Source organism: Rubripirellula obstinata, from assembly GCF_001642955.1.
Taxonomy (GTDB): Bacteria; Planctomycetota; Planctomycetia; order Pirellulales; family Pirellulaceae; genus Rubripirellula; species Rubripirellula obstinata.
Map to the genome: position 1 here is coordinate 1 of NZ_LWSK01000018.1, position 57,671 is coordinate 57,671.

Consider the following 57,671-nt stretch of genomic DNA (forward strand, 5'->3'; position numbering starts at 1 on the left):
ACGCGCGGGGCGATGCCCACGCGGTTAAACAATTTAGAAACCCTTCACGGCGTTGGGCGATGGGCGTGATGGGGCGAAGTCCTGGGGGGGGACTTAGCGTTTCATGCTAAAGGCTTGTTCCGGTCGCGTTTCACCGGTTCTGGTTTCGCCGTGCGAATCGTGAGCGCCTTTGTTGATACTGATATACGGTGACGGGTTTATGCAATCCGACCATTCATCGGGACCGTACTTCCTGACTGGAATGGAGTCATTTTGGCAGATTCTGGTGCTTCTTTTTTAAGCATCATGGATTCAAAAGTCGATCTTTTGGAATGGATTCGCCTTTGTGTCAGGAATGCGGGGCGAATCCAGCCCCTTTCGGATTGCAATCTGGTTTTGGTATTTGCTTTGCAAAGAAGGTGGGCGTATGACCGAGCGAGTCACGATGCCTAAGTCAGCTTCGCTCGTAAGGTATTCCTGGCTGAATGACGCTTTTAGGCAACGTTCAGCCGAAAACGGAAAACCTGATTGAAACTGGCACCTTGATTGAAATTGGAATGTGAAGATGAACTCAGATGCAACGAACGAACTGTCAAGCGTTGAGCGTACCGAACAACTCACGTGGGAACTGTTAGACGGACAACTGTCTGAGTCTGCATTAAGTGACCTCGAGGGTCTCATGCGAAATGATCCGGAGTGCCTACGATGTTACATCTCCTGCGTCCAGCTTGAACAAGATCTGAAGCAGCTCTTCCATGGTGAAGATGCGAAAGGCCAGTCCAAGTCGAACATGCGTCTACCTGGGTTTCCTCCGATTAATTTGGCGAGTGACGGCAACTCGGCTATAACGAACTAGACAAGCAAGTCTCCTTAGCACTCGCCAGTCTCTATTAGTTTGTCACAACCAGAACTCATGCGGTCCGATCATGAACGCCACCGTCCTGTAACGGCGGGGATGTTAACGCGACGGCGTTTTCTAGGCGGGGCTGTTGCAGGGGCCGGTTTGTTCGGGTGGACAACCTGCATCGAACCGCATTGGTTGCAGATCCGACAAGCTTCGCTACCAATCGTTGGCCTGCCGCCGAATCTTCATGGCAAAACGATGGTGCAGGTTTCTGACTTTCACATCGGGGCAACGTCCGAAGAACACCTGTTGGCAACGATTGATTCAATCAACCAGTTGAAACCTGACTTGTTGGTCATGACGGGCGACTTCATCGACCATAGCTTTCAGGGTGCGACTTCAACGATCCAGCGCATCTTTGCCAATCTGAATCCCGCCAGCATCACAACGCTGGGTTGCTTGGGTAATCATGACTACGGTTCCAGGTGGTCTGATACAGTCATAGCAGATCAAGTCACCGGAGCTTTATCGGAACTTGGGATTCAAGTTTTGCGTGATGAGCATGTTAATGTTGATGGGCTGGACGTCTTTGGCTTAGACGATTTTTGGTCTCCGCGATATCAGTTTCGCCGAGTGCTGCGGGAAGCGTCGGCATCACGTGGCAGTCTTTGTTTGTGTCACAACCCGGACGTTTGCGATCAAACCATCTGGGGTGATTTCCAAGGCGTGATCTTGTCGGGTCACACGCATGGCGGGCAATGCAAGCCACCGTTTTTGCCACCGCCTCGGTTGCCGGTTCGCAATCGAAATTACGTCAGCGGTTTCTATGACCTGGATCGTAAACGAACGCTCTACATCAACCGCGGGATCGGGTACGGGTTGAAGGTGCGTTTCAATTCGCGGCCGGAGATTACTTGCTTTGAACTCCAGCGAAGTTCGGACGAATCAAGCGTGTAGCTTCAGCCGGATTGGTGATCGTTAATAACGAGGCACTTCCGAATCGATCTGCAGGCTCCAGTCATCGATTCCGCCGGTCATGTTTTGCACGCGGGTGAATCCTTGTTGACGTAGAAACTGTGTCACGCTGAGGCTGCGACCGCCGTGGTGGCAATGGACCACGACGTGAGAATCTTTGAGCGGTTGAAGTTCGCCGATCCGATCTTTCAATTCGCTCATCGGCAGCAATTGGCTGCCGTCGATCGACGCAAAATCGTTCTCTTGTTGCTCGCGAACATCAAGCAAGACAAACACTTTGTCATCGTTGCCCTTTGCCTCATCGAGCAATTTCTTGACGTCTTTGACATTGATCTCGATCGGGACTTCGTCAATTTGTTCAGACATTCGTTTGGTTTCGCTTAGCGAGTGTTGTGGTTGGTTTTAAAGTCGACAATTGGAGATGGACGTTTCCATGATCGCCGACGCGCCGAGCGATTCGAGTTTTTCCATCGCGTCGATCACTTCTTTGCGGCGGACCATCACACGGATGCTGCACCAGTCTTTGTTTTCAAGCGAGTTAACGGTCGGCGAATTGAATCCGGGAGTGATCGCTTCGGCTTGCGATAACTTTGATCGGGGAATGTTGTATTCCAAAAGCGAGTAGTCACGGGCGATGACGACACCTTCGAGCCGGCGGACGACGCGGTCCGCGGTGTCTTTATCGCGGCAACTGCTGCCTTGGATCAGGACGGTTTCGTAGGATCCGATTTCTTCCAGGATTTTTAAACGGTTTGCCGCCAGCGTGCTGCCGGTTTCTACCAGGTCAACGATCGCATCGGCGACACCGAGGCCGATCATCACTTCGACGCTGCCAGCAAGTGCGACCAGATGCGCCTTAGCATTGTGCTTGACCAGGTAATCGGCAGTCACGGTGGGGAAGCTGGTCGCGATACGTTTTTTGTCTAAGTCGGCTGCGGTTTTCAGTGACGTGTCGTCGGGGACGCAGATCGCTAACCGGCAACGGCCGACGCCTAATTGCATTCGAGTTGAGACGGCGGAATTTTCGCTACCGAGGCCTGCTTCGTCGACCAGGTCGCTGCCGGTGACGCCCATGTCGATCGCGCCTTCGGCACAAAGCGTGGGGATGTCATCGGTGCGAAGAAAGATAATGTCGATCGGCAGCCCGTTGACCCGCGCAAAGAGCCCGCGATTTTGACGCCGATATTTCAGTCCAGCTTGGCTGAGCAGATCGCCTGCGATTTCGCTGAGCCGCCCTTTGCTGGGGACGCCGATGCGAAGATTGTTTTGTGAGTCCAACGGTAAACTTTAGATTGAAGACTTGAGGTCGAAAGGGTTTGGAGATCGGAGGGATGAGTCGCTGAACCCGCTAAAACGTAGCTGATCCCGCCAGGGTTCAGTCGGGTTGGACTGAACCCTGGCGGGATCAGCTACGGGACATTTTCATTATTTTTTCGGTTTGCTTTTTCGGTCAACCCCGAAGTTCCTTCGCGTCGCGCCAGTTCAGCGGCGACTTCGGTTAGGTCGACGCCTCGCCAAGCCAGCATCACCATTGTGTGATAGATCAAGTCGCCTGCTTCGTAAATGAAGTGTTCACGTCCTTGGTCACCAGATTCGTCGGCAGCTTCGATCAGCTCTTCGGCTTCCTCGCGGATTTTGCCGCCGATTTTTGCGGAGCCGCCGGCCATCAATTTGGTCGTGTAGGAGCCTTCGGGCATCTGCTGGGCACGATCACGCAGCGTCTGCATCAAGCGACTGAGTGCTTCGAGCGAGTCGCTTGATTCAAGATCAGAGGATTCGGGATTTGGGACGGTCATGACAAAATTTGTGCGAACGGATGGTTTGCCTGGCGGGTCCGTGATGTTAAACCGGAGGGATCGAATTGCCAACGCTGTAGCAAATCGGTCACTGGCCTGGTTCGCTTCCCCACCGTATTTCCCCCACCGTATTTCTGCTGCTGAGTTTTTGCTCATGATCACGATCGTCGACTATCAAATGGGCAACTTGCGGAGCGTACAAAAGGCGTTCGAGAAAGTGGGCGTGGAGGCCCGGATCAGCAGCGAGCCGGGTGAAATCGCGGCCGCCGAAAAGTTGGTTTTGCCGGGCGTGGGAGCCTTTGGCGATGCCATGGCAGAAATCCGCCGGCGAGATCTGGCTGGTCCGATTGTTGACTTCATTGGATCGGGAAAGCCGTTTTTTGGGATCTGCCTGGGGCTTCAACTGCTCTTTGAACGGGGCTTTGAGCACGGGGAATACGAAGGGCTCGGAATCATCAAGGGCGATGTGGTCCGATTTGATCCGGCGAAGATGGGAGACCTAAAGGTTCCCCACATGGGCTGGAACACGATTGTCAAAAAAGGTTCTTCGCCGCTGTTGGCTGACATTCCCGATCAGACGCACTTTTACTTTGTCCATTCTTACTACGTTCAGCCCGCGGATGCTTCGGTGGTGGCGCTGCAGTGTGACTATGGTCACCCGTTTTGTGCGGCGATTGAAAAAGGCAATGTCTTCGCGACTCAGTTCCACCCTGAAAAGAGCCAGGCAGATGGGTTGAAGTTATTGTCCGCATTCGCCAGCCTTTCCAGCGAACCGGTCAACCAATAAGCCAGAAAGCGATTCCAAAAATGCCTGAGCCTGCCTCGAAAGACTTAGCCGAAACGGTACACCGACTGGTATCACCCTGCGGACGAATGGCAATTGAATACCGTTGGTCGAAGGATCGGTTTGTGCATCGCGTTCTGGTTGGCGATCAAGTCTGCTTGTCCAGCGTTGACGGCGACGGAATGCAGGACTGGCCTGCCTCACCACCGATTCAGCAGATTTCGCTGGAGCCGATCGAGGACGTTCTGATGATCCTGGGTGTCGGCGGCGCAGGAAGAGGTCACTGGAGCATCAGCGTCGGCTGGCAGACTGATGGCGATGGAAATGTGGATAGAGAAAGCGGTGAATTCCGTTTCGACATCGCATGTCGGGTCAAGGAAACGCCTGAATTTTTAGGCAGCACCTATGCGATCCATCCAAAGGCGGACGGCGTCGTGGAGGTCACTGCGGTGCTGGGAACCGAGGAGCAAAAAGACTCGCAAATCTCGATAGCGGCGGCGGATGACAACGCAAGCGAAACTCATCGCTGGGTTTATTCACTTAGGAACCGTCCCTAGACAACTTCCCGGTTTCCCAACCCGAACGCGCAGGCGAGGGATGAGGGATATTGTTTGGCGTGGAAATCCCTCGCTTACGCGTTCGGGTTGGGATTTGCTGGAATCCAATTTCGTGAAGTTGTTTCAGGGCAATTCCGTCGGAATAACGGGCGAGTTCTGCTCAGAAATCGGACTCAGTTTCATCACCCCACCCATTGGAATGTGAATTTCTGGCGTCAATGCCGGTGTTTTCCGCATAGATTCCCGCGTTTTCGGCCTTCACCGAATCTTCATCAAAGTATCGCCAAGGCGAGCCTCGTCATCGGGGAATGGGGATGTTAGCTTGCGGCTCCAGAAGGGGCGATGCCGGAAGGTGTCACTTCGCCCCAAGTTCCCTTTCTACCTCTCTTCGCAAGACTTTGGACCAGAAACGATGCCGAGATCGACTCGATTTTCGCTGAACCTACTTCTTAGCTTTTCAGCCACATTGTTCTTCGCAGGCTGCGAGCCGGCTGCTCCTACTGTTGCCGACAACTCGGTATCAACAAGCGATACGGCTGGCTCGGGCAAGAAAATGCCAGTTGCGGCAGAAGCTACCAGTACTGAAACTCCCGTTTCGACAACGGCCAACACAGAACTGCAAGGCCGAGTCGAAATCGATGGCAGCAGCACCGTGTTCCCGATCAGCGAAGCGACCGCGAGCGAGTTCTACAAGAAGTTCCCCAACGTGACCGTCAATGTCGGCGTGTCGGGAACCGGCGGCGGATTCAAACGATTCACGAAGGGCGAAACGGATGTCTCCGATGCATCGCGTCCGATCAAGGGCGAAGAGTTCGATGCGGCGAATGAAAGCGGCGTCTCGTTCGTCGAACTGCCAGTGGCTTATGACGGACTAACGATCGTTGTTCACAAAGATAACGACTGGGTCGATCATTTGACCGTTGACGAAATTAAGACGATTTTCAACGCCGACACGGCTGCCAAGTCTTGGTCCGAAGTTCGCGACGGCTGGCCCAACAAACCCATTCAAATCTTCGCACCGGGTACCGACTCGGGAACGTTCGATTACTTCATGGAAGTGGTCGCTGGAAAAAAAGGCTCGCTGCGAGCCGACATGAGCACCAGTGAAGATGACAACGTTCTGGTCACTGGCGTATCAGGATCACCTTCGGCGATTGGCTTTTTCGGAGTCGCCTATTACGAAGAGAACAAAGACAAGTTGAAGGCGGTTCCCGTCATCAATCCTGAAACCGGTGACGCAGTGTCGCCAGAGAGCTCAACGATCGAAAGCGGTGAATACGCTCCGTTTAGCCGTCCATTGTTTATCTACATCAACGCCAAGTCGTTGTCGCGTCCCGAGGTAAAACGCTTCGCCACGTTCTACATTCAAAATGCACCCAAGATGGCGGAAAAGACAGGCTACGTTGCTCTGCCCGCGGACATTTACAAAATGGGTTTGAAGAACGTTCGCAGTCGCAAAACCGGGACGCACTATGTCAACGCGGACGGCGAAAAACGTGAAGGCCCTGTAACAGAAGTTTTCCAAGCCACCAACTTGAATACCGGTAAATGAACACCGGCTGAGTAAACGCCGGCTGAGTAAACACTGTTAAATGAATACCCCCGAATCTACCGCTGACCTCAACGATCGAGTTCGCTCGATCCTTGCAGCCGATCGACGCTCGTTAAGAGGTGTGCGAATTCGGGAGATTGGTGTTTATGCGGTGTTGGTTCTCTGCGGAGTGTTCTCGCTGTTGATCACGATTGCGATCGTCGGCGTGTTGTTGACCGAGACGCTGAATTTCTTTCGCAGCGACGAAGTCACCTTGTCCAACTTTCTCGGCTCAGGCCAATGGACGCCGCTGCTAGGCAGCACAAAGAGCTTTGGGATCTGGGCGTTGATCAGCGGAACGATGCTGGTCACTGTCATCGCAATGGCGATCGCGTTGCCGCTTGGTTTGATCACCGCAGTGTATTTGAGCGAGTATGCCCCGCGAAAAGTTCGTGCTGTTTTGAAACCTGTGTTGGAAGTTTTGGCGGGCGTGCCAACGGTGGTCTATGGTTTCTTTGCACTGGTGACCATCACGCCGTTCCTGCAATGGTTGCATGGCGGGTTCAATGTGTTCAATGCAACCAGCGGCGGAATCGCCGTCGGGATTCTTTGCTTGCCGACGGTTTGTTCGCTGGCCGAAGATGCGCTGCAAGCCGTTCCCAGTTCGCTACGCGATGGTGCCTACGGATTGGGTGGAACGCGGTTCGACGCGACGGTGAAAGTGATCTTGCCAGCGGCACTTAGCGGCATCATCAGTGCGTTCTTGTTGGCGATCGCTCGAGCGATTGGCGAAACGATGATCGTCGCGATTGCTTGTGGTTCGCGTCCGCAAGTGACCGGTGATCCTCGTGATGAAATTCAAACGATGACGGGTTTCATGGTTCAGATGGCGGGCGGCGACGTTTCCAACTTTGGAATCGAATACTATTCAATGTACGCAGTCGCTTTCACGCTGTTCATGATCACTCTTTCCCTAACGATGATCGGCAATGTGGTCCGTCGTCGCTACCGCGAGGCGTACGAGTGATGCCAGAATCATCGTCCCAATCAAATTCCGATCAGCGATCCACACCGGAACTGCGTGGTCGCGCCGGTCGCATGTTGACCGAAAAGTGGTTCAGCTATCTTTGTGTTGCAACAGCGACATCATCGGTAGCCGTGTTGTGTTGGCTGCTGTACTCGATTCTTTCTCACGGTCTTCCCGCATTGTCGTGGACACTGTTATCAAACCCGCCTGAACCCGACCCCGAACAGGCCGGTGTTCGTCCTGCGTTCTTTGGAACCGTTTGGGTCTGTGCGATGTGTGGGTTGATGACGCTGCCAATCGGAATCGCGACCGCGATCTTGTTGGAAGAGTTTCCGCCGAAGAGCAAGCTGGGCGGATGGGTCTATGGCTTGATTCAATTGAACATCAGTAACTTAGCTGGCGTTCCAAGCGTCGTTTACGGGATCCTTGGATTGACCGCATTTGTTTCGATGTTTGGTTTGTTTGAACGTGATCAGGATTCTCAATCTAGCGGCTTTGAATTGGGCGTAACCTACTACAACCAATTCTTCAGCGAGGGCGATCGGGCGATTCTGATTCCGGTCGAAAACGTTGATGACAAGTTGTCGGTCGTCTCCGAAGGGATGGAAGCTTACACCTTTGCACGTGACGCCGACGGCGCAACGATCGTTGACTATTCCAAGCTTGTGCCGACTGAAATCAACGTCATCACTTACGATGATCCCTACCCGGAAGATCCCGCCGTTTTAGAAAACACGTTGTTTGCCGACGCCGAAGCGGGACGAGTGAGCCAGAAATCTTGGTACTACTTTCAGGTGCCGTTTGGTCGTGGCGTGTTGGCTGGTGCGATGACTTTGATGCTGGTCATCTTGCCAGTGATCATCATCTCGTCGCAGGAAGCGTTGCGTGCCGTTCCAAGTTCGCTGCGAGCCGGTGCGTTGGGGTTGGGGGCAACTCCCTGGCAGGTCGTCCGCACCGTCACATTGCCCGCCGCGATCCCAGGAATCATGACGGGGGCGATCTTGGCGATGAGTCGCGCGATTGGCGAAACCGCACCGATTTTGATCATTGCCGGGATCGTTTACATCCGCAACGCTCCGCAGCATTTGATGGACGATTTCACCGTCATGCCGCTGCAGATTTATAACTGGACCAGCCGCCCGCAGGAGGCGTTTCATGACATCGCGGCAGGCGGAATCATCATTTTGCTGGCGATTTTGCTCTCGTTCAACGCCATCGCCGTCCTCATCCGGCAAAAGATGCAGAAACCCCTCAGTTAGTGATTCTTCCCAAATGCCCGAATCAGCGATTCCCCAACTCCTGCTGTGTTAAACTTTCACTTAGGAACGTGCGACTTTTTATAGTCGCCTTTCGCTCCGCGAAAGCAGCGAATTCGCTACTTTCGCGGAGCGAAAGGCGACACTAATTTCCCGCTCGTTCCTTAGGGAAGTCAGCCCAACGCTTTCATGGTTCCGCGAATCAACTCAATGAATACTGTTACCAAAGCAAACACTGTTACTAGTAAAAATACTGTGACCACCGAAAAAGAAGCCTTTGCCGGTTCGCCGACGATCCAGACAGCGACACCGACCGAGATTTCGCAGGAGCAATTTGCTCTTGAAATCTTGAACCTTGATTCATGGTACGGTGACTTCCAAGCGTTGCACGGAGTCACGATCAAGATTCCACGCAATCAAGTCACTGCGTTCATTGGCCCAAGCGGCTGCGGCAAAAGCACCTTGTTGCGTTGGTGCAATCGCATGAACGATACGATTGCGATCGCAAGAGCCTCCGGAACGCTTCGCATGGGCGACACCGATCTGTTGTCAAAATCAATCGACGTGGTTGACCTTCGCAGACGTGTTGGAATTGTCTTTCAAAAAGCAAACCCTTTTCCAAAATCAATCTTCGACAACGTTGCCTTCGGCCCGCGGTTGCACATGAAAGCCAATCGCAGCGAACTTGCCGACTTGGTCGAATGGTCGCTTCGCAAAGCTGCACTTTGGGACGAAGTCAAAGACCGATTGAACAAACCCGCGTTGGGGCTTTCCGGTGGACAACAACAAAGGCTTTGTATCGCACGCGCGATCGCAGTCGGTCCAGAAGTCTTGCTGATGGATGAACCTTGCAGCGCCTTGGATCCAGCATCGACGTTGGCAATCGAAGATCTGATGGACGAACTTCGGACGCAGTACACGATCGTGATCGTGACGCACAACATGCAGCAAGCGTCCAGGTGCAGCGACAAGACCGCGTTCTTCTTTGAGGGCAAAGTTGTCGAGTATGGGCCAACCGACCGTATCTTCACGAATCCAGAGAATAAGCAAACCGAAGACTACGTTAGCGGGCGGTTCGGTTGATCTTATGTCGAAGCATTTAGAACTTGGGCTAGATGCCCTTCGAAGCGAACTGATAGGCCAATTCGGCGTTGTTGAGCAAATGATTCAGTTGTCGGTCAGGTCGCTGGTCAATCGAGAACCAGAGTTGGCTGATCGCGTCATCAAGACCGACGCACAGGTCAATGAAACCGATTTAAAGATCGAAGAAGAGTGCTTGAAACTGATGGCGCTGCATCAACCTGTTGCCACCGACCTGCGTTGGTTGATCTCGGTGGTGAAGGTGAATGCCGATTTGGAACGCATGGCTGACCTGGCATGCAACATTGCCGAACGAAGTAAGTCGCTAGACTTCTTTCCGCTGTTTCCCATTCCGGACGAATTGCAGGAAATGGTCTCCACTGCTACCAAGATGGTCAAAATGGCTTTGGATGCCTTCGTTGAACGCGACGCAGAAAAAGCGAAATCAGCAATCGCAGAAGACGAGATGGTCGATCGATTGAATCGAATTGTCATCGATCAATTGCACGAAACAATGAAAGACAATCCCGAGTTTATCGAACCCGGTGTCCATTGCTTCAGCGCGTCACGGCACCTAGAACGCATCGCCGACTTGGCCGAAAACGTTTCCGAAGATGTCATCTACTTGGTGGAAGGCGAGATCGTTCGCCACCAACACGACATCTATATTTACGCGCCGAAGACTCAATAAAAAGGGTTTCGACACTTCCCGGCAAACGCCACCTTGTAGGCCGTGTGGAGCTCTGCGACACACGGCGAGTGCATCTGATTGTTAGCAGCCCACGCCGTTGGGCTCCAGCAAACTCCGCCAGGCCTCCGGTTTTCTGCTACGGTCGTCACCGCTCACACAATTTCATTTTCAACTTCGCCGATCGCCTGCATGATCCAATCGTCCCACTGAGACGATTCTATTTTCTGCGCCAGCACTTCGCGAAGTCCGCCGCGCACGAACACACGCACGCGTTTGACGTGGTTATCGAATTGCTGGTGGGCCAGCGCCGATGCGACCGGCGATACTTCGCCCAGCGTTCGGACGCTGCCGTCGCGTCCGATCACGTCAACGTTGATATCGACTTCTAGCTTGACCGGTGGTGCATCGATCAGGATGTCGGCGGCTTGTACTTCAATTCCTGTTTCGCAACTGACCAAGTCGGCTAGTTTTTCGGATGCCGCCACCAACCACCAATACGGTCGCCGAGCCAGTGCGTCATGAATTCGTGAACCTGATTGCAGCACTGAATACTCGGCGACTCGTTTGAACAACTCTCGCCGTGGACCAAACAAACCTTCCACCATGGTTTCATATTCCGTGCCCTTTGCACCGCGACGAAGCATCGCAATCCAGTCGCGATCATCCATCTTCAAAGTTGATGGCAGATCAATTTCTTTCTGCAAGTGGTAGACGCTTCGTTGCAGCATCGCGGTTGCCGAACGCACGCTGGGGTGCCAATAAACTTCGCTGAACATCACGTAGCGTGCAAAGACCATCATCTCGGCCGCCGTTCGGCCTTTTTCAGTGATCGCAAGCTTGCCCGTTTCGGGATGCCGACACATCGAATTGATCAATCGCCCGGCGTCAAAATTCTGGCCGTAGGGAACACCCGCGTGCAGTGAATCACGTTGTAAGTAGTCCAGTTTGTCGACATCAATCGGGCTGCTTAAACAACTGGCAAAAAATTGAATTCCCGCTGAATGTGATTGCTTGGGATCAAAGTCCAGTAGTGCCACCACATCCGCGGCGGTGCAGGACCAGTCCGACTGGATCAACTGTTTCAGTTCGCTGGTTTCGATGAACTCGGCCAGGCGTGTTTCGTGCTCACCTAAACCCGACAACCGCATGTCTTCGATCGGGTGGCAAAATGGCCAGTGACCCACATCATGCAGCATCGTCGCAAGCAAAAACGCTTCCGCTTCACTCGACGTGAAAAACGAATCGTCTGGATCGGTGCTGCTGAATCGCGCCAGCAGTTTCAACGCATTGTGATAAACACCCAGAGTGTGTTCCAGGCGACTGTGCGTCGCGCCGGGATAAACGAGCGAGACCATTCCAAGCTGGCTGATCGAAGCGAGGCGTCGCAGCGGAGACGAATCCAGGATCCTGCGCACCCGATCCGACATTGGCACATCTTGCGAAGGCGGAATGCGGATGATGGAACTGGATCGATGCAGTGCGGTGACTTCCGACAGAATTTCCTTTTTCGACATCACGGTGCCGCCGTTGCAAGCGTCACACCGCTGATCACCGCCAACAGGATCGTTGCTATGAAGTACAAACCCGCGTGCGCCAGACCGCTGGGGAATTCCAATTCAAAGGTCGCGACTGAAACAAACGCCCCCATCACCAACATCACCGAAATGATAATTCCAAAATACAGAAACGACATTTCTGACGGTGATTCGAGATCAAACAGATAAGACGGGATGAACGCGTACAGCAACCAAAGCGCCGCAAATAAGACTCCACAGATCAACACTCGGTTGCGAAGTTCGCTGCCCACGTACGGAGCCAATTCGGAATCCTGAACAAACTTGTAACCCGCCCAGACCAGCGGCGGAGCGATCGCAACAGCCATCGCCGCCAAGACAGACCAGTGCGGGACACCGCCGCTGATTCGCAGCCCAACTGCCACGGCGACCACGGCGACGATGGCACCGATTGTGATGAACAACCCCTTGCGGGTGACATCGGTTTCCTGTCGCTTGATTGGCTTGAGGACACTTTTGCCGGTGCGGTCCTTGGGGGCTCCGTCATCGGGAGCGTGAATCTTGACCTCTTCGCCCTTTTCAGGAACCTTGATCTGGTTCTTGCAGCTCGGGCAGGGTCCAGTTTTGCCGGCGAACTTGTCGCTGACCTGGAATCGCTTCAAACACTTTGGGCAGGTAACTTGAATCGGCATCAGTAGTCAGCAATAGAATCAGTGGAAGAAGAAATGAATGTTCGAATTTTAGAACGGAAACGCATCAAGTGAACTCCAATACTTTTAGCAGACCGACCGCTCATGTCGTGTTGTACCAGCCCGAGATTCCTCAAAACACCGGGAACATTGGTCGAACTTGCGTCGCGGTAGGTGCGAAATTGTGGATTGTACGTCCAGCCGGCTTCCAGATTGATGACGGACGTGTGAAGCGGGCCGGACTGGACTACTGGCAACACCTGGAACTTGGCGACGCCGCCAACTGGGATGACCTGGTCACGCAATTGGCTCCACGGCGGTTCTTCTTTCTGTCGCGGTTCGCCAAGCGGACGCTATGGGATGTTCAATTGGCCGAAGACGACGTATTCGTCTTTGGCCGCGAAACCGCCGGCCTGCCCGAATCAATCCTGGACCCCGACGATCCCCGATCGATCCGCTTGCCGACCAGCGACAAGGTCCGCAGCCTGAATCTGGCGACCACCGCTGGCATCGTGTTGTACGAACATCAGCGACAGTTGAGTTTGGCTTCTGGATCGGCTGCCAAAGCGATCGATCAGGGTTAGACTGTCCTGCATGAATGTTCCAAGCAATAGCGGCCGCTCCGCCGCTGATCCCATCGCCAAACCCAGTCGTCGGCCGCCGCAGATCAGCCTGGGCTTTATGCTGCTCTCAACCGTCGTGCTGGCAGTGATGTCAGCGGGCATTTTTTACGCGTCGCGAGTCGGCGCGGTACAGGATGAACTGAGCGTGCTATCGGGCGGTTCCGTCGAATCAGGTGGCGTGGACGCGAGTCGGTTTTCGCACATCGTGTTCATCATGTTTACCTTTACGTCGCCCTTGATTTTGGCGGCAATCTTGTCCACCGTAGTTGGTGTGATGAAGTGGCTTGATCGGTCGGGACGATGAGTGATTCGGATTCGCAACGCGATCACGCCAGCATTTTTAGCGTCGCTGAGATTGAATCCGCCGTCGGAGCCATCGAAATCCCAGGCGGTGCGGCTGCGATGCGCGAAGCAATGTCGCGTCGTCATTTCAATGCGTTAAGGATGCATCGAAGTGCGGCGGATTTGGATTTTGAAACCAAGCCAGTGGATTGGTATTCACTTGGATGCAAAGCCACGGCTACCGATGTTCGCCCTTCACGAACGCTCGCCTACGCAGGCGGTGATTTCTACCTGCAAGATTCTGGTTCATTGCTGGCGTTGGCGGCAGCGGGCTGCGATACCGATGAGTTGGCGGGCCAGCGAGTATGTGATTTGTGCGCGGCACCCGGCGGGAAAGCGTCCGCGTTGTTGGAAGCGATTGGCGATGATGGATTTCTGCTCGCCAATGAACCGATCCGTTCGCGGATCGCGCCGCTGAAATACAACTTGGCAAGAACCGGTTCAGACCGTTACGCCATCAGTTCGCTGGATCCCGATCGATTGGCTGACAAAGTCGGCAGCGAGTTTGATCTGGTATTGGTCGACGCGCCGTGCAGCGGTCAAGCACTGGTGTCGCGAGGAAAACAGAACCCGGCCGCGATGACCGACAAGCAAGTTCAACATAGCGCGTCGCGACAGAATCGGATCCTAGACGCCGCCGTGCGTTTGCTGAAACCTGGCGGTCGATTGGTCTACAGCACTTGCACTTTCGCGGTTGATGAAAACGAAGCTCAAATGCAACGATTGGTCGATGCCGACTGGGGCACACCCGCCAGCGTCACAAACTTATCAGACTATCAATCCGCGTCTGGTTGCTATCGCCTTTGGCCGCACCTTCACGATTGCGCCGGCGCGTTCGCGGCATCAATGCAACTAGCCGATTCATTTCCCACTCGAACAGCAAAATTGTCTCGCAAGAAAAGCAGGAACGAAACAAGGGTCAGTGAAAAACAGTTGCCCAAAGACTGGAAGCAATGGTACCGTGAAAGTGCATCGAAACCGTTGAACTATCACATCGATGGATCGGTGCTGTTTGGCTTCGCGGCCGACGCACCGGCCTGGGTTGAATCGGTTGCCGTCGCTGGCCCCGAGTTAGCCTATCGAACCGGCCAAACCTGGAAACCATCGCACGAAGCCGCGATGCGAAAAGGAAACGCAGCGATGGCCCTGCAGACGCATGAAGTCGACGAGGCATCCGCCAGAAACTTCATGGCAGGTTCCACCATTTCGTGCCCCGATCGCGGCTGGCGTATAGCGCAGCACCAGGACCGCCCGTTGGGCTGGATCAAATCCGATGGCCGAGTCGGCAAAAACCACCTGCCAGGATCAGCAAGATGGTGAACGCGTTACCCGCGATAAAGCCTGATGACTTTCTTGACAAAAGGTGCCACCCACCATCTGTTGATCCGTGGATCAGCTGTCGTCACTGGATGGGCCAACTACTATCGGATCGCGCACGGCTTTAAACGTGCCGCCAATGCGTTGGACTTCCATGCTTACTGGATCGGCGTCAAAGCGTTGTGTCGTCGATACGATGTGTCGACCGCTCAGTGCATTCGAAAGCACGGACAAGGCGACAATCTCAACGTTGGCGGAAGCTACACGTTGAAACGTGCTTAAGACATCGAGATGTCTTGGAAACAGGAATCGCCGAAGCCCTACAACCCTGGAACGGGCTGCTACCTGGATGACGTCGACTGGGAAGCCGAAATTTGCCATTACGAAAATCGGCAACGTCCCGGTCGCATGGACTTCAAGGCGGGGGTGCTCTTTCGCGACGGCCATCGCTGTCGTCAGTGCGGAAGTCGTGTCACGATTGAAACCTCGGAAACGGACCACATCAACCCCGTCAACTGTTTCGCCAATTTCGCTCAAGCCAATCACTTGTTCAACTTGCAGACCTTGTGTCTGCGATGCCACAAGCAGAAGCATGGTGCGAAGTCATCAAGACATTCTGGAAAGCCGGATGCAAGGAAATCTTGCACGTCTGGTTTGGGGTTGGGGCCCGGGTGAGACTCCCGGGCCTACACCACCGTTCTTGGGCAGTGAGGCAGGCGGCGAAGTAGCGGCGCGACTGTACACGCTAACGACAAGCGATCATCGCCACCACTTGAACTTGTGGGCCTACGTTGACGACGTGCTGCGTCGGCTTGCCGATGGCGATGCAGATCTGAACGCCTTGGTTCCGGACGCCTGGGCAAAGCAGCACCTGGACAAGGTCCGCACCTACCGCGAGGCAGAATCCCTCGCCCGCGCAGCCAAAACCAAAGCCCACCGCGCCCTCCGCCGAAAACTAGCCGGCAAATAGTCCTGCCGAACGCTTACGGAAGTTGGGATTGGTTTCGATTCCGCGTCAGAATCGGTCAGCCCTATGAACGATCACATGCGTCGTCTGGCTGAATTGTCGAGTCCGGTCGACAGGTTTTAGTTGACGCAGTAAGTCCCTTCGCGAACACCGCCTGTTCGTCATTCTTTTAAGCGAAAACAGCCTCTACTGTACGGTCATTGAAACCATCCCATTGAGGTTCTATTAGTCAATGGAATGCATCGCCAGATTGATGGCCAAGGAACGTTTCTAGCTGTGCAATCGCACGTTCATAGGCCCCTTCGCCATAGTGTCGGTTTTCTGATGCAAACTGGTTAGCGTTTGCCCTATATTTTTCATCCGAGCAGATACGCGAGACGGCTGCATAATAGTTGCCGGGGGTATTCGGGCGAATTGAGAGACCACAACCATAGCGATGCACCGCCGCGGATGTAATTCGGTGCTCAAGAAAAAGTGGAGCTGAAAGTATGGGAATACCAGCAGTCAGCAACCGACAAACCGTTCCATGATTGCCGTTACAGATAGCAAACCGACATTCCTTCGTAAGCGTTGAAATGTCAACCATGCCATCTTGCAACTGGATTGGATGTGTCGTTTGGATGGACGGTTCGAGATTGGCGTCACCGTCGATGACTAACGCCGTAGCTACGTTGCAACTGGTCAATTCAGTTAGCAATGACTTCAGGCCAGCAAACGGCTTCAGGTAAGCGAATGCTTTGATCTCGGCGGTACCTGACCATACTGCGTCGCGACCACCACAACGGTCCCAAAAACCAAGGTACGTCGCGTCGTTCTCACGTTGGTTTTGGTAGGGGTCCAACGCAGGGATCGTAATTAGAACGGTCCGTTCAACAGGCAGTAAAAGGTCTCGCCACGAAGGCTGCCTCTTCAAGCCGACTTTGCACAGTGCTTTGCCGATAGCAGAAATGATGCAACGAGAAGCTTTCTCAATGTCATCCAAGGCCTCTTTGTCGAGTTGCTCTTCTAAAAACAGATCAAACAATGCTGGCGAATCACCACTCGGTGGGCAAAGATATCCGTTGCCGATGCGTACGCTTGGTACACCGAGGGATTTTGCAACTGCAAGACTCATTAGCCCAAAATCTGCGATCAATAAATCTGGCTCAACCAAGCGAAAGATGTCACGCCACGATCGTATGCTATCAGCTGACTGATCTTCGTTATGGAAGACGAGATTCCAAGCCAGTTGTGCGAGCGTCACAGGGTTGGGGATGCTTCGATGCCCTGCAGGCATCTGGATCGGCGCTGGTAGACAACGGACTGTATGGGGTGGAAATAACGCCGAAGTACCATTGAGATCTCGCGTAACCAAGGTAACTTCATGGCCAGAATTGACCAAGTGCTCAGCGATCGGGGCAAACAATCTCAAGTGACCTGTGCCAGCGCCCCACTCCCAGGAATATAGAATTCGTGCCACGGGTTGTTCCAGATAATGCCGATGCGATTTCAAGCATTCGGAAATGCTATGTTGATGTTAGTCTAGAAATGAAAGTAGCCGAGCAACGACCTTCGGCTAATTTCAATATAGGCTGCCCGCCCCCTGTCTTCTCTCAATCTGAGCTAATCAAAATATGCTAGATGCAATTTCGCCGATAGCGGTACTTGGACCGTACCGTGGCGGTACATCTTTAGTGACTGGAATTTTAAAAGAACTTGGATGCTTTACGGGTAATGCATTCTTCGACGCTCAATCGGGTTATTGTACATACGAAGATGAATGGCTGCGATGTTGCTGCTTGCAGTGTTTCGACGAAAACACGAAGCGATATCGGGGGACGTTCGAGCAACGCGTCGCTAACTTGAGGTGTTGGGCCGAGTTTGCGCGTAGCGAAACAGCTGCGAATTCATTTTCGACGTACGTGGGTAAGCATCCGACGATGTGCATGCTAATAAATGAACTTGAGATTGCCTGGCAATTTGATGGTGAACCACCACCGTTGTTTGTCAGCGTTGAACGTCCCGTAGAGGACACCATACGGTCATGGGATAAGGCGAAAACACCAACGGGTCATCCTTGGTGGCCGCGTCCCGACCGGGAGGCATTCGTGAATTCGTTGATCATTCATCGCGATAATTCTTTGGCCAAGTGCAACGCGGTCAATATTGATTTCCAGCGTCTTCGATCCGATTCAGAGTCGGAAATCTTGAAACTAGCAAAGGCTTGCGGCCTGCCACAAACTCTTCTTCCAGAAGCATCTCGCTTAATAAAGTAGTCGTCAAACTAAAGTTAGCGTCGGGAAACAGCTGGCAGAGTCTTTCATCGATAGCCGAAAATCTGATAATCGCGTTGATAGAGATGCCTGACCCGACTAGCGTGTCGCTCCCTTAACGCTTCAACATTGTCGTTGGCACGGATGCGAGACCGGTTAAGGTGGGGGATGTTGTGTGATGGCAGTTTCAAGGCATCGCAGACAAACCCGAAATCTTGCGTGAAGCTTTCCATCCGACCTAGGAAGTCAATTTGGGACAAATCGATGAGTCGGCTTTGAAGGCAAAGATGATGATCACACTTCCGCAAATCTAACTTTTCAACCCACGACAAAAAAGCTCCAAGGTCCAGCATTTCTCGGTGTACTGCTGGTTCGAATCGAAAGTAGTTTCGATCTTGAACTTTATCTCTCCAGCACGAAAGAAATCGATCCCAAGGATCACGAACAAAGCCAAATTTGAAATAGCTTTGGGTCAAATTAACTGGGTAGTTAACCCACATTGCATTCGCGACATCCAAGGGAACCGAATTTTGCTGAAAGTAAGCTAACACGGATTGGGTTCCCGCTTTGGCAACGCGAAACCATATGAATGGGATCGAGTGAGAAATCGTTAGGTTGTAAGAGAGAAAAGAGGGTTGCCCAATCTCCCAGCTGCTAGTCGTCATCAAATGTTAAGTTCCTTTTTTGCAACATCAACTTGGCAAATTCGTTTTAATTCTGTGCGTGATGCGAAGCATTTTCAGTGCAACGACGACTGTGCCGCGTCTAAGCTACCCACGCGGCATATCTTAGTTTAGCCTCACTAAATGTCTCGGAACGCCGGTTTCGCTTTGTTGATGTCATTCGCAGTTAAAACGCTATTCGTTCTAATGCAAATTTGCGGTGCTTGCCGTGAGCGGTCCTATTGAACAGAAGCCTGCTGGGCCTGAGACTAAGTCCAGTGCTGTATCTTGACGCCCGCGTTGTGCAACTGACTTTCCAAGTGCTGTCGAGATTGCGCTGATTCATCCGGTAAGAGCCTGACATGCCACTCGATAAAAAGAGCATCGATCAAGCTCAGGACATCCTCGCGAATTAAGTGACGAAGCACCGGGAATTCAGCCCCCTCAATATCCATCTTCACTGCTAGGTAATCACAATCCGAAAATGCCCGGAGAAGCCTCGCTAGGTCAACGCAGGGTACTTCAATTGGCGGGAGAAGCGATGGGTGCGTAGTTTTCAAGCATGACAATCGGCTTCCCCATCCATCAATGTCACTTCGGCCATCCGTGGGAGAATGATTCTGTGCCAATTGATGGTTTTGCTGAGAGAACGAAATTGTCCCGTCCATGGTCCAAATGGCAGATGAGTGGACCAAGACATTTAAATCTGTCTCGCGCATTCGATCGGCAAGCTCGCAAGCAGGGTTCGGCTCGTAGAGATGAATTTCCCATCCCTCGTCAAGACTAAGTGGCTCTTGGAGCATTTTGATGGCGTTACCGTGATGGCCACCTAAATCTAAAAGTACTTTACGCAACATTGAATATCATGCAACAAATCTTGTGAACGAGAGTAACTGATTGGTCGAACAAGCGAGTTTATGTGAAGTAGACCGACCGTTTGCTTCTAAGAAAGCTTGCGACGCTGAACGTCCATCGCTCGGTATCCAGGGCGATTGCACGGGGATTTACCGACTGAAAACGACTTTTTCCATGTAGTCATCGTCCCAACCAGCGGTGAGCCGCTTGTTTTTGACTCCGCACTTGGCCGTTTTCTCTTGCTTGAGCAAGCTTAGTGCCGTTCGCCGAAGCGTACTGAAGTTCTCATCACCGTGCCCTTTTCGAATGCGACATTGATCTTCGCCGAACGTCACATCTAACTGCCAGTGACAACTGTTTTCGATGCCCCAATGATCACGCACAGCACCTGCGAACGATTCCCCATCAATCAATTTGTTGAGGATGTAGTAACGCACTGCGATCTCGTCGCCCTTGCGACGCTGTGTGTTGTTGATCGACACGCCGATCGCACAAAGATCCTTCCAACGACCTGCATCAGGAAGGTCGTCGGGAACTTCACACAAGTAGTAGCTTCGCTCGTCGATACGACCGTGACCGGTTTCGTTGGTGTGATGCTCAGCAACTTCGATTCTTGCAAAGTTGTCTTCAATGTGGTCCAGAAAGAATGCTTTGATTCCCTCGTGCAGCGTCGGCTGATTTCCTTTCACCGCCAAGCAGTAATCCGCACCTTCCTTGACGATCTTTGCAGCGATCTCAGTCTGGCATCCCATCGCGTCAATCGTCACCAAACCCCCGGAAACGTCGATCATTTCGAGCAGTTTCGGAATCGCGGTAATCTCATTACTCTTAGCGTCCACGACCGTTTGCCCAAGGCTGATATGATTGGCAGTCGCCCATGCGCTGACCATATGGATGGCTGCCTTTCCGGTCGCGTGATCGAAGCTACGGCGAAGCGTTTTTCCATCAATGGCAATGACTTGTCCGCCCGTGATTTTGTGCAATTGCGTGATCCACGCCAGCAGCACGGGTTCAAACTCCTCTGGGTCGATCGCATTGAGGATCGCGTTGAAGCGATCGTGCGATGGAACACCAGCGGACATGTCCAAGAATTTGGCGAACCACTCTTTCTTGGTGTTAGCGAACTTGGCAATGGCGACATAATCATCCGCTCCGGCAATGACGGCACAGATCGTCATGAACAAGATATTGACCAACGGATAGACCGACTCACCGCGGCGAGGGTCAGTCATCTTTTCAAGTTGTTCAACAAGCGAGGCGGAGCGTTCCATCGAAGGTCACCAGTACGAAGCGATTCGCCCGACAACTGCAAATCAGCCGTCCAAACACGAACCTTCGCTCAGTCTCCCAGATTACCTATCGTGGCGCAATCGCCCTGCTCGGTATCGCATTTTGGAGGTGGAGAAGGAAATTCACATCTTTTGTCTAGAATAGCCCAGATTGCTTGCATCCGGGCATGGAACCCCTTAGAACTCGTAATACGCGATCAAGAGGGGGGGGCAATTTGGCGTCCAGCTTTTCGAACCGCATTAAGCAAAACGATCTCTAGTTGGGCATGCAGGGTTGAATCATGACTTCTAAAAAGAAATCTTGGCGTCAAAGACTTTTCAAGCGACAAAAGAATCGCATCCTTAGGTCGCGTCGTACTCGGCGAATGCTGGCTGAGTCATTAGAAAGTCGTCAAATGCTTGCTGCAGACTTTGCGGTAGAAGTCAATGGAGTATCAACGCCAATCCCATTAGTGTCTGTTCAGGACAGCATGTCATTTCAGGATGGCCAGGAAGGTCTACCGGCCGTTGCAACGGTCGATGCTTCGGGGACTTTGGTCAATCTAAGCGGAAATGCTTGGAAGCGTTTCTCGCTGGACTATACCGTGACGCCGGAAACGGTTTTGGAGTTCGACGTCGAAGCAGCCGACGTGGGTGAGGTCTTTGGAATTGGTTTTGTAGAAACGGGAACCGATCTTCAATCCGATAAACTTTTCAAACTTGGCGGCACCCAGCCAGTCAGTTCCTTCGAGAACAGCTTCTTCAACTACGCGGGCGGCAACCAGAACTACTCGATTCCCGTTGGCCAGTTCTACACAGGATCGATGAGTCACCTGGTCCTCATTGCCGATGATGATGCGGATGGCAGCGCCTCCGTCGAATGGTCCGACGTCACTATTAACGATCGATTCGCACCGGAACTAGGTGCGTACGTCGATCAGACCTTATCCGAAGGCGGTGTGTTATCGCTATCAATTTCTTACAGCGATTCGAATTCTGCCGAGACTCACACCGCTTCGATCGATTGGGGCGATGGAACCTTAGAAGCTCTGACAGTTGATGCGGCCGGCGGCGTTGTCACAGGCCAGCATATCTACAACGACGACGGCATCTACGACGCAGTCGTTACACTGACCGACAACGGAGGGCTCTCCGCCGAGAAGAACTTTGAAGTCGACGTCGAAAACGTTGCTCCCGTTGGAGTTTCTGGTGGAAGCTACGGTGGAAGCTACGGCGGAGGTCTTGAAGAGGGTGCTTTCGACTCATTCAATGCCCAGTTTGAAGATCCATCACCAACGGATGCCTACACGGTTTTATTCAACCCCGGTGATGGAACCGAGCCTTTCGCACCGGTGAATTTTTCTAGCTTTTTTAGCAATGGTCGAGCATTCATTAACGCGCGTAGTCCCTACTCTTACAAGGATGACGGGCAATATGAAGCCAGTTTTACGGTCACTGATGATGATGGTGGAGTTGGCGTTTACTCGTATACCATCATCGTCACCAATGCGGCCCCTGTGATCAGCCCGCCAAGCGATCTCTCTGCCCTTGAAGGAACGCCCATTGGCATCTCATTGCCCTTTACCGATCCCGGTGTCTTGGATACCCACACCGCCTCGATCAATTGGGGCGACGGAACGACTGAAGCTCTGACCGTCGATGCAACCGGCGGGGTGCTGACAGGCCAGCATATCTACGACGACAACGGCATCTACGACGCAGTCGTCACACTGACTGATAGCGGTGGGCTCTCAACCGAGACGAACTTTGAAGTCGAAGTCGAAAACGTTGCTCCCGTTGGAGTTTCTGGCGGAAGCTATGGAGGAGGCTATGGGGGAGGAATTGGGGAAGGTGCTTACGACTGGCTATCTGCTCAATTTGTGGATCCATCGCCATCGGATACGTACACGTTTCTCTTTGATCCTGGAGATGGAACTGAACCCTTCGAACCCGGGAATGCATCTAGCTATGTTAACAATGGGCAGGCAAGGATCTACATGGATCATTCCTACACCTACAGGGATGATGGGCAGTACCAATTTAGCTTTACCGTTACTGACGATGATGGCGGGGTAGGGGTTTATGCAGGTACGGTCACTATCATCAACATTGAGCCGAGTATTCATGTTGCCGCCGATGTTGTGACGATTGGCAGTTCTGAAACCTACCAACTTGATCTTGGCTCGTTCGATCCTGGGGACGACACGATTAGCCAGTGGGAAATTGATTGGGGTGATGGCCAAGTGGAAACGCTGCTAGGCGACGCGACGACCGCCTCGCATTCCTACCCAACGCCCGGAGAATATTCAATCGCGGTGACCGCGACCGACGAGGACGGAACCTACGGTCCGTTTTCGCCGACGATGGTGCGATCCTTTGGCGACGCCGGTTACGTGGTTTCCGATCCCTCGGGATTGAGTGACTACATTACCGCAGCAGTAACACAACCCGACGGCAGGATCGTCGTTGTCGGTCACTCTTATGTTCCAGACCAGTCAAACAACTTCACGGTCACCCGATTTGAGTCCGACGGCAGCCTTGACGTGAGCTTCGGCGACGGTGGGATACGGATGCTGGATTTCGGCAGTAGCGAGACCGGCCCCGTCGTGTCGATTGACGCCGATGGCAAGATCGTATTGGCCGGACGATCGGGATCGAGCAACCTGCTTGTTCGATTGAATGTTGATGGATCAACCGACACGGACTTTGGAATCGACGGCAAGACCAACGTCGATTTTCTCGGGACCAGCGACTATATCGAGAACGTGATAGTTCTGCCCGATGGCAAGATCGCTGTCGGAGGCCGTTCCTACTACGGTTCACAACGTTTTAACTTCTCGATCAATCGCTACAACGCCAATGGATCATTGGACCCCAGCTTCAGTGGTGACGGCAAGGCCACGATCAACGTCAGTGGATACGACTACATCTATGCGATGACAGCGCAGGCGGATGGGAAAGTCATTCTAGCAGGACGTAGCGGCGCGGGTGACTTCGCGTTGGTGCGACTCAACACCAACGGATCGCTTGACACCAGTTTCGGCGGTGATGGCAAAGTCGTCACGGCTGTGTCGGCTTCCAACGACGCCATCTACGACATCGCGGTCGATCAAGATGGAAAGCTGCTGGTGGTTGGAACCGACGGTGCGGCACGTGAACAGATCGTGATGCGATATCTTTCAAACGGGACCGTGGATGACACCTTTGGTGTTAGCGGGCGAGTGACCACCGCATTGCATTACAACTCGTCGTCGCAAAGCAAGTTGACGCTGCTTAACGATGATCAGGTCTTGGTTGGCGGCAAAACTTTTGATGGCAACCAGTATGCTCCGGCAATAGCACGTTACTTCGCAGATGGAACGCTCGATACTGAATTCGGAAGTGCTGGCATCGCCAAGATCGATCCTGGTCTAAGGTACTCGTCTCTAGGTGAGCTTCTTGTCGGTGATGACGGTTTCCCAATCGCTGTTGGAAGGGGATACGGAGAGAACGGCTATGACGTCTTCTTGGCCAAATCCCTCACCAGCAGTACGCTGACGGTCTTTGATGATCGGGTTGCCCCGGAACTGGTCGATTTTGCCGACCAGACGGTAAACGAAGGCACTGAGCTACCGGTGTCGCTTTCGTTCAGTGACGCCAACCCAGAAGAAACGCACACGGCATCGATCGACTGGGGTGATGGAACGATCGAGTCGTTGGCCATCGACGCCGTCGCTGGCGTCGTCACCGGCAGGCATTCCTATGACGACAACGGCATCTTCCAAGCGATCATTACCGTGACCGACAGTCGCGGACTATCAACCGGCGCAAGTTTTGAAGTCAGCGTCAACAACGTCGCACCGGTTCTCGGTTATGGAGAAGGATTTGGCTATCCAATTCCAGAAGGTGCGACTGACTGGTTGTACCTCTATGCCGAATTCGTGGATCCGTCGCCCTCGGATACCTACACGGCTCTCTTCGATCCTGGCGATGGAACTGATCCGTTTGAGGTTGAGTATGTCTACACTTATTTCAGCAATGGGCAAACCTACATCTACGCTGAAGAGTATTCTTATGTTTACAAAGACGATGGCCAATACGAAGCGAGCTTGACGGTCACTGATGACGATGGCGGGGTGGCGGTTTATGCAGGTACGGTCACCGTCACCAACGTGACCCCTCAAATCCAAGTTACGACGAATGCGACCCAGGTTGATGAGGGGGCGGAGTACACGATCGGGTTCACGGCGGAGGATCCAGGCGACGACACCATCAGTCAGTGGCTCGTCGATTGGGGTGATGGCCAAACTGAAACCTTGCCGGGGGACGCAACCTCTGCATCGCATCCGTACCTAACACCCGGTGAGTACTCCATCACCGTCACTGCGACGGATGAAGACGGAACCTACGGTCCGGTAGGCATCGCATTTGACAGTAGCTTTGGCGACCAAGGGAACGTCACGACCGACTTCCTTGGCTCCAGTGACACTGCCTACGACTCCGTCGTTCAAGGTGACGGGAAAGTCGTCGTCGTAGGGACTGTTAACAAGCTGGAGCAGACGCTGGACGGAGGGCAGGACTTCAGCTTCAGCGGCAGCAGTTCTCGAACCGTAAACGCCAAGACGACCATCGTTGGGAGTGAATACTATCCAATTGATCGAGATCAAGCATACCGAATTTCTGCAAAAGCGATGTCGGGCGACGCCGACGGGAACAATGTTAATGCCAGCGCTCGTTCGTACATGGGCTTTGCCGCCTACGATATCGACAAGAAACTAATCTATCCGTACTCGTACTACCGCAATAGCGGCTCCGTTGATACTCGGCTGGCCGCAGATTTGGTGCCGGGTGCAACCGAAATTGTCTTGCAAGATGCTACCGGTTGGTACGGGGGAGCGACGAGTCATCGTCGGACACTGGCGTGGTACGGCTATTCCGATAGCACTGGCCATGTCTATGAAGACTACACGTACACTCGCAATTACAAAAAGAACTTGTGGGACGCTGGGGCGATCAATGGCAATGTGATTACGCTACGTGCGCCATGGTCGGGGCCGACGATTGCCGCAGAAACTGCAGTCCGTAACACTCGTGCTGCAGGAACTTACAACTACGCCTTGTTGAGCAATGGCAATATCCCAACATATAACCGGACCTACTCAACCGTCATTGGCAATGGCCGTAGCAGTTGGGCCAACAACGGTTTCCGATTAGGAACCGCCTACATTCGCCCGTTGGTTTTGGCTAACTACAGAAACGGCAGTGGCAATCAGCTAACGGTAAGCGACTTCCGTGTTGACCCGATCATCGAGTCAGAATCGAACAATTTCGGTCTTGCTAGATACAACACCGATGGAAGCTTGGATGAGACTTTCGGCACCGATGGCAGAGTCTCGACTGACATTCTCGCGAGACTCAATGACAATGGTCGTGCGATGACCATTCAAGCGGATGGCAAGCTCTTGGTTGCGGGTAGCACCTATGTCAGTGGGCAAGGCAACAACCTGGCCATTGTTCGGTACCAAGCGAACGGCTCACTTGATACATCATTTGGCAATGACGGAATCGTGACGACCGACATCTCGTCAAAAAACCAAAATGCCTACTCGGTGGTGGTGTCAGGCGATCGGATTTTGGTCGCTGGTGACCATGACAGCGGAGCAGATCGATACAACTTCCTGGTTGCGGCCTACACCGTATCCAATGGTTCGCTGGATACATCCTTTAGTGGCGACGGGATTGTTGGAACAGATTTCGATGGTGGTCAGGACTATGGTCGCTCCATTGCCGTGCAATCCGACGGCGGCGTGCTGGTCACCGGGCGAGTCTTTGATGAGGGAACTTACAAACTTGGCGTTCTACGTTTTGATCAAGCAGGCAATCTTGATTCCGATTTTGGTGTTAGCGGAAAGCTAGTTTACGACGCCGCAGGGTCGTACGATGACACGTACAAAGTCCTGGTTAACTCCGATGACAGTTTTTACGTCACTGGACACGCTTACGATCTCGCTAGTAGCCGATATCACATGCTGGCGGTCAAGTTTGATTCCACGGGCGTGATCGATGAATCATACGGTCAAGCTGGAATCGCCATCGTCGACTTGGCCTCCGGCGATTCGACACGTAATTACGACTCGCAGTTACAGGACGACGGAAAACTCGTCCTCGTTGGCACGGTCGGTGGGCGGGCGATTGCAGCACGCCTGACCGTCGACGGACAGCCTGACACAACCTTTGGGGGAACTCCTGGCTATCAAGTCATTGATTTGCCAGGCAACTATGACACCGCCCGATCAGTAAGCATCGGCAGCGACGGATCCATCCACCTTGCTGGTTCTACAAGGAATGCCGAAACTTCAAACGATTTCTCGCTCACAAAACTGCTGCCGACCAACACACTGACAGTTCTCGACGTCAACAGTGAGCCTGAACTGGGTGAATACCCAGATCAGACCTTACCCGAAGGCAGCCTGTTATCGTTTGCGATCTCCTACAGCGACGCCGATCTCACCGACACCCACACCGCTTCGATCGATTGGGGCGATGGAACCATCGGGACTCTTGCAGTCGACAGCTTTGGACGCCTCCTCACAGGCCAGCACGCCTACGATAAGGACGGAGTATTCCGAGCGACCGTCACGTTGACCGACAGCGGCGGGCTCTTCGCGGAATCCAGTTTTGATGTGACAGTCTCCGACAACGATGCCTGGGAAGTGAGCGTGATCGCCAGCGATGCGGTTGCCAGTGAGCAGGGTCTCGACCCAGGTCGCCTCGCCTTCAGTCGCACCGGTCAGGATGACCTGAGCCATTCGTTGTATGTCTATTTCACGGTTGGTGGTTCGGCGACGAACGGCACCGATTACAGTTTTTCGGCTAATACAGCTTACGATTCACTCAGCGAGCAGTGGGTCTATCGAGTCACGATTCCTGCTGGTCGAACCGAGGTCAGTCTCGACGTGACGCCGGCCAATGATGCGATCCTGGAATCGTTAGAGGACGTTAGCTTTGAGATTGTCCCCTATCTCAATGGAAGCACGCAAAGCGACTACACAATCGGTGGTGATTCCAATGCGACGATCAGTATCTCCGATGATGTTCCGCCTGTAAACAATAACGATGCCTGGGAGGTTAGGGTGGTTGCCAGCGATGCGGTTGCCAGTGAGCAGGGTCTCGACCAAGGTCGCTTTACCTTCAGTCGCACCGGTCAAGATGACTTGACCCATCAGTTGTATGTCTATTTCTCGCTCGGTGGTTCGGCGGCGCTCAGCAGCGATTACAGTCTGTCCGGTGTCCGTACCGTTTTCGACTCATCGAGCGGGCAGAATGTCTATCGAGTCACGATTCCCGCTGGCCGAACCGAGGTCAGCATTGACGTGACGCCAGTCAATGATGCGATCCTGGAATCGTTGGAAGACGTTAGTTTTGAGATTATCCCCTATCTCAATGGGAGCACGCAAAGCGACTATACAATCGGGGATGACTCCAACGCCACGATCAGCATCGCCGACAACGACGCCTGGGAAGTGAGCGTAGTAGCAAGCGATGCGATTGCCAGCGAGCAGGGTCTCGACGTGGCCCGCCTCACCTTCAGCCGTGCGGGGCAAGATGACCTGAAACATCAGTTGTATGTCTATTTCTCGCTCGGTGGTTCGGCGGCGCTCAGCAGCGATTACAGTCTGTCCGGTGTCCGTACCGTTTTCGACTCATTGAGCGGGCAGAATGTCTATCGAGTCACGATTCCTGCTGGTCGAACGGAGGTCAGCATTGACGTGACGCCAGTCAATGATGAGATCCTGGAATCGTTGGAAGACGTTAGTTTTGAGATTGTGCCTTATCAAAATGGGGCTACCCAAAGTGACTACACAATCGGCACTGATTCCATCGCATCGATCAGTATCGCCGATGGCGATCAGTGGCGCAGAATTGCCGATACCTTTTCTGTCAGTGTCATCAATGAATCCTCCGTCCAACTTGATTGGGACTCCGATACGGAAGATGTTGGAGTTGCGATTCAGCGTCGGGAGGAATTTTCAACGTGGATCGATGTAGCTTCTCTTAATTCCCAAGAGGGGCAGTGGGTCGACAACAATATCCAGGATGCAACTGGCTACGAGTATCGTTTAATTGCCATCAATTTTGATAGTCAAACTGCTACAAGCATGGTGCAACAAGCGGTCATTGCACCCTTACCCCCGACAGATCTTGCGGTAGTATTCATCGCATCAAATGAAAGTGAATTCACGTGGGTCGATCGGTCTCAGGGTGAAGAGTCTTATCAGGTGCAGTCGTCCATCAATGGCGGAGCTACGTGGAATACTCTTTCTTTGACGCTTACCGCGAACACTTCCAGGTATGTTGAATCAACGCCATTGATTTCAAATCAAACGTACCTGTTCCGTGTCGAAATGGAATCGAGGGTTTTCGGCGAGACGACGTTCACCCATTCATCAACCGTTTCGGAAACCGTTCCCGTATTTCCGGATCAACCCATCGGATTGACAGTCAAGTCGAGTACCGCAGATTCAATCTCGCTTCAGTGGAACGACAGCGGTTTAGAAGAGGGCTACCGCATTGAGCGAAGTCTCGACGGTTCCAGCTGGTCCGAGCTAGTCACGCTCGCTGCAGACATCACGAGTTTCGTTGATACAGGGTTGCCAGAAGCGACGCAGTACCATTACCGACTGATCGCAACCAGCACGGTCGGTAATTCGGCACCAAGTCTCTCGGTCGATCACTGGACAACGCCCAGTTCACCAACAGGTCTGACGGCAGTGGTGGTCAACGGCGGTCAGATTGATTTGCGCTGGACAGATCATTCCTCTGGTGAGTCGTCTTACCAGGTTGAGCAGCTGGCCGATGATGGAACCCCGTTGATCTCGGTGACACTCGGTGCGGATGCAGAGAGCTACACGGCAACAGGTCCATTTGATGGCGACCAGAGCTACAGCTTCCGAGTACGGGCTTTTCACGGGTCAGGTGTTTATTCCGAGTATTCACCGATCGTATCCGTTACAACACCAGCGTTCCCTAATCAGCCCAGTGGGCTGACTGCCGCAGCAAGCAGCGAGGATTCGATCACGCTGACTTGGACCGATGGAAATGCTGAAGACAGTTATGTCATCGAGCGCAGTACCGACAGTTTGAACTGGTCGACGATCGACACGTTAACAGCCGACACGACGACGTACACCGACATCGGACTGAACGAGTCGACCCAATACAATTACCAACTGGTTGCAACAAACGCGGCTGGTGATTCGGCAGCCAGCAGTGCGATCAGTCCTTGGACACTTCCCGCCGCGCCTACGGGCTTAACGGTGACAGTGATCAGCGGGGGGCAGATTGATCTGAGCTGGACTGACAATTCGGCATTGGAGAGCAGCTACTACGTCGAAGAGCTCGACAGCACTGGAACGCGTTGGATCAACCGGGGCCGTTTTGCATCGGACACGCAATCGGCTTCCATCATCGGAAGCTATCAGGGCAACCAAGAATACAGTTTCCGAATTCGAGTCTATACTGGATGGCCTTCGTATCTGAATAACTACTCTGGTGTTGTCTCGGTCACGACACCAGGGTTCCCCAACCAGCCAGTCGGCCTATCCAGTTCAAGCACAGAAGACTCGATCACATTGACTTGGATTGATGGGGATTTCGAAGACAGTTATGTCATCGAGCGGAGCACCGACAATTTCAACTGGTCGACGATCGACACGTTAACCGCTGACACGACCACGTTTACCGATACCGGACTGAGCGAATCAGATTTCTATTACTACAGAGTGATTGCATCAAACGCGGCTGGTGATTCGGCAGCCAGCAGTGCGATCAGTACTTGGACACTTCCCAACACGCCCGAAAGCGTAACCGCGACGGTGATCAGCGGGGGACAGATCGACTTGAGCTGGACCGATCGCTCGTCTAGAGAACGTTACTACCACATCGAAAGGTCCATTGACGATGGTGCCAACTGGAACAGGATCAAGTCGAATCTATCTGCCGATACAGAGAGTTACTCGGCTCCCGGTCCGTTCGATGGAGATCAGACCTACAGCTTCCGCGTTCTCGTTTACAGCCAGTTCGGCGGCCAGACGGCCTACTCTACGCCGGTGTCTGTCACGACGCCAGCCTTCCCCAACCAGCCAGTCGGCTTATCCAGTTCAAGCACTGAGGATTCGATCACGTTGACTTGGACCGACGGGGATGTCGAAGACAGTTATGTCATCGAGCGGAGCGCCGACAATGCCAACTGGTCGGTGATCGACACGTTGACCACTGACACGACCACGTTCACCGATACCGGGCTGAGCGAATCAGATTTCTATTACTACAGAGTGATTGCATCGAACGCGGCTGGTGATTCGGCAGCCAGCATTGCGATCAGTCCTAGGACACTTCCCGCCGCGCCTACGGGCTTAACGGTGACGGTGATCAGCGGGGGGCAGATTGATCTGAGCTGGACTGACAATTCGGCATTAGAGAGCAGCTACTACGTCGAAGAGCTCGACAGCACTGGAACGCGTTGGATCAACCGGGGCCGTTTTGCATCGGACACGCAATCGGCTTCCATCATCGGAAGCTATCAGGGCAACCAAGAATACAGTTTCCGAATTCGAGTCTATACTGGATGGCCTTCGTATCTGAATAACTACTCTGGTGTTGTCTCGGTCACGACACCAGGGTTCCCCAACCAGCCAGTCGGCCTATCCAGTTCAAGCACAGAAGACTCGATCACATTGACTTGGATTGATGGGGATTTCGAAGACAGTTATGTCATCGAGCGGAGCACCGACAATTTCAACTGGTCGACGATCGACACGTTAACCGCTGACACGACCACGTTTACCGATACCGGACTGAGCGAATCAGATTTCTATTACTACAGAGTGATTGCATCAAACGCGGCTGGTGATTCGGCAGCCAGCAGTTTGGTGGGTGTTTCAGCTTCCCCCAACGCACCAGCGAATTTGGTTGTGATGGTAGTCAGCGGCGGACAGATCGACGTAAGCTGGACCGACCGATCATCTACTGAAGCAGGCTACTGGATCGATCTATCGAGTAACGAGGGTGCAAGTTGGACTCGGATCTCACCGAACTTGCCGGCCAACACGCAGAGCTTCACCGCTACGGGGCAATTCCAAGGAGACAAAGTCTATAGTTTCCGAGTACGAGCTGACAATCAGTCAAGCAGTGAATCGGCTATCGCATCAGTCACGACACCTGGCTTTCCCAACCAGCCAACCGGCTTGTCCAGTTCAAGTACTGAGGACTCGATCACGCTGACGTGGACCGATGGGGATGCGGAAGACAGTTATGTCATCCAGCGCAGCACCGACAATTCCAACTGGTTGACGATCGGCACGCTGACCGCCGATACAACCACGTTTACCGATACCGGACTGAGCGAATCCACTAGATACTACTACCGACTGATTGCAACTAACACGGCCGGGGACTCGGCAGCCAGTGCGGTCGTTCATCGCTGGACACTTCCCAACCCGCCTACGGGTTTGGCGGCGACTGTGATCAGCGGGGGCCAGATTGATTTAAGTTGGGCCGATCACTCGTCAAGGGAATCTTATTACTACGTGGAACAATTGAGAGACGATGGTATCAACTGGGATTCGTTTCGGCTCAGGGCTAACAGTGAGAGTTACTCGGCGACCGGTCCGTTCGATGGAAATCAGAGCTACAGCTTCCGAGTCCGAACGGTTTCGTCCGGCGGTTCCTCGCGTTACTCGCCCGTCGTGTCGGTCACAACACCGGCGTTCCCCAATCAGCCAAACGGCTTGTCCAGTTCAAGCACTGAGGACTCGATCACGCTGACTTGGACCGATGGGGATGCGGAGGACAGTTATGTCATCCAGCGCAGCGAGGACAACGCAACCTGGTCGACGATCGAAACGGTAAACGCTGACGTAACCACGCTCGTCGACACGGGGCTGATTGACGCAACTCTGTACTACTACCAAGTCATCGCAACCAACTCGAATGGGGACTCGGCAGCAAGCATTTCAACCGTTGTTCGTACGATACCCAGCGCACCGGCAGGTTTGGCGGCGACTGTGATAAGCGGGGGGCAGATTGACTTAAGTTGGACCGATCGATCATCTAGCGAGCGGAATTACTTCGTGGAACAATTGTCCGACGATGGCGTGACCTGGAATTCGGTCACACTCAGCGCCGACACAGAAAGTTACTCAGCATTGGGTCCATTTGATGGCGATCAGAACTACAGCTTCCGAGTCCGAGCTTATATCGAACCAGGCGTTTTTTCCGAATACTCGCCCGTCACTTCCGTCATGACACCAGGCTTCCCCAGCCAGCCAACAGGTCTTGCGACTACCTTGCGAACTGATGATTCGATCACGATTATGTGGTCTGATGGCGATGCGGAAGACAGCTTTGTTATTCAACGTAGCATCGACAACGATAGTTGGTCCGTGATTGATACATTGGCGGCGGACACCACAACCTACACGGACACCGGACTAGCCGAAGTAACGAGTTACAACTACCGAGTGATCGCAACTAATACTGCAGGGCATTCGGCTGCGAGTGCGTCGGTCGGCCCCTGGACGCTGCTCACCGCCCCGACCGATCTGACGGCTACGATTGTGAGTTCGACTCTGATCGAACTGAATTGGTCCGATCGTTCCGCGAAGGAATCACTGTATCACGTTGAACAACTAATTAACGATGCGCAGGGGTGGTTCACCGTGGCCTCAAACCTGCCAGCGAATACTCAATCTGCTTCGGTAGCAGGACAGTTTGAAGTGGACAACGTTTATAGCTTCCGCGTTCGAGCCTACCACCCCAATAGCGGGTACACCGATGGATCTGCGGTCGCGACAGTAACCACGACGCAGTTCCCTGCGCAACCAACCGGTGTAGTTGCCACGGCTAGCACGGAAGATTCTGTCACCCTCTCTTGGAATGAAGCCCCACAAGCGGACGGATACATTATCCAGCGACGTGATGCCCAGACAGACCATTGGTCCACGATCACAACGGTTGACACTGATGCAACAACCTATCAAGACACCGGCCTTTCCGAAGTTCATCGTTACCAATACCAACTGATTGCCACCAACGCCGAGGGAGACTCGATTCCAAGCGCTTCGGTCAGTCGTTGGACGCTCCCAAGGGTCCCGGGAGACGTTGTTGCCACGTTCGTCAGTTCGTCCCAGGTCGACTTGAGTTGGACGGATCTCTCATCAGCCGAATCAGCCACGTTTATCGAACAGTCCGTTGACGGTAACGAATCCTGGTTCGTCGTCAGCTCCAACCTTCTGGCCGATACATCGAGCCATTCGGTACAAGGCATTTTCGATCCCGAGAGTGTGTATAGTTTTCGTGTTCGCTCGTTTCATCCCGACAGTGGATTTTCTCAATACTCCGCGACTGCAACGGTCACCACGCCAAGTTACCCAAGACAGCCCACTGGTGTGAGCATATCGACGAGCACAGAGGACTCCATCACTCTTTCATGGGTGGCGGACCTTGACATCGAGCAATATACAATTCAGCGGTTTGACAGCGGATCCGATGCATGGATCACCGTGGGATCCGTCGATGCGGCAACGACGACGTTTACGGACACCGGCCTTTCCGAAGTTCAGCAGTCTCTCTATCAATTGATCGCAACCAAGAATGAAGTGGATTCGATCCCTAGTGCTTCGGTTGGCGGTTGGACATTGCCAAACGCTCCAGCAGACTTGAGCGGCGTGATCATTAGTCGCTCCCGCATTGATCTTGCCTGGACAGATCATTCGTCGGAGGAGACTTTCTACACCGTCGATCAGTCCGATGACGGAGGCGTATTCTGGACCGTCATAGCGCCTCGCTTGGCCGCTGACACAACAGGCTACTCCGTGCTTGGTTCCTTGAACGAGCAGAGCACTTACCTCTTCCGCGTACGGGCACACCACGACGCTTCTGGCGTGACATCAGTGGCCAGCAATACCGTATCCGTAACGACCGACAGTTTTCCCGCCGTACCGCCTCGGGTTGGTGACTCACAGATTTCCATCGACGAGGGACAAACGTTTACTTTCTGGGCATCCAACTTCCCATTCGCCTCGGACGATCCAAATGTTGCCATACAGACGATTCGGATTGAGACGCAGCCAACAACTGGGAGTCTGCTGTTCGCCGGACAGCCCGTCGGAGTCGGAGACATCTTAGAAGCCTCCAGGATTGATGCGGGAGATCTTGTCTTCGATGGCAGCGTTGGTTTGGATGACACGTCGTTCCGGTTCTCTGTCTCAGACGGCTCAATGTGGTCTCTCGACTCGGCGACGATGTCTATTCGTGTGAATGTTGAACCGGAATTACCCCAGCATCAATTCATCAGTTTATCGGGCGATATTCTGTTGCTCGGCGACGGAGAAACGATTGAAGGGATCTCGTTCACCGGTCAAGAGGTGTTGGCGGAACTTGTTCGCGGTGAGATCACGATCACCATCCAAAACGGAAACGCCGTTGTCGAGTTTCCTGCTGATGTTGCCACGCAGTCCTTTGCGATTCACCTTCACCTTAACGACGCCCAGGATGGGACGCGTATTGAACAGCGCGACTTACATGTCATCCCCGGTGGGTTCGCCCCGACGACCAATGACGACGAAGTCACCGTCCAAGCCGGGCAGAGTGTTACGACTGACGTGTTGGCAAACGACCAAGATGGCGATTCCCCAGCCATTTTGATGGGATTTGTTTCAGATCGACAGCAGATCTCGCCCCATGCGACTCAGACTGTCGACGGGGTGTTTGTCAAGATCGTTGCTGGCGAAGTGGTGGTTGAAGCGCTTCCCGGTGCCTTGTCTGGGACACGTTCGATCCTTTACCAGGTCGCCAACCAGGCGGGCGTGGCATCACATGGGACGCTTCTGGTTCACGTTACTGAGCCGTCCGTTTCAATCCAGACTTCCCCAGATCAATGGGACCTAGTCGCAGGAACTTGGATGACCGTCGATCCGCTAGCCAATGATACCTTGATAGGAGGCGTGCCGACGTTGGAGGGACTGTCTTGGGACGGAGGGCACTTTGCCTCCTCACTCGTGCGTGACGGATTGCGAATTTCAATTCGTGAGAATCAGGTAGTGATCTCCGCCAACGGTGATGCAGTGGGTGAAGCCAATCTTTTCTATTCCGTAGGTGGAGGTACAAGCCAGCGAAAAATTGAGGAGTTGACGATCAATGTGATTCCTGCCACTCAAAGTCCAGCGATCGGTGCGGTCTTCATTAGCAATCGGTTTCCTGTCAATGAGTTGCCCGTTTCGGCCACCACTAGTTCAATCCAACAAATTCAGTCAGTCGTGTTGGGAGTGGATCCCGAGTTCGGCGGCTCGGTGGATGCTACGGGACAATCAGTCCACTACTTCGTTTCAGGCGGGGGTGTCACGAACACGACCCAACTGACTTCGCTTCGCGTTGATACCGTGTTGGTAGACTACACGTTAAATGACGCGCCGCAGCAGCAGCTCAACGGGACGGTTAACGTCTATCACTTCGGTGAAGAATCGCTTGCGGTAGAACTTGATATCTCGCACGATCAACCGATGCAAATCGAGTTCATCCTGCCTGCCGCCTTGGATCAACACGATGGTTGGAATACTCTGGGCTTGGTGGATCGGGACGGCCAGATTGTTAACCAGATCCAGTCAGAGAAATATGACCTGCGTTTGTTTGACGGTCGAGTGGAGGCCATTTTGACTTCGGTTGATTTTATCGGTCCCACTAACGATAATTTCAGAATTCTCGTGCAGAACGCTCATGGCATCCAAGCCTATGTTCCGCTGACGGTCACGGTGGTTGCCTCCCGAGCCATGGCGTTTGCTCGACAATCGCTCGCAGAGAATGACGCTGCAGAGCAAACCAATAACGCCGCCCAGCATGGGTTGCGCGCTTCGACTGCGGCAGTTTCCCAATCCACTTCACGAACCTCGCCATTGCCAAATTCCGTTCGTGGAATCGTGTTCCTGGATCAAGATGGTGACGGAGTCCGCAACCCCAACGACGCCATCGATACCCAAGCGGATATTGAAGTTCAGGCAGTTAACTTTCAGGGCGAAATCGTGCAGTCCACTCGATCGGACTCGCTTGGGCAATATTCATTGACATGGGATGAGAGCCATGGTCCCGTTCGAGTTCATGTTGTTGCGGGAGATGGCTTGGCCCCAACAGTGACCGGGGCTGGCTTTGATGCCAAACTTCAAAGCCAGGTCGACGGCTTAACGCATCTCTCTGGAATCGTCGGTATCCAAGGGGGTGGTCTAATCAACATTGGATTGGCGGCAGATTCCGATGGCGATGGGCTTTCGGATGTGGTGGAAGACGCGTTTCAGCTTGATCCTCAACACGTCGATGACGTCTTCAGTGACAATGACAGCGATGGACTAAGCGACCTCGCTGAATACCTAATGTTCGGTACCAACCCGCAGGTTGCCGACTCCGACAGCGACGGAGTTTCCGACATGATCGAAACCTCACTTGGTCTGAGCCCATTTATCGATCAAGCACTACCCGATCAGGACCGCGATCGGATCCCCGATTCGATCGAGATTGAATTCTGGGGATCGGATCCAGCGAACGCCGACACAGATGGGGACAGTCTCCCAGACGGCGATGAAATTTTTGACGCGGGTAGCAGTCCATTGATAGCGGACACTGATGGCGACACCCTCAGCGACTTCGTTGAATTCAATCTTCAGTTCAACCCTCGGTCGATAGATACCGACGGCGACGGCATTCTGGATCCCGACGAGCGAGATGCTCAGGGGCTTGCAAGTAGTGCCTTTGGTCTTGTAGCTGCTAGCAGCGCCAGTGCAAGCGAATCGGAAGAACAGGAAGAAGACATTGCGGAGGAAGTTCGCTTGCTTCTTTTAACCGGCGATCAAAGCGGCAGTCACAGCGAACGATACAAATTCTACGTTGGTTCGAACTTCATTACCAACAGCGTTCATGGCACGATTGAATCATTTAACCGAACCTTTGACATTGATCAGGAACTGGAGTTCCGTGTCCAGCATGTCAGCTCTATCTATAGCACGCCTGACTTGGATTGGAACGCAAACATCACTTACGTCGAGGGTAGCGGGGCACTGCTGCACGACCCGGACAACCTGCTTCCAGGAGGTGGTAATACCACGCTGTCGTACTTTGCTTCGGCACGCGGAACACTATGGACGCACCGGCCCGAACTGAAGGCAACATCAGAAGAGTCGATTGAAGATGAAACTGAATTTACCGAAGGTTACGAGTTATTCGCCAACACTGACGATGATGACGAGAACGGGGTACCTGACTTCCAAGACTCGAAGGCCGACCTGACCGATGATGATCTCTGGGAATTCACGCTCGATGCGTTTAGCCATCTTCCCTCCGAGGTGCCGGGGTACTTCAACGTCATCGCTGATGGGGTGGGAATCAAGATTTGGCGGGACAACGAGGGTACGCCTGAGCTTGTCGATGCATCCACGGAGCTAGAGTACAACGAAGCTCATACTCTGTACGCCGAAGCTACCGACGAGTTTGAAGATGCCGTGACGCTTCGCGCGAAGTTTAAGCTCTCGTCGAGTTCGGAGTATCAACTCTTGGGCGAGCTGGAAGACAAAATCCTGCTCAAGCCAGCGAATTTTGAGGTCTCAGCCAACCGAATTGTCTCGGCTGACGACGGTCACTTATGGGCCTATGCCTATGTCCCCGGATTCACTTCAGGGAGCGGTGAAGATCCTCCGCTCGACGAGCACGACGGTAAGACGGTTGAGTTTGAACTTTACCGGTCCGATGGGACTTCAACCGGGTTGACCGAAACCGCAACCATCGAAGACCGATTGGCGGGTGTCGAATTCACGCTCGGTACAGAGTGGTTGGAGTTGAGTTCGGCTGACCCCAATTCGGGCGCCTATCAAATCCGCGCGACGTTCGAGGGCAAGGAACAAATCGGCAATCGGGTGCAAGTTTTAGCTGGTGCAGCCGATGAGATCGAACTTTCCGGGCGGCTGATCACACGCAGCGGATCGATTCCATTTGATCCAACGGTGGGCTTCGGCAAGGGGCTACGTGCCTTTGCAAAGAATGATTCTTCGACAGTTGAAATCACCGCGCTTGTCAAGGACCGAATCGGCAACTTGGTTACTGACGGCACCTCAGTAGCTTGGCTTGCCGTTGACGATGCTTTCACCGGAACTGACGAAGAAGGCGGCGGCACTGATGGTGACGTAGCGTTCGAGCAGGGCGAAACGACTCTCGGAAAAGCCACCATTCGCATCAAAGCGAACCGAATTGCCCCTGTAGCCAAACTCTCTGTGCAAGTTGACCAAAAGATCGTCGATGGATTCATTGCTGGCGGCGAGCTTTCGGTTAGCTTGGTTGCAACCGATTCAGATGGGCGTCCGGCGAGGGATTTGATCATCGATCTGGATGATCGATGGTTCTTCGCTTCCCGTTCCGAGACGATCATTTATCGGGCGGTGGTGCGACGGACCGATGGAAGCAGCGTCGGCAGCGGCGTACCGGTGCGGTGGTGGGATTCCAAGCGACTCTTCAAAGACGGTGCTGTTACCTACACCAACGAACATGGGATCGCGACGAACAAACTGTACGTCAACAGTAATGAAGAAGCCTTCAACGTCCTGGGGAAAAATGTCATCCGCGCTTCGGTGGCGGGATATCAGAAGGAGAGCTTGGCATACATCAAAGGCGATATCGATCCACCTCCGACCCTCGACACGAACAATAGAATTCTCTCCGCCGCTGGCTCTGGAACGAATTTCGTACCCGATCCAGATGGCAACTCCGCATTAAATGCCACTGAGGCACTGTCCTACCAAAACTATTCCATCTTTCGATTCCAAGGACTGGTCCCCTCAGCCAGTTACTGGGTTGAGCTCGATGGGCCTGGTGCGTCAACCGTTGGATTCCAGCAGACTGACGGATCACTGGATGATACGCTCGAGTTAACTGCAGGTGCTGAGGGTGGTGTTTTGCTCAAACTTAATAGCCGCAACAACCTACCCCTGAACGTCTCAGCAGCAAACTTCCGCATTTTGCTCTATCGCGATAATATTGGACCGTTCAACACAGCGATCGGATATTCAATGGCGAATAATGCCAGTGGCGAACTGATCATTGGACCGGAGTCAACGGCCACTTGGTTGGCTCAAACCGGTGGGGAAATGCTCTATGGAGCCGCCTTTGGAAGCGATTCTCTTGATGCGGCATTGGCTGGCGACGTCGCCTTTTCGCTAATCCCCGTCGTTGGAGTTTTAACTGATGTACGTGATTTGGCCAAAAACGCTCTACGTTTGCTGCCGGTCGATGTCGGACTTGGGCCGTTTGATTGGCGGGAGACGGCCATTGCTGGCTTCGGCATATTGACCGAAGTGCTTCCGCCAGCCGACGCGATCGTCAGTGCCTACCGAGGGTTGTACAAGATCTCGAAAGCTTCGGCGCAGTTTGCGCCACTATTCTTGGCGGTTGAGCCACTCTTCACTCAAGCGTTGACGTCGCTGATGGACTTCCGGCCCGGTTCGGGGGCGGCTGGTTTTCGGTCTGCGAGCAGTTTCGGTGAAGGTTCCCAATCCAACATCGCAGCAGCATCGGCGTCAGCATTCAGTGCAGCGTCGGTTGCCAATGAGATGTGGTCTTTCATCGGCAGTAAGCTGGGAGCGGCCCGCACTAATCGACTGCGTCAGATCGTTGGCTTCATGCCTGAGGTGCTCGACTTGGCCGATGACTCAGTTCGCAAAGTCTTCGTGAAGGTTGGCGAGAAAACCTCATCGACGCAACGGGTGTTGGTGCAGTTGATCGAAGATGTTGGAGCTGAAAACGCTGGGCGGTTGCTCAAACACGTCGGTTCCAGCGATGAGGCGGTCGAGCAATTCATCAAGGGGCTTCCGGCGATCACCGAAGCAATGCGGAAAAGCGATTCACTACTCGATTCGATTAACGGTAATCCGGAACTGGCTGCCGAGGTGATTCAAGGTATTGGAAATGCGGTTCGCAAGACGACCGATGCTGGCGAGAAGTTTTCCAACGAACTGGCCGGAAAGGTTGACATTTGGCGTGCGGTATCCAACGTCGCCGAGCGTGGGTTCGTCAAGGACCTCCACCAGATGAAGCAGTTCGCGACTGACATGAACAATGTCTTGAACGTTGCTGGTAGCGAGCGGCAGGGGATCGCATTGATCCGCCGACTTCGCAGCAGAACTGACGTGCCTATCGTGAGTGCAAGTCAAAAAGGCTACCTCTACGAGCTGCATCAAGTCAGTCGTCATGTTGAAAATGGCGCTACAGATGTTCTAGGGGATCTCCGCTTTAGCATCTACCAAGGCGAAGTCATCCTCGAGGCAACTGGCGAGCTGTTGAAAAAGACGGACATCGACATTTTGATTCGTGAAGGCGGCGAGACAATTGCCGAAGAAATGAAGTTGACCGCCAATGCCCTCGGGTCTGCAGAAGAGATCGCTGCTAAACTGAAGAAATACATCGCTAGCGGTGCTGACAAAACTCGAATTGTTTCGACCAGCCCGCCGTCGGAGGTGCGAAGCGTTATTGAAAATGCGTTGACAGAATTAGTTGACGCAGGGAAAATGACCGGAAAATTCAAAGAGCGTTTGCTGGACGCTAGCAAATTTGAAGTGGTTCAGCGAAACATCCCCTATGACTTCTAGAGACAACGTGGTTACTGAAAAGAAGAAGCTAGTAAGTGTTCGTGTTGATTGCAACAAAACTGTGGATGAAGCAGTAAAGATTATCGCTGGCCGATATAAAAAGTTGCGAATAGCAACCCAAGGGCGATATCCAGAATCCCCAAGAACCCTACTTTCGGATCCTATGGATGACCAGTGGCTCAAAACTAAGCAAGGGTTTGATTCTGGTATGCGTATCTTTTCTAGTGCAGCACCGTGGGACGAGAACCTTCTAGCAAAGTGGCTGCAGTTCATTCAGAAGAATAGCCAAGATTTTCGTTCCACGACATCATCAAAGCTCGATATTCAGCACCGGGCCGATGATGTCTACTGCCGTGGTAAAACTTACGCTTCTTTTGAGCAGTGGTTCACGCGTGATGATGGACCGAGCATAGGATTGACAATGTCATTGGGCTATTGGGGAATTTCAATTTTCCCGAGTGCGCTCCGTTATCCATCGTCCAAGCAATACGGCAAAGCTCGTTTCAAGCCGCCTGCGGATTTACTTGACCACTTCGCCGCCTGGTCAGAGGGTGGTTTAGAAGTGCATTCGGCGGACGGGACAAGTAAAGTCTCCGGCCTGACTGGTTCGGAGGCACTCAAACAGCTTAATGCTGGATGGCGGAGCATATCAGGGGAGTCAGCTTCCATGGACGATGCCTTCGCTCAGAACCTCAACGATTACGCTAACCAGACTGGTGAAGTTCGAGCTGATCTTTCAGTCAACCTTGCCAAAGCGGATCGCTGGTTCGGTCCGATCCTAACCGAGCACTGGGGCCGACCGTTCTCGTCCTGGACACATACTGAAAAGTACAAACCGGATCTGAATTTGGATGATCTGACAACCGAACAATGGACCCGTTTTCCCCTCGCCACAAACGACACACGCAATGGCCTGGACATCCAGGTCGACCTTCTGGTTCGAGGTGACCAGCGGTATTACGATGTTCAGGGCACCGACGAAGCCACCGTCATGGAGACCGCCCGGGCGGTCGGTACAAATCCAGAACTCTACCAAGGCGATGACCCTTTTCAACGTTGGATCGAATAATGCTTGAAGACCGAAATACCATTGATATTGTGAACCCAAAGCCGGATGGTCCCATCGACTTCGTCATCGTTGACGCGGGGATCACGACCGACGTCGATGAACGGCTTGAATTGCTAAACCACAAAATTATGGTCTGCCTGTCGATGCTCGCTGACGACGAGAAATTTGAAGAGCTGGGCCGCCCTGATGTGATCCGCGTCGAAGTCCGCTGCGCATCGGAGGACCACGCGGTCGCGACCGTCAAGCAGGTCAGCGTTGCCACGCCAAATGGTCGAGAGATCAAGGCCGAGATCCGTTTCACCCACAGCCCGTCCCCCTATGGATAAAAAGCTAGACACGCTCGAACTTCCGAAACGAAAATAGCCAAGAGCAATCAAAAACATCAAAGGGGTCAAAAACATCAAAGGGGTCAGGCCTCTTTGATTGGTCCAGCGGTTGTGTTATCATGCGGTGCCGCCGTTATGGAGCCAACGAAATGCCTAGATCACCCCGCGCCGATGAAGCTGGCGGCATCTACCACGCCCTGAATCGTGGAAATCTTAGAGCTGAGATCTTTCATAAAGATGCCGACTACGAAGCCTTCGAGCGAATCCTTTACGAAGCACTACAAATTCACCAAGTTGAACTGTTTTCGTTTCAACTGATGCCCAATCACTATCACTTGGTCCTGCGACCGCTGGTCGATGGTGAGATGAGTCGATTCATGGGCTGGGTCGGAGGCACCCACACGATGCGTTATCATGCTCACTACCACACCAGCGGAATGGGGCATGTTTACCAACAGCGTTACAAAAGCTTTCCGGTCCAAGACGATGAACACTTCTTCGTCGTCTGCCGGTATGTCGAGCGGAATGCGTTGCGTGCTGAGCTTGTGCAAAAGGCAGAGCAATGGCGTTGGGGGTCACTCTATCGGTGGCGTTGTAAGCCCGAACCGAATCCTCCCTTGCTTTCGCCCTGGCCGATGGCACGACTGCCGGGCTGGGTTGATCGAGTCAACCAACCACTCACGGAGCAGGAATTGGCAGCCTGCCAGTTATCGGCTCAGCGTGGCAAACCATTTGGCGAAGAAGGCTGGGTCGAATCGATCGCCCGCCGACTCAACCTTGAATCAACGATGCGGCCACGCGGCCGAAAACGGATTCGATTCCCGGAAGAAGCCATCAAAGAGGCCTGACCCCTTTGATCTGTCTGATGACTTTCTTTGCGACCAATGGGAACAAACCTAGTGCGACAAAGGCGGCCAGAAGTTTTGGTGTGATGATGCCGCTGGCTCCTTCTTCCGCGAGCGCCGCCAACGTCGGGAAGGTTGAACCGGCGTAGACGAACACGGCGGTCCCGGCCAACATGCCGACTTGGCTGACCCACCAAAACGTTTGCGTCTTCATCGGTGTCAGGCCCATCACGACGTTGATCACAAAGAATGGGACCGCCGGGATCAAGCGAAGCGTGAATAAATAGAATGCACCTTCACGTTGCAGGTTTTCATCAAAGGATTTTAGTTTGTCACCAAACTTGGCTTGGATCGTTTCACGAAGCAGATACCGACTAAGCAAAAACGCAACGGTCGCGCCCAGGGTCGATGCAAAGCTGACAAGAACCAAGCCACGCATGAAGCCAAAGTACCAACCAAACGCCAGCGTCAGCACTGCAGCGCCAGGTAAAGACAAACCAGTGACGGCCACGTAGATGGCGAACGCGATTCCGTAAACCAACACCGGGTGATCAGAACGATAGTCTCGCAGCGCGGTTTCCTGTTCGGCCAGGTTGCTTAGCGTCAAAGAATCTGCAAACAGGAAATACCCAGACGCAACAGCCATTAGGACACCGACAAGAACCATTAACTTTGTTACGGAAAATGAATTCGTGGTCGGGACGCTTGGTTGCGGGGCGCTTGGTTGCGGGGTCGAATCTTCGGTCATTATTGAGTCGCATTGATGAGGAACGTTGCGTCTTCTATCCACGCTACGTCTTTGGAAGACACTTCTTACCAATAAAACGCAGGATCTGTCCTATCTAATGAACGAAAAACCAAACCGACCGACGAACCTGCTAAGGATTCGGGACCGTAATCGGCAGCAGGATGCTAGGAAATCGTATCCGCCGCTGGTCCGCGTTTGAGCAAACGTTCTGCTCGAATACACAAAATCTCTGTCGTCACGATTGATGCAAAGATTAGCCCGCACCCGGTGTAACCAGATATGCTGAGCCGTTCATTCAAGTAGATCGCTCCCAGGACGGCAGCAAAAAGACTTTCGGAGGACATCAAAATCGCGGCAATCGAAGCCGAGGTGAATCGCTGGGCAACCGCCTGTAACGTGAACGCGATTGCACCTGAAATCAGTCCCGCGTAGACGATTTCAGGCATCGCGTTCCAGATGTCAATTCTTGTCGGCCAGGTTTGGTCGGGAAGCAGTGATGACCAAAAAACCTGCGCGACGCACCCGAGGACACCGCAGGTAAAAAACTGCACGGTGGCCATCGTGTAGGGAAGATTACTGTGTGCGGAAAGTCGCCCCACAAAGATCACATGCAGAGCCCAAGCAAGGGCACCGATTAGGACAAAGAAATCCCCCGAATTCAACGCCGAAAAATCTCCTGAACTTAATAGATAGACCCCTGCGACACTTAAACAAGCGAGCGGCCAAATGAGTTTCGGCGGAGGCTCTTTTAGCATCATCCAGGAAAGAAAGGGCACCAAGACAACATACAGAGTTGTCAGGAATCCAGTGTTGGTGACTGATGTGGTTTGCAGGCCGGTTTGTTGCAACGCCATTCCGGCAAAGAAAATGCAGCCCAGACCTGCAAAGCGACCCAGCCATGCACCTGTGACTGGATTGCCATCCGGCGCGGTCTTTAATTCTCGCAGACAAAGAGGCAGCACGGCGACGGCTGCCAACAAAAAACGAAGGCCCACAAACAACATTGGGCCGATGTCGTCCATGGCATTCTTTTGGGCCAGAAAGCCGAAACCCCATATCGCACCGGCCAAGACCAGCAACAGGTTGGCGGTGCTGGTTTTCATCGCAGTGCCGATTTCGCCGTCAAAGATGTAGGAGTGTGTTTAATCACGCGAAATAGAGACTGTCCTTAAGGCTTGGGCACGTGGCGGTATTGGCCGCGATTTTCTTTGGCGATCCGAGTCATGATGTTGGCACCTTCTTTGCTAAAGTAGCCAATCGTATGCACGATACTAATCGGCTTGGTTTCGCCAAACAAATTATCGACTCGGTTCTGTTCTTTCAAGAGTTTTGGAATTCCTTCGGGGAACTCGCCGTCGGAAAGCAGGAAGATCACGTCAGCTCTTAAGCCGAGTGCAAACTTTAGCGGATCATAAGGTGCTTTTCCACGATCCATGCTGATTCGCATCGCCCACCGACGCAGTGCTGCTTTATTTTTTTCAGTTGCGTAGACACTGCGAGGCTCGTCGATGCCGGGGTTACTGATACGCATGAAATCGGGCTGTGAATCAAAGAAGACAACATAGAACCGTTGGTCGGGCGTCAGAAGATCAATCGATTGAAGCAGGGCACGGCGGGCCGATTCAAAGGCGTCACCCATGCTGCCGCTGCTGTCGACCAGATAGACGAAGTGGTTGCCGCCGCCTTCGACGCCGCAGAACTTTATTTTGGAAACGGAATCAGATTTCAGCATCGTTGCCGTCACGCTAGGATCACTTTGGCTGGTCATGGCCGCGGCCATGGACGAAACAGGACTAGCGATTGCGTCGGTGGAAAAATCGGCTGCTTTGAATTCGCCAATCGGGCTGACTTCATACTCGGTTTCGGTGGGCGTCGGTTCGGTGACTTCCGTTTCAGGCTCAGGCTCGTCAAAACTCTCGATCGAAAAACTTTGCATCGCAGTTTCTTCGCCGCTAGACGCAGAAGCGGTGAGTGCCACTTGATCTTTGGGCTCGTGTAACTGCAAGGCGACTTCGGCTAACAGGAACAATGCGCCGACGTGAACGACTGCACTGACCAACATTGCTGCTGATTTCCCACGCTTTTTCGTTGGCGGTTCTTCACCGGTGTTCCAAGTCTCACTGAGCTGGCCAGCAAAGACAATGCTGTCGTGATCCAATGTTGGCAGCGGTTCTTCGTCAGTCGTAAAAAGTGACGAAGATTCCCGCGCCGCTGGATCGGAATCCGACTCCGTGTCATCGACTGGATTTGCAACGACCTCATCATCGACCTCATCATCGATTTCGTCGTTCGTCTCGCTGTGATCGACCGGCAGATGATGACTGGATGCGACTTTGTGCCGTGCATCGAAACGTAGAATTGGGTTTTGGTCAGTGCTGGCAACTGAGGCTTCGACGGCGACGCTGGGCTGAATGTCGCTGTTCCGAATGTCACTGGGCTGAATGTCATTGGCGGCGATCTGCGCAGAACGCAGATCGTTCCAGCTTGCAAAACGATGCCGCGGTTTTAGAACGGATGTAACAAAATCATCCGATGAGCCGTCGGCTTGATCGCTTGTTTGGTTCGGGGGCGATAAGTTCGCCGGCGATGCGGCTGGCGGAGCATCGATTCGCAAACGCTGGTCTTCCAATTCTTGCGTCGCAATTTCATCAGACGACCGAGCTTCTTTTAATCGTTTGATGACGATTTCAATTTCAGCGGCTCTTGCGTCCAAGCGGGCAGCAGATGCTTGGCTGCGGATTTTCTGCAGTTCGAGTTCCAGCAATTGACGAGCGTGATCGCCACTGCTTTGGAGGTTGTTTTGATTGTCCTGGTTGAGGTCAGTCATGCCCGCTCACCGTTAGCGAATTCTGGAGCCCAGAGTTTAGACGATTTCCAAGAGCCGCGTTTTAACTAAATTTAAGAAAGCGAAGCACTTCTCGGTAAACGCCACCCTTGTGCGACCAATGCTATGGGCATCGCGCGACGCCGTGAAGGGTTTCTGAATTGTTTAACCGCGTGGGCATCGCCCCGCGCGTTCGGGCCAGCACGACGCGCGGGGCGATGCCCACGCGGTTAAACGAACTAACCCGTGTTTGCCGGGACCAAAACTCTTCACGGCGTTGGGTTTCGCCCCGCATGGACGCGCGGGGCGATGCCCACGCGGCTAAACGAACTATCGGCAAATCTGCAAGCCGCGATAGGCACTCCGATTCAGTCGATCGTGAAGCCGATCTTTACTGTGACTTGCCAGTGAGACACGCATCCATCGGCGATCGTGCCGCGTGTTTCCACGACTTCAAACCAACTTAGGCCACGTACCGACGCGGATGCTTGGGCGACGGCGTTGTTGACGGCTTCTTCCATCGACACGGTTGATGTACCGACAATTTCAATCTTCTTGTAGGTGTGATGAGGCACGGTCGATTCCTTTGAGATGAGTTTGAATTGATTGTTTGAAGCTAATTTGCCAACTGAGACCACAGCACGCCTGCTGCGATCGCTGAACCGATGACGCCAGCAACGTTGGGAGCCATTGCGTGCATCAGCAGGAAGTTTTGTGGATCCGCTTCGCGACCCACCATGTGAACGACTCTCGCCGAATCGGGAACCGCTGAAACACCGGCAGCACCCAACAGTGGATTGATTTTTTCGCGGAGGAACAAGTTCATGAACTTCGCGAACAGCACACCGCTTGCGGTTGCAACCGAGAACGCGACCGCACCAAGAACGAAAATCAAGATTGATTCTTGCTTCAGAAAGTACGGGGCACTGGTGCTGGCACCCACGCAGAAACCCAGCAGGATCGTGACGACGTCGATCATCGCGGCACGTGCAGTTGCGGCAAGGCGATCAGTCACCGTGCATTCCTTCAACAGGTTCCCAAAGAACAGCATTCCGATCAGCACGATCGCACCGGGGGCAAGCATCGTGCAAACGAGGAAACCAATGATCGGGAACAGGATGCGTTCGCGAGTCGAAACGGTTCGCGAGGGCTTCATGCGAATCACCCGTTCGCTCTTGGTCGTCAACAGCTTCATAATTGGTGGCTGAATCACGGGCACCAAAGCCATGTAGGAATAGGCCGCGATCGCGATCGCACCGAGCAATTGCGGAGCCAAACGTGACGAGAGGAAAATCGCGGTCGGACCGTCAGCGCCGCCGATGATTCCAATCGCGCCGGCTTCGTGTGGATCAAATCCAAGAACCAAAGCACCCAGGAACGTTCCGAAAACACCGATCTGAGCCGCTGCGCCCAGCAGGATCAATTTCGGGTTGGAAAGCATGGTCGAAAAGTCGGTCATCGCACCGATGCCTAAAAAGATCAGCGGCGGATAAACGCCTCTTTCGACCCCAAAGTACAGATACCGCAGCACGCTGCCTTCGTCATAGACGCTTAGCGGCATTCCGGCGACGGCGGGAATGTTGCCGACAACGATTCCAAAACCAATCGGAACCAACAGCAGCGGTTCGTAGTCCTTGGCGATCGCCAAGTAGACAAAAATTAGCCCCACGACAATCATAATCGCGTTTCCAATTTCTAAACTTGGAAAGGCAGTCGTGTGGTAGAGCTGGTCCAGTTTGGACGTCAAAAATTCAAACGTGTTCATATAAGTTGGCCGCTAAGTTCTTTAACGATTTCGAGGTTGCAATCGGTGCGATGCGTGATGTCGCAATCGGCCTTCGAGTGTCCACGCGAGTTCGGAAGGTGTTAGAGGTCGCATCCGAACGACTCGCACGGGCCCCAATTCGTATTCAGCCGCAGCGGCAGCAATGACCGCGATCAATTCAGGCGTTAGCTCGTCACCCGCTACCGAACTGGCCGCTGCTGAAGTGGCTGCTGCCGAACTGGCTGCTGCAAAGTCAACGGGCGGCGATGCGGTGTGAGAGTGATTGAGCAAACTTGGCACGGGCTCGCCACCCGCTTCTTTCGACACGCTCGCGGCATCGCTCGATTGAGTCGTTTCCTCTTGCGAATGTTTTCGCTCGGCAAAGGCAATCACTCGCGGCAGCGCTGAAATGACCAGCACCAAAATAGTGAGCGCCACAAAGACGACCAACATTCCCATGATGGCTAACGGGATACCGGACTCGTGAAAGAGCGGCTCGAGGCTGATTTCGCCAAACATCATTCCAGTTCCATCATCAGTTGTCCTTCGGTGACCGAATCACCAGCCTTAACGCTGATGGTCTTTACGGTCGCGTCGGCGGGCGCGATGATTTGGTTTTCCATCTTCATCGCCTCCAACGTCAAAAGAACTTGATCGCGGGTCACGCCTTGGCCTTCGGTAACCGCCACCGACAAAACGACTCCGGCCATCGGGCTAGAAATCGCACCACCCTGCAAAACGGGACGCGGCGCATCGGCATGCTTAACCGGTGCCTGCATCGCTGGCGCTTGCGTCGCGGCAGGGGCTGGCCCCGGAATCGCTCCGGTCGATGGCCCAGTCGATGCCGTGACATTTCCGTCGTCATCCAAACGTTCAACGGTAACCTCGTACGGTTTCCCATCGACGGTGATTCTCAGCTTCTTCATTGATAATAGTTCCTGTTGACTACAGCGGGATCAAACCGTGCTTTTTAGGTGGACGTGTTTCGCTCTTCTGTAACGTATTGCGAAGTGCCAATGATAACGTGGCGCGAGTCATCGACGGTTCGATCACATCGGTAATCATTCCGCGAGAAGCCGCCATGTATGGCGACGCAAATTGTTCGTGATACTCGTTAACCAATTCGTTGCGTTTGGAAACACTGTCTTCGGCAGCTTCGATTTCGCGTCGATACAAAACGTTGGCGGCTCCCTCGGCACCCATGACCGCAATCTCGGCGGTTGGCCATGCGTAGACCGCATCCGCCCCCACGTCACGACTGCACATCGCCAAGTAAGCACCGCCGTAAGCCTTGCGTACAATCAAAGTGATCTTCGGAACGGTCGCGGCACTGTAAGCAAACAACATCTTCGCGCCGTGACGAATGATTCCACCCTGTTCTTGCTGAACGCCAGGCAAAAATCCTGGAACATCAACCAACGTTACGAGAGGGATGTTAAATGCATTGCAAAAACGAATGAATCGTGCGCCTTTATCGGATGCATCAATGTCAAGTGTTCCCGCTTTGACCTTTGGCTGGTTCGCGACCACGCCGACGACCACGCCATCCAAACGAGCAAACCCGACCATAATGCTGGGGGCAAACTGCTCGTGAACTTGAAGAAACTTACCGTCGTCAAAAATTCGTTCGATGATCGGGATCATATCCAGCATTCCGCGAGCTTCCTCGGGAACCATGTCGTTCATCGCCGGATCCGCTTGCATCGAAATGTGTTCAGTCGGATGGTGTGGCGGGTTGTCCAGATTGTTCGATGGCAGATACGACAACAATTCTCGAACCAACTCCAATGCATGAGCATCGTTCTCGGCGACGAAGTGAACATTGCCGCTGATCATCGCATTGGCAGCCGCACCGCCGATTTCTTCCATCGTGGTTTCCACACCGGTGGCAGCTTTAATCACCCCCGGACCACAGATGAACATGCTGGCGTTGTCACGCGTCATGATCAGAAAGTCCATCAGCGCCGGTGAGTACGCTGCACCACCAGCACAACTGCCCGCGATGACCGCGATTTGCGGCACCAAGCCAGACAATTGAACGTTTCGGTAGAAAACTTGGCCGTAGCCGGACAGCGAATCCACGCCTTCCTGAATCCGTGCTCCGCCCGAATCGTTGATCGCGACGAACGGCAAACCGCAATCAGCCGCGTAGTCCATCATGTCGCAAATTTTCTTTGCATGACGTTGTCCAAGCGCACCACCGCCGACGGTGAAATCCTGCGAAAAACCCGCGACAGGGCGACCGCCGATTTGACCAACACCCGTCACCACACCGTCGCCGGGCAGACTCTTGTCCTGCATCCCAAAATCATGACAGTTGTGCTGGACGTGCATGCCCCATTCTAGAAATGTGCCCGGTTCAAACATCGCATCAAATCGTTCGCGAGCCGTCATGGCACCTTTGGCATGGTGCTTGGCAATGCGTTTTTCACCACCACCGGCCAGTGATTCTTCGCGTTCTTTTTCTAACCGAGTCAGGAGTTCTTTTTTGATTGTCATAAACAGTGGTCGATTCGTCGTGCTAGTTTCTGTGTCCACGGGATCGCTTGTGGAGTTCGTAGCTTAGCGATGCAAACCAATCGTGTCATGGGAGACTTCGGCGTTGTAAAAAACTTTCTTCATCATGGCAAAGAATTGTGCTGTAACGGCATGTACGTCATTGAAAGATGCCGTAAGATCCACCACTGATTTGCTATAAGAAACGTGGCACAACAATGCAGGTGCGAAAGCGCGCGAAAGTGCACTTACTCAAAGCCTGTGTCCGCATACGCACACACATAAAACGCATTGAAGGAAAGACGGATGAGTTCGAGCTTTGCAACACTGACGGCTGAAGAAGCTGCTGAGTTTATTTCCAATGATGATCTCGTCGCGACCAGTGGTTTTACGCCGGCCGGTGCAGCGAAGGCGGTTCCTCGGGCGCTTGCCGAACGAGCAAAACGGCTGCACGAATCCGGTCAGGAATTCAGCATTCGCCTCCTAACAGGTGCGTCCACCGGAGAAAGCCTGGACGACCGATTGGCGGAAGCGGATGCGGTTTCCTGGCGTGCTCCGTATCAGTCGTCGCGTGCGCTGCGACAGAAAATTAACACCGGCAAAATCGACTTTGTTGACATGCACTTGTCGCACCTGCCGCAATCCGTTTTGTTCGGTCACTTTGGAAAGATCAATGTTGCCGTTGTGGAAGCGACCGAAGTCACCGAGGACGGAAAGGTCTTTCTAACGACATCGGTCGGTGCCTCGCCGACGTTCTTGAATCAAGCGGACAAGGTGATCATTGAACTCAATCGTGGACAATCACGTCAGATCAGTGATATGGCCGATATCCTGCTGCCGTTGCCGCCACCAAATCGGTGTGCGCTAAGCCTCGATCATCCGCTACAACGGATTGGCAAAACCTTCGCACAAGTTGATCCCAAGAAGATCGTCGGCATCGTGGAAACCGATCAGGTCGATGAAATGGGCGGCTTCTCGGCTCCCGATGAACTGAGCAAAAAAATTGCCGGCTACGTTGTCGATTTCTTAGCAAACGAATTGAAGGCGGGACGAATTCCTACCGAGTTCTTGCCGCTGCAAAGCGGTGTGGGCAACGTCGCCAATGCGGTGTTCGAGGGAATCGGCGAAAGTGCTGATATTCCGGACTTCTATATGTATACCGAGGTCTTGCAACCGAGTCCGTTCAAGCTGTTGCGCAGCGGACGAATGCTTGGTGCCAGTTCCTGTGGTTTAACGTTATTGCCCGAACACTTGCAGGAGATCGCTGACGAGATCGATTTCTATAAGGATCGAATTGTTTTGCGACCGCAGGAGATTTCCAACAACCCTGCGATCATTCGACAACTGGGTGTGATCGCGCTGAACACTGCATTGGAAGCTGATATTTATGGTCACGTGAATTCCACGCACGTGGTGGGGCAGAACGTGATGAACGGTATCGGAGGAAGTGGAGACTTCGCCCGCAATTCTTACTTGTCGATTTTTGTTTGTCCATCGATCGCCAAGGGCGGGAAAATTTCTACGATCGTGCCAATGTGCAGCCACGTTGACCACAACGAACACACCGTCAATGTGCTGGTGACCGAACAGGGCCTGGCCGACCTGCGAGGACTCGCGCCCGGCGAACGAGCGAAACGGATTATCGAAAATTGCGTTCATCCGATGTACCGCGATTACTTGCGAAAGTACGTCGCCGAATCAAAGCCCGGTCACATCCAACATGACTTAAAGCACTGCTTCGATTTGCATCAGCGGCTAATCGAAACCGGCGACATGCTCGGTTAAGACCGCTGGAACAACAAGTGGCGTAGCGAAACTCGCCAAGAGTTTCGGCAACTCGACAAACCGAAAGTCTTGGCGACTTTCGCTACCAGTTTTCCCGCCGGTCCTTGAAAAGTGGGGCCGATTCCGGTAGGGCCGGTGGGAACCGGCTCTACGCTTCGTCCTTAAACCAACCTGCGTACATCACGTAATTGTTGGCGATCTTTTCGATCATCTCTTTGGCTTGCTGTGGATCAACGTCCTTGATTCGTTTCGCTGGGGTTCCGGCGTACAAGCTTCCTGGTTCGATCTTCGTTCCTTGCAAAACGACCGATCCTGCGCCGACGATCGATCCTTCGCCAACGTGGACGTGATCCAGAATCACGCTACCAATTCCGATCAAACAATTTTGGTCAATCCGTGCCCCGTGGACACAAACGTTGTGTCCGATCGAAACGTTGTCAGCGATTTCGACCACCGACTTTTGATACAGCGTGTGCAGAACGCTGCCGTCTTGAATGTTGACTTTGTTGCCGATGCGAATCGAATTCACATCTCCTCGCAACGTCGTGTTGAACCAAACCGAACAATCGTTCCCCATCACGACATCGCCAACGACGACAGCGTTATCGGCTAGAAAACAATTGTCACCAAACTGTGGCGTGAAGCCGCGAACCGATTTGACGATGCTCATGATTTGTTATTGTTGGTATTGAAGTAGGGAACGAACCAGTAATCATAGTCGCCTTTCGCTCCGCGAAAGCAGCGGATTCGCTACTTTCGCGGAGCGAAAGGCGACTATCAAGAACCGCTTGTTCCGGCCTACGAAGATTACTTTGCTGGGAAAATGACGTCCATCAAACGCCGTGCGCCCGCTGCGGGTGGCATGGTGCCAGCTAGGACTTGCGCTTCAATATCATTGCAGATTTCTTGGACGCCGGGGTGAGTGTGCAGGGTTAGTCGTAATTGTTCTTCGACGATCGCCCACAACCATCGCAAGTTTTGTTGCTGACGTCGGCGATCAAATTCGCCGGATTGCCGACGGTTCTTGCATCTCGCTTCGATCGCATCCCAAACTGCTTCGATGCCGGTTTTTGTAAGCGCGCTACACGTCAAGATCGCCGGCGTTCGTCCCGATTGGCGACCGGCCAGTGAATCTAGCGCGTTGTGATATTGGCGGGCTGCTAGTTCTGCGGCTTCCTTGTTCTTTCCATCGGCTTTGTTGACCGCGATCACATCAAGCAATTCCAGCAGGCCTCGCTTAATGCCTTGCAGTTCATCGCCAGCACCGGGAAGCATCAAGCCTAAAAAGCAGTCCGTCATTTCTGCGACCATGGTTTCCGATTGGCCCACGCCCACCGTTTCCACCAAGACGACATCGAACCCGGATGCCTCGGCAACCAACATGCACTCGCGAGTTTTATTCGCGACGCCGCCCAGCGTTCCCGCGGAAGGCGATGGGCGAATGAACGCTTTCTGTTCCGCCGCCAAACGACCCATGCGTGTTTTGTCGCCCAGGATGCTGCCGCCGGTCACGCCGCTGGACGGATCAACCGCCAACACGGCGACTCGCAAACCGTATTGATGCACCAGAGCCAACCCGAGTGCTTCAATGAACGTGCTTTTTCCGGCACCTGGCGCACCGGTGATCCCGACGCGAATTCCGCGACCGCTGTGCGGCATCAAACGGATCAGCAATTCTTCCGCGATCAGTTGGTGACGCGCCGCACTGGATTCAACCAACGTGAACGCTCGCGCCAGCATCGCCAAGTCGCCCTCGACGACGCCTTGATAGTAATCGTCAGCGGTCAGCACTTTGCGGCGAGAAACGATCTTGGGTTCCTGCGGTAAACCCGCCGGCGAGTCGCCCGGTTGGTCGTCCGTCATGATCCTGCTTCGATGGCAAGTTCCAACTGATCGGACAGCTTGCGAATCAACGAAACGGCTGCATCACTGATGACGGTTCCGGGACCGAAGACCGCTGCGGCACCGGCATCGTACAAGGCTTGGTAATCCTGTGGCGGAATCACTCCGCCAGCCACGATCATGATGTCGTCGCGGCCAAGTTTTGATAGTTCATCCCGAAGCTCTGGCACCAACGTCAAGTGACCGGCGGCCAGCGAGCTGACGCCGACGATGTGAACATCATTTTCGACGGCCTGTTTAGCCGTTTCGGCGGGCGTTCGGAACAACGAGCCAATGTCAACGTCGAAACCGAGATCCGCGAACGCTGACGCGATCACTTTCTGTCCGCGATCGTGTCCATCTTGTCCCATTTTCGCGACCAGAATCCGAGGCCGACGACCTTCTTCTTTCTCGAACGCTTCGACAAGGCGCTGAACCGTTTCCAAGGCATTGTTTCCTTTCGATTCACTCGCGTAGACACCTCGCACGGCTGACACCGGTGCTTCGTACCGGCCGTAGACGTCTTCCAACGCCGTGCTCATTTCACCGACGGTTGCCTTCGCACGCGCGGCTACAACGGCGAGTTCTAGCAAGTTGCCTTTGCCGGAATCGGCAGCCGATTTCAGAGCCGCCAACGCTGTATCGACTTCGCCTTGATCACGATCTTCGCGAAGTCGTTTTAAGCTATCGATCTGAGCTTGTCGCACGGCGGTGTTGTCCACCGAGTGAACCTTCAGGTCATCCTCTTTCGCCAATCGATACTTATTCATACCGATCACTGGCTGGAAGCCCGAATCGATTCGTGCCTGCGTTCGTGCGGCCGCTTCTTCGATCCGCATCTTTGGAATCCCGGCCTGAATCGCCGCAGTCATCCCACCTGCTTCTTCTACTTCGGCAAGGTGTTCCCAGGCACGTTGAGCCAGATCGTGGGTCAGCTTTTCAACGAAGTAACTGCCGCCCCAGGCATCAACGACGCTGCAGGTGTCGGTTTCTTGTTGCAGGAACAGTTGCGTGTTCCGAGCGATCCGTGCGGAGAAATCGGTCGGCAACGCGATCGCTTCGTCCAATGCGTTGGTGTGCAACGATTGCGTGTGCCCGTGCGTGGCGGCCATCGCTTCGACGCACGTGCGGACGACGTTGTTGTAAACGTCCTGCGCCACCAAACTCCATCCACTGGTTTGGCTGTGAGTTCGCAGCGACAGACTCTTGGGTTGCTTGGGATCAAACTGTTTAATCAGCTTGGCCCAGATCATTCGGGCGGCACGCATTTTTGCTACTTCCATGAAGTAGTTCATGCCGATGCCCCAGAAAAACGACAGCCGTGGGCAGAATGAATCCACATCCATGCCAGCCTTGACGCCGGTGCGGACATATTCCAGACCATCAGCCAGCGTGTAGGCCAGTTCCAGGTCAGCGGTCGCGCCAGCTTCCTGCATGTGATAGCCGCTGATGCTGATGCTGTTGAAACGAGGCATCAATCGACTGGTGTAATCGAAGATGTCCGCGATGATGCGAATGCTCGGTTCCGGTGGATAGATGTACGTGTTGCGAACCATGAACTCCTTCAGAATGTCATTCTGAATCGTTCCCGAAAGCAGCTCCGGTGCAACGCCCTGTTCCTCTGCGGCGACAATGTACAACGCCATCACTGGCAAGACAGCGCCGTTCATGGTCATCGACACGCTCATCTTGTCCAGCGGGATTCCGTCAAACAGCGTTCGCATGTCATAGATACTGTCGATCGCAACGCCCGCCATGCCGACATCGCCAGCGACGCGTTCATGGTCGCTGTCGTAGCCGCGGTGGGTCGCCAGATCGAACGCGATCGACAAACCTTTTTGGCCAGCGGCCAGGTTGCGTCGGTAGAACGCGTTGGATTCTTTGGCGGTCGAAAACCCAGCATACTGACGCACGGTCCACGGACGCATGACGTACATTGTCGTGTAGGGGCCTCGCAAAAACGGTGCGAATCCTGGCATCGTTTCCAGGTGATCGACGTCCTTGAGATCTTCGGAGGTGTAGAGTCCTTCGATGGGAATCTGTTCAGAAGTTGTCCAACGCAGCCTGCCAGGGTCGCCGCCGATCGAAGCGCTCCAATCGGATCGTTTGGACGCTTCGGAAGCCGAGGATTGAAGGGGAATGTCGGTAAAGTTAGGAATCGTACTCATGATGCCAGCACCTCCTGGTCTCGCAAAAGTTTGCGAAGCGTGCCCAGCACGTCGCACTTGATGTAGATAAACTCGTCAACGCCCGCGGCACGCCAGTCCTC

General features: G+C 53.5%; 40 protein-coding genes (1 of these 40 running past the window's edge). 19 read left to right on the top strand and 21 right to left on the bottom strand.

Annotated elements, in window-relative coordinates:
- The first annotated feature begins 1,018 nt into the window (after nucleotides 1–1,018).
- Complete coding sequence (locus RC85_RS07495) at nucleotides 1,019–1,780, top strand: metallophosphoesterase (protein ID WP_160148196.1); 762 nt, start codon at nucleotides 1,019–1,021, stop codon at nucleotides 1,778–1,780.
- A gap of 21 nt (nucleotides 1,781–1,801) precedes the next feature.
- Here RC85_RS07495 and RC85_RS07500 read toward each other — a convergent pair whose 3' ends face one another.
- From RC85_RS07500 to RC85_RS07510, 3 genes are all read right to left on the bottom strand, one after another.
- Complete coding sequence (locus RC85_RS07500; protein ID WP_068260650.1) at nucleotides 1,802–2,164, bottom strand: rhodanese-like domain-containing protein; 363 nt, start codon at nucleotides 2,162–2,164, stop codon at nucleotides 1,802–1,804.
- A 36-nt stretch (nucleotides 2,165–2,200) separates the two neighbouring features.
- The gene (gene hisG / locus RC85_RS07505) at nucleotides 2,201–3,076 is read right to left on the bottom strand and encodes an ATP phosphoribosyltransferase (RefSeq protein WP_068260652.1); all 876 of its coding nucleotides are present in this window, start codon (nucleotides 3,074–3,076) and stop codon (nucleotides 2,201–2,203) included.
- A gap of 131 nt (nucleotides 3,077–3,207) precedes the next feature.
- On the bottom strand, nucleotides 3,208–3,594 hold the full coding sequence (locus tag RC85_RS07510; protein WP_068260655.1) for a phosphoribosyl-ATP diphosphatase: 387 nt from the start codon (nucleotides 3,592–3,594) through the stop codon (nucleotides 3,208–3,210).
- A 154-nt stretch (nucleotides 3,595–3,748) separates the two neighbouring features.
- Between RC85_RS07510 and hisH the strand changes: the two genes are divergently transcribed.
- From hisH to phoU, 7 genes are all read left to right on the top strand, one after another.
- Entirely contained in the window at nucleotides 3,749–4,381 is a 633-nt protein-coding gene (hisH, locus tag RC85_RS07515) for an imidazole glycerol phosphate synthase subunit HisH (RefSeq protein WP_068260741.1), read from the top strand.
- Nucleotides 4,382–4,401: 20 nt separating this feature from the next.
- Nucleotides 4,402–4,935, top strand: coding sequence for a hypothetical protein (locus RC85_RS07520; RefSeq protein ID WP_149752940.1), 534 nt, complete (start codon nucleotides 4,402–4,404; stop codon nucleotides 4,933–4,935).
- A 412-nt stretch (nucleotides 4,936–5,347) separates the two neighbouring features.
- The gene (locus RC85_RS07525) at nucleotides 5,348–6,487 is read left to right on the top strand and encodes a PstS family phosphate ABC transporter substrate-binding protein (protein ID WP_084422441.1); all 1,140 of its coding nucleotides are present in this window, start codon (nucleotides 5,348–5,350) and stop codon (nucleotides 6,485–6,487) included.
- Between the two features lie 40 nt (nucleotides 6,488–6,527).
- A complete protein-coding gene (gene pstC / locus RC85_RS07530) occupies nucleotides 6,528–7,493 on the top strand; it encodes a phosphate ABC transporter permease subunit PstC (RefSeq protein WP_084422442.1) in 966 nt (321 codons plus the stop codon).
- Entirely contained in the window at nucleotides 7,493–8,752 is a 1,260-nt protein-coding gene (locus RC85_RS07535; protein ID WP_068260661.1) for a PstA family ABC transporter permease, read from the top strand. The genes pstC and RC85_RS07535 overlap by 1 nt, the downstream gene beginning before the upstream one ends.
- 207 nt (nucleotides 8,753–8,959) lie before the next feature.
- Nucleotides 8,960–9,832, top strand: coding sequence for a phosphate ABC transporter ATP-binding protein PstB (gene pstB / locus RC85_RS07540; RefSeq protein WP_084422453.1), 873 nt, complete (start codon nucleotides 8,960–8,962; stop codon nucleotides 9,830–9,832).
- Nucleotides 9,833–9,836: 4 nt separating this feature from the next.
- Entirely contained in the window at nucleotides 9,837–10,520 is a 684-nt protein-coding gene (gene phoU / locus RC85_RS07545) for a phosphate signaling complex protein PhoU (protein ID WP_068260666.1), read from the top strand.
- Nucleotides 10,521–10,672: 152 nt separating this feature from the next.
- Here the strand turns inward: phoU and RC85_RS07550 are convergent, their stop codons facing one another.
- Entirely contained in the window at nucleotides 10,673–12,034 is a 1,362-nt protein-coding gene (locus RC85_RS07550) for an HD domain-containing protein (protein ID WP_068260670.1), read from the bottom strand.
- Nucleotides 12,034–12,726 carry a hypothetical protein gene (locus RC85_RS07555; RefSeq protein WP_068260673.1) on the bottom strand — a complete coding sequence of 231 codons (693 nt, stop codon included), beginning with the start codon at nucleotides 12,724–12,726 and terminating at the stop codon, nucleotides 12,034–12,036. The genes RC85_RS07550 and RC85_RS07555 overlap by 1 nt, the downstream gene beginning before the upstream one ends.
- Nucleotides 12,727–12,794: 68 nt before the next feature.
- Between RC85_RS07555 and RC85_RS07560 the strand changes: the two genes are divergently transcribed.
- The 6 genes from RC85_RS07560 (at nucleotide 12,795) to RC85_RS07580 (ending at nucleotide 15,975) form a co-directional block, all read left to right on the top strand.
- Nucleotides 12,795–13,307, top strand: coding sequence for a tRNA (cytidine(34)-2'-O)-methyltransferase (locus RC85_RS07560; protein ID WP_068260676.1), 513 nt, complete (start codon nucleotides 12,795–12,797; stop codon nucleotides 13,305–13,307).
- Nucleotides 13,308–13,317: 10 nt separating this feature from the next.
- A complete protein-coding gene (locus RC85_RS07565) occupies nucleotides 13,318–13,650 on the top strand; it encodes a hypothetical protein (RefSeq protein ID WP_068260677.1) in 333 nt (110 codons plus the stop codon).
- A complete protein-coding gene (locus RC85_RS07570; RefSeq protein ID WP_068260678.1) occupies nucleotides 13,647–15,008 on the top strand; it encodes a methyltransferase RsmF C-terminal domain-like protein in 1,362 nt (453 codons plus the stop codon). The genes RC85_RS07565 and RC85_RS07570 overlap by 4 nt, the downstream gene beginning before the upstream one ends.
- A gap of 24 nt (nucleotides 15,009–15,032) precedes the next feature.
- Nucleotides 15,033–15,287, top strand: coding sequence for a group II intron maturase-specific domain-containing protein (locus tag RC85_RS26115; RefSeq protein ID WP_084422444.1), 255 nt, complete (start codon nucleotides 15,033–15,035; stop codon nucleotides 15,285–15,287).
- A gap of 126 nt (nucleotides 15,288–15,413) precedes the next feature.
- Nucleotides 15,414–15,680, top strand: coding sequence for an HNH endonuclease (locus RC85_RS29010; RefSeq protein ID WP_420852605.1), 267 nt, complete (start codon nucleotides 15,414–15,416; stop codon nucleotides 15,678–15,680).
- Nucleotides 15,601–15,975, top strand: coding sequence for a hypothetical protein (locus RC85_RS07580; RefSeq protein ID WP_162273185.1), 375 nt, complete (start codon nucleotides 15,601–15,603; stop codon nucleotides 15,973–15,975). Before RC85_RS29010 ends, RC85_RS07580 begins: the two co-directional genes overlap by 80 nt.
- 226 nt (nucleotides 15,976–16,201) lie before the next feature.
- Here RC85_RS07580 and RC85_RS07585 read toward each other — a convergent pair whose 3' ends face one another.
- The 4 genes from RC85_RS07585 to RC85_RS07605 all read right to left on the bottom strand — a co-directional run bounded on the left by RC85_RS07585 (nucleotide 16,202) and on the right by RC85_RS07605 (nucleotide 21,012).
- Nucleotides 16,202–17,353 carry a glycosyltransferase gene (locus tag RC85_RS07585; RefSeq protein ID WP_235033401.1) on the bottom strand — a complete coding sequence of 384 codons (1,152 nt, stop codon included), beginning with the start codon at nucleotides 17,351–17,353 and terminating at the stop codon, nucleotides 16,202–16,204.
- Nucleotides 17,354–18,271: 918 nt separating this feature from the next.
- Nucleotides 18,272–18,889, bottom strand: a complete 618-nt coding sequence (locus RC85_RS29015; RefSeq protein ID WP_084422447.1) for a sulfotransferase family 2 domain-containing protein — start codon at nucleotides 18,887–18,889, stop codon at nucleotides 18,272–18,274.
- Between the two features lie 266 nt (nucleotides 18,890–19,155).
- On the bottom strand, nucleotides 19,156–19,743 hold the full coding sequence (locus tag RC85_RS07600; protein WP_068260694.1) for an FkbM family methyltransferase: 588 nt from the start codon (nucleotides 19,741–19,743) through the stop codon (nucleotides 19,156–19,158).
- Between the two features lie 147 nt (nucleotides 19,744–19,890).
- Nucleotides 19,891–21,012, bottom strand: coding sequence for an ISAs1 family transposase (locus RC85_RS07605; protein WP_068260696.1), 1,122 nt, complete (start codon nucleotides 21,010–21,012; stop codon nucleotides 19,891–19,893).
- 299 nt (nucleotides 21,013–21,311) lie between these two features.
- On the opposite strand from RC85_RS07605, the gene RC85_RS07610 reads away from it, so the two are divergent.
- From RC85_RS07610 to RC85_RS07625, 4 genes are all read left to right on the top strand, one after another.
- On the top strand, nucleotides 21,312–41,663 hold the full coding sequence (locus RC85_RS07610; RefSeq protein ID WP_084422448.1) for a fibronectin type III domain-containing protein: 20,352 nt from the start codon (nucleotides 21,312–21,314) through the stop codon (nucleotides 41,661–41,663).
- A complete protein-coding gene (locus RC85_RS07615; protein WP_068260699.1) occupies nucleotides 41,653–42,732 on the top strand; it encodes a hypothetical protein in 1,080 nt (359 codons plus the stop codon). The genes RC85_RS07610 and RC85_RS07615 overlap by 11 nt, the downstream gene beginning before the upstream one ends.
- Nucleotides 42,732–43,058 carry a hypothetical protein gene (locus RC85_RS07620; RefSeq protein WP_068260702.1) on the top strand — a complete coding sequence of 109 codons (327 nt, stop codon included), beginning with the start codon at nucleotides 42,732–42,734 and terminating at the stop codon, nucleotides 43,056–43,058. The genes RC85_RS07615 and RC85_RS07620 overlap by 1 nt, the downstream gene beginning before the upstream one ends.
- 149 nt (nucleotides 43,059–43,207) lie before the next feature.
- Entirely contained in the window at nucleotides 43,208–43,906 is a 699-nt protein-coding gene (locus RC85_RS07625; protein WP_068260707.1) for a transposase, read from the top strand.
- Here the strand turns inward: RC85_RS07625 and RC85_RS07630 are convergent.
- The 8 genes from RC85_RS07630 to RC85_RS07665 all read right to left on the bottom strand — a co-directional run bounded on the left by RC85_RS07630 (nucleotide 43,893) and on the right by RC85_RS07665 (nucleotide 51,739).
- Nucleotides 43,893–44,549, bottom strand: a complete 657-nt coding sequence (locus tag RC85_RS07630; RefSeq protein WP_235033400.1) for a TVP38/TMEM64 family protein — start codon at nucleotides 44,547–44,549, stop codon at nucleotides 43,893–43,895. The genes RC85_RS07625 and RC85_RS07630 overlap by 14 nt on opposite strands.
- 266 nt (nucleotides 44,550–44,815) lie before the next feature.
- Nucleotides 44,816–45,754 (bottom strand): DMT family transporter, encoded by a 939-nt coding sequence (locus RC85_RS07635; RefSeq protein WP_068260708.1) that lies wholly within the window; start codon nucleotides 45,752–45,754, stop codon nucleotides 44,816–44,818.
- A gap of 65 nt (nucleotides 45,755–45,819) precedes the next feature.
- A complete protein-coding gene (locus tag RC85_RS07640; RefSeq protein ID WP_068260710.1) occupies nucleotides 45,820–47,478 on the bottom strand; it encodes a vWA domain-containing protein in 1,659 nt (552 codons plus the stop codon).
- Nucleotides 47,479–47,843: 365 nt separating this feature from the next.
- A complete protein-coding gene (locus RC85_RS07645) occupies nucleotides 47,844–48,050 on the bottom strand; it encodes a dodecin (RefSeq protein ID WP_084422456.1) in 207 nt (68 codons plus the stop codon).
- Between the two features lie 41 nt (nucleotides 48,051–48,091).
- Nucleotides 48,092–49,240, bottom strand: coding sequence for a sodium ion-translocating decarboxylase subunit beta (locus tag RC85_RS07650; RefSeq protein ID WP_084422450.1), 1,149 nt, complete (start codon nucleotides 49,238–49,240; stop codon nucleotides 48,092–48,094).
- A 21-nt stretch (nucleotides 49,241–49,261) separates the two neighbouring features.
- Complete coding sequence (locus RC85_RS07655; protein ID WP_068260712.1) at nucleotides 49,262–49,762, bottom strand: OadG family protein; 501 nt, start codon at nucleotides 49,760–49,762, stop codon at nucleotides 49,262–49,264.
- A complete protein-coding gene (locus RC85_RS07660; protein ID WP_068260713.1) occupies nucleotides 49,759–50,166 on the bottom strand; it encodes a biotin/lipoyl-containing protein in 408 nt (135 codons plus the stop codon). Before RC85_RS07660 ends, RC85_RS07655 begins: the two co-directional genes overlap by 4 nt.
- 19 nt (nucleotides 50,167–50,185) lie before the next feature.
- Nucleotides 50,186–51,739, bottom strand: a complete 1,554-nt coding sequence (locus RC85_RS07665) for an acyl-CoA carboxylase subunit beta (protein ID WP_068260714.1) — start codon at nucleotides 51,737–51,739, stop codon at nucleotides 50,186–50,188.
- Between the two features lie 303 nt (nucleotides 51,740–52,042).
- Between RC85_RS07665 and RC85_RS07670 the strand changes: the two genes are divergently transcribed.
- A complete protein-coding gene (locus RC85_RS07670) occupies nucleotides 52,043–53,521 on the top strand; it encodes a succinate CoA transferase (RefSeq protein WP_068260716.1) in 1,479 nt (492 codons plus the stop codon).
- A gap of 148 nt (nucleotides 53,522–53,669) precedes the next feature.
- On the opposite strand, the gene RC85_RS07675 is transcribed toward RC85_RS07670, so the two are convergent.
- From RC85_RS07675 to RC85_RS07690, 4 genes are all read right to left on the bottom strand, one after another.
- Nucleotides 53,670–54,191 (bottom strand): gamma carbonic anhydrase family protein, encoded by a 522-nt coding sequence (locus RC85_RS07675; RefSeq protein ID WP_068260718.1) that lies wholly within the window; start codon nucleotides 54,189–54,191, stop codon nucleotides 53,670–53,672.
- A gap of 137 nt (nucleotides 54,192–54,328) precedes the next feature.
- Nucleotides 54,329–55,384 carry a methylmalonyl Co-A mutase-associated GTPase MeaB gene (gene meaB, locus RC85_RS07680; protein ID WP_084422451.1) on the bottom strand — a complete coding sequence of 352 codons (1,056 nt, stop codon included), beginning with the start codon at nucleotides 55,382–55,384 and terminating at the stop codon, nucleotides 54,329–54,331.
- The gene (gene scpA / locus RC85_RS07685) at nucleotides 55,381–57,570 is read right to left on the bottom strand and encodes a methylmalonyl-CoA mutase (protein WP_068260721.1); all 2,190 of its coding nucleotides are present in this window, start codon (nucleotides 57,568–57,570) and stop codon (nucleotides 55,381–55,383) included. The genes meaB and scpA overlap by 4 nt, the downstream gene beginning before the upstream one ends.
- Nucleotides 57,567–57,671: the end of a methylmalonyl-CoA mutase family protein gene (locus tag RC85_RS07690; protein WP_068260724.1), read on the bottom strand. 2,007 nt of this gene lie beyond the right edge of the window; only the last 105 of its 2,112 coding nucleotides appear in the window; its start codon lies beyond the right edge, outside the window — the gene reads right to left on this strand; it ends in the stop codon at nucleotides 57,567–57,569. Before RC85_RS07690 ends, scpA begins: the two co-directional genes overlap by 4 nt.

What these genes read in the sequence shown, in the direction of transcription:
- RC85_RS07500 (WP_068260650.1), bottom strand. Translation starts at nt 2,164, where the DNA reads ATGTCTGAACAAATTGACGAAGTCCCGATCGAGATCAATGTCAAAGAC.
- RC85_RS07510 (WP_068260655.1), bottom strand. Translation starts at nt 3,594, where the DNA reads ATGACCGTCCCAAATCCCGAATCCTCTGATCTTGAATCAAGCGACTCG.
- hisH (WP_068260741.1), top strand. Translation starts at nt 3,749, where the DNA reads ATGATCACGATCGTCGACTATCAAATGGGCAACTTGCGGAGCGTACAA.
- RC85_RS07520 (WP_149752940.1), top strand. Translation starts at nt 4,402, where the DNA reads ATGCCTGAGCCTGCCTCGAAAGACTTAGCCGAAACGGTACACCGACTG.
- RC85_RS07525 (WP_084422441.1), top strand. Translation starts at nt 5,348, where the DNA reads ATGCCGAGATCGACTCGATTTTCGCTGAACCTACTTCTTAGCTTTTCA.
- pstC (WP_084422442.1), top strand. Translation starts at nt 6,528, where the DNA reads ATGAATACCCCCGAATCTACCGCTGACCTCAACGATCGAGTTCGCTCG.
- RC85_RS07535 (WP_068260661.1), top strand. Translation starts at nt 7,493, where the DNA reads ATGCCAGAATCATCGTCCCAATCAAATTCCGATCAGCGATCCACACCG.
- pstB (WP_084422453.1), top strand. Translation starts at nt 8,960, where the DNA reads ATGAATACTGTTACCAAAGCAAACACTGTTACTAGTAAAAATACTGTG.
- phoU (WP_068260666.1), top strand. Translation starts at nt 9,837, where the DNA reads ATGTCGAAGCATTTAGAACTTGGGCTAGATGCCCTTCGAAGCGAACTG.
- RC85_RS07550 (WP_068260670.1), bottom strand. Translation starts at nt 12,034, where the DNA reads ATGTCGAAAAAGGAAATTCTGTCGGAAGTCACCGCACTGCATCGATCC.
- RC85_RS07555 (WP_068260673.1), bottom strand. Translation starts at nt 12,726, where the DNA reads ATGCCGATTCAAGTTACCTGCCCAAAGTGTTTGAAGCGATTCCAGGTC.
- RC85_RS07565 (WP_068260677.1), top strand. Translation starts at nt 13,318, where the DNA reads ATGAATGTTCCAAGCAATAGCGGCCGCTCCGCCGCTGATCCCATCGCC.
- RC85_RS07570 (WP_068260678.1), top strand. Translation starts at nt 13,647, where the DNA reads ATGAGTGATTCGGATTCGCAACGCGATCACGCCAGCATTTTTAGCGTC.
- RC85_RS26115 (WP_084422444.1), top strand. Translation starts at nt 15,033, where the DNA reads ATGACTTTCTTGACAAAAGGTGCCACCCACCATCTGTTGATCCGTGGA.
- RC85_RS29010 (WP_420852605.1), top strand. Translation starts at nt 15,414, where the DNA reads ATGGACTTCAAGGCGGGGGTGCTCTTTCGCGACGGCCATCGCTGTCGT.
- RC85_RS29015 (WP_084422447.1), bottom strand. Translation starts at nt 18,889, where the DNA reads ATGACGACTAGCAGCTGGGAGATTGGGCAACCCTCTTTTCTCTCTTAC.
- RC85_RS07600 (WP_068260694.1), bottom strand. Translation starts at nt 19,743, where the DNA reads ATGTTGCGTAAAGTACTTTTAGATTTAGGTGGCCATCACGGTAACGCC.
- RC85_RS07605 (WP_068260696.1), bottom strand. Translation starts at nt 21,012, where the DNA reads ATGGAACGCTCCGCCTCGCTTGTTGAACAACTTGAAAAGATGACTGAC.
- RC85_RS07610 (WP_084422448.1), top strand. Translation starts at nt 21,312, where the DNA reads ATGACTTCTAAAAAGAAATCTTGGCGTCAAAGACTTTTCAAGCGACAA.
- RC85_RS07615 (WP_068260699.1), top strand. Translation starts at nt 41,653, where the DNA reads ATGACTTCTAGAGACAACGTGGTTACTGAAAAGAAGAAGCTAGTAAGT.
- RC85_RS07620 (WP_068260702.1), top strand. Translation starts at nt 42,732, where the DNA reads ATGCTTGAAGACCGAAATACCATTGATATTGTGAACCCAAAGCCGGAT.
- RC85_RS07625 (WP_068260707.1), top strand. Translation starts at nt 43,208, where the DNA reads ATGCCTAGATCACCCCGCGCCGATGAAGCTGGCGGCATCTACCACGCC.
- RC85_RS07630 (WP_235033400.1), bottom strand. Translation starts at nt 44,549, where the DNA reads ATGGCTGTTGCGTCTGGGTATTTCCTGTTTGCAGATTCTTTGACGCTA.
- RC85_RS07635 (WP_068260708.1), bottom strand. Translation starts at nt 45,754, where the DNA reads ATGAAAACCAGCACCGCCAACCTGTTGCTGGTCTTGGCCGGTGCGATA.
- RC85_RS07640 (WP_068260710.1), bottom strand. Translation starts at nt 47,478, where the DNA reads ATGACTGACCTCAACCAGGACAATCAAAACAACCTCCAAAGCAGTGGC.
- RC85_RS07650 (WP_084422450.1), bottom strand. Translation starts at nt 49,240, where the DNA reads ATGAACACGTTTGAATTTTTGACGTCCAAACTGGACCAGCTCTACCAC.
- RC85_RS07655 (WP_068260712.1), bottom strand. Translation starts at nt 49,762, where the DNA reads ATGATGTTTGGCGAAATCAGCCTCGAGCCGCTCTTTCACGAGTCCGGT.
- RC85_RS07660 (WP_068260713.1), bottom strand. Translation starts at nt 50,166, where the DNA reads ATGAAGAAGCTGAGAATCACCGTCGATGGGAAACCGTACGAGGTTACC.
- RC85_RS07665 (WP_068260714.1), bottom strand. Translation starts at nt 51,739, where the DNA reads ATGACAATCAAAAAAGAACTCCTGACTCGGTTAGAAAAAGAACGCGAA.
- RC85_RS07670 (WP_068260716.1), top strand. Translation starts at nt 52,043, where the DNA reads ATGAGTTCGAGCTTTGCAACACTGACGGCTGAAGAAGCTGCTGAGTTT.
- RC85_RS07675 (WP_068260718.1), bottom strand. Translation starts at nt 54,191, where the DNA reads ATGAGCATCGTCAAATCGGTTCGCGGCTTCACGCCACAGTTTGGTGAC.
- meaB (WP_084422451.1), bottom strand. Translation starts at nt 55,384, where the DNA reads ATGACGGACGACCAACCGGGCGACTCGCCGGCGGGTTTACCGCAGGAA.
- scpA (WP_068260721.1), bottom strand. Translation starts at nt 57,570, where the DNA reads ATGAGTACGATTCCTAACTTTACCGACATTCCCCTTCAATCCTCGGCT.